At 64.8% G+C, this 53,201-nt stretch carries 58 protein-coding genes and 2 tRNA genes; 21 read left to right on the top strand and 39 right to left on the bottom strand.

Annotation, left to right across the window (positions count from 1 at the left end; translation table 11 throughout):
* Positions 1-109 precede the first annotated feature (109 nt).
* From ribD to AC4HIX_RS10980, 18 genes are all read right to left on the bottom strand, one after another.
* Complete coding sequence (gene ribD, locus AC4HIX_RS11065; protein WP_490399026.1) at positions 110-1,207, bottom strand: bifunctional diaminohydroxyphosphoribosylaminopyrimidine deaminase/5-amino-6-(5-phosphoribosylamino)uracil reductase RibD; 1,098 nt, start codon at positions 1,205-1,207, stop codon at positions 110-112.
* Complete coding sequence (gene nrdR / locus AC4HIX_RS11060; protein ID WP_027236911.1) at positions 1,207-1,674, bottom strand: transcriptional regulator NrdR; 468 nt, start codon at positions 1,672-1,674, stop codon at positions 1,207-1,209. Before nrdR ends, ribD begins: the two co-directional genes overlap by 1 nt.
* A 123-nt stretch (positions 1,675-1,797) precedes the next feature.
* A complete protein-coding gene (locus AC4HIX_RS11055) occupies positions 1,798-2,214 on the bottom strand; it encodes a secondary thiamine-phosphate synthase enzyme YjbQ (protein ID WP_490399025.1) in 417 nt (138 codons plus the stop codon).
* Positions 2,215-2,274: 60 nt separating this feature from the next.
* Complete coding sequence (locus tag AC4HIX_RS11050) at positions 2,275-2,700, bottom strand: hypothetical protein (RefSeq protein ID WP_490399024.1); 426 nt, start codon at positions 2,698-2,700, stop codon at positions 2,275-2,277.
* A gap of 47 nt (positions 2,701-2,747) precedes the next feature.
* Positions 2,748-3,158: a hypothetical protein gene (locus AC4HIX_RS11045; protein WP_490399023.1), complete on the bottom strand. Its 411-nt coding sequence runs from the start codon at positions 3,156-3,158 to the stop codon at positions 2,748-2,750.
* Positions 3,159-3,285: 127 nt separating this feature from the next.
* Positions 3,286-3,687: a hypothetical protein gene (locus AC4HIX_RS11040; protein ID WP_490399022.1), complete on the bottom strand. Its 402-nt coding sequence runs from the start codon at positions 3,685-3,687 to the stop codon at positions 3,286-3,288.
* Between the two features lie 106 nt (positions 3,688-3,793).
* Positions 3,794-4,090, bottom strand: coding sequence for a hypothetical protein (locus AC4HIX_RS11035; protein WP_490399021.1), 297 nt, complete (start codon positions 4,088-4,090; stop codon positions 3,794-3,796).
* 83 nt (positions 4,091-4,173) lie between these two features.
* A complete protein-coding gene (locus AC4HIX_RS11030; RefSeq protein WP_490399020.1) occupies positions 4,174-4,719 on the bottom strand; it encodes a DUF4166 domain-containing protein in 546 nt (181 codons plus the stop codon).
* Complete coding sequence (locus tag AC4HIX_RS11025) at positions 4,716-5,144, bottom strand: thiol-disulfide oxidoreductase DCC family protein (RefSeq protein WP_490399019.1); 429 nt, start codon at positions 5,142-5,144, stop codon at positions 4,716-4,718. Before AC4HIX_RS11025 ends, AC4HIX_RS11030 begins: the two co-directional genes overlap by 4 nt.
* A gap of 33 nt (positions 5,145-5,177) precedes the next feature.
* Positions 5,178-5,789 carry a hypothetical protein gene (locus AC4HIX_RS11020; RefSeq protein WP_490399018.1) on the bottom strand — a complete coding sequence of 204 codons (612 nt, stop codon included), beginning with the start codon at positions 5,787-5,789 and terminating at the stop codon, positions 5,178-5,180.
* Positions 5,790-5,873: 84 nt separating this feature from the next.
* Positions 5,874-7,862 carry an RNA polymerase sigma factor RpoD gene (rpoD, locus tag AC4HIX_RS11015; protein ID WP_475046663.1) on the bottom strand — a complete coding sequence of 663 codons (1,989 nt, stop codon included), beginning with the start codon at positions 7,860-7,862 and terminating at the stop codon, positions 5,874-5,876.
* A 132-nt stretch (positions 7,863-7,994) separates the two neighbouring features.
* On the bottom strand, positions 7,995-9,986 hold the full coding sequence (dnaG, locus tag AC4HIX_RS11010; RefSeq protein ID WP_490399017.1) for a DNA primase: 1,992 nt from the start codon (positions 9,984-9,986) through the stop codon (positions 7,995-7,997).
* 1 nt (position 9,987) lies between these two features.
* A complete protein-coding gene (locus tag AC4HIX_RS11005; protein ID WP_475046666.1) occupies positions 9,988-10,326 on the bottom strand; it encodes a hypothetical protein in 339 nt (112 codons plus the stop codon).
* A 37-nt stretch (positions 10,327-10,363) separates the two neighbouring features.
* Positions 10,364-10,909, bottom strand: a complete 546-nt coding sequence (locus AC4HIX_RS11000; protein ID WP_490399016.1) for a sarcosine oxidase subunit gamma — start codon at positions 10,907-10,909, stop codon at positions 10,364-10,366.
* Positions 10,902-13,847 carry a sarcosine oxidase subunit alpha family protein gene (locus AC4HIX_RS10995; protein ID WP_490399015.1) on the bottom strand — a complete coding sequence of 982 codons (2,946 nt, stop codon included), beginning with the start codon at positions 13,845-13,847 and terminating at the stop codon, positions 10,902-10,904. The genes AC4HIX_RS11000 and AC4HIX_RS10995 overlap by 8 nt, the downstream gene beginning before the upstream one ends.
* Positions 13,844-14,113 carry a sarcosine oxidase subunit delta gene (locus AC4HIX_RS10990; protein ID WP_490399014.1) on the bottom strand — a complete coding sequence of 90 codons (270 nt, stop codon included), beginning with the start codon at positions 14,111-14,113 and terminating at the stop codon, positions 13,844-13,846. Before AC4HIX_RS10990 ends, AC4HIX_RS10995 begins: the two co-directional genes overlap by 4 nt.
* 66 nt (positions 14,114-14,179) lie before the next feature.
* Complete coding sequence (locus tag AC4HIX_RS10985; protein ID WP_490399013.1) at positions 14,180-15,433, bottom strand: sarcosine oxidase subunit beta family protein; 1,254 nt, start codon at positions 15,431-15,433, stop codon at positions 14,180-14,182.
* A gap of 282 nt (positions 15,434-15,715) precedes the next feature.
* Complete coding sequence (locus AC4HIX_RS10980; RefSeq protein WP_490399012.1) at positions 15,716-17,146, bottom strand: Glu/Leu/Phe/Val family dehydrogenase; 1,431 nt, start codon at positions 17,144-17,146, stop codon at positions 15,716-15,718.
* Between the two features lie 348 nt (positions 17,147-17,494).
* Between AC4HIX_RS10980 and AC4HIX_RS10975 the strand changes: the two genes are divergently transcribed.
* From AC4HIX_RS10975 to AC4HIX_RS10965, 3 genes are read left to right on the top strand one after another with little or no spacing between them, the layout of a single operon-like run.
* Positions 17,495-19,108, top strand: a complete 1,614-nt coding sequence (locus AC4HIX_RS10975; protein WP_490399011.1) for a pilus assembly protein TadG-related protein — start codon at positions 17,495-17,497, stop codon at positions 19,106-19,108.
* Entirely contained in the window at positions 19,105-19,641 is a 537-nt protein-coding gene (locus AC4HIX_RS10970; protein WP_490399010.1) for a TadE/TadG family type IV pilus assembly protein, read from the top strand. Before AC4HIX_RS10975 ends, AC4HIX_RS10970 begins: the two co-directional genes overlap by 4 nt.
* A gap of 6 nt (positions 19,642-19,647) precedes the next feature.
* Positions 19,648-20,274, top strand: coding sequence for a TadE/TadG family type IV pilus assembly protein (locus AC4HIX_RS10965; protein WP_475046680.1), 627 nt, complete (start codon positions 19,648-19,650; stop codon positions 20,272-20,274).
* Between the two features lie 12 nt (positions 20,275-20,286).
* On the opposite strand, the gene AC4HIX_RS10960 is transcribed toward AC4HIX_RS10965, so the two are convergent.
* On the bottom strand, positions 20,287-20,760 hold the full coding sequence (locus tag AC4HIX_RS10960; RefSeq protein WP_490399009.1) for a hypothetical protein: 474 nt from the start codon (positions 20,758-20,760) through the stop codon (positions 20,287-20,289).
* Positions 20,761-20,858: 98 nt separating this feature from the next.
* On the bottom strand, positions 20,859-21,815 hold the full coding sequence (locus AC4HIX_RS10955) for an NAD(P)-dependent oxidoreductase (RefSeq protein ID WP_475052988.1): 957 nt from the start codon (positions 21,813-21,815) through the stop codon (positions 20,859-20,861).
* A gap of 121 nt (positions 21,816-21,936) precedes the next feature.
* Between AC4HIX_RS10955 and AC4HIX_RS10950 the strand changes: the two genes are divergently transcribed.
* From AC4HIX_RS10950 to AC4HIX_RS10935, 4 genes are all read left to right on the top strand, one after another.
* Positions 21,937-22,812: a LysR substrate-binding domain-containing protein gene (locus AC4HIX_RS10950; protein WP_475046682.1), complete on the top strand. Its 876-nt coding sequence runs from the start codon at positions 21,937-21,939 to the stop codon at positions 22,810-22,812.
* 50 nt (positions 22,813-22,862) lie between these two features.
* Positions 22,863-24,050, top strand: a complete 1,188-nt coding sequence (locus AC4HIX_RS10945) for a 4Fe-4S double cluster binding domain-containing protein (RefSeq protein WP_490399008.1) — start codon at positions 22,863-22,865, stop codon at positions 24,048-24,050.
* 186 nt (positions 24,051-24,236) lie between these two features.
* Positions 24,237-25,148 carry a pirin family protein gene (locus AC4HIX_RS10940; RefSeq protein WP_490399007.1) on the top strand — a complete coding sequence of 304 codons (912 nt, stop codon included), beginning with the start codon at positions 24,237-24,239 and terminating at the stop codon, positions 25,146-25,148.
* Between the two features lie 126 nt (positions 25,149-25,274).
* On the top strand, positions 25,275-25,577 hold the full coding sequence (locus AC4HIX_RS10935; protein ID WP_475046687.1) for an antibiotic biosynthesis monooxygenase family protein: 303 nt from the start codon (positions 25,275-25,277) through the stop codon (positions 25,575-25,577).
* 19 nt (positions 25,578-25,596) lie between these two features.
* Here the strand turns inward: AC4HIX_RS10935 and AC4HIX_RS10930 are convergent, their stop codons facing one another.
* Together AC4HIX_RS10930 and AC4HIX_RS10925 are read right to left on the bottom strand one after the other, a co-directional pair.
* On the bottom strand, positions 25,597-26,076 hold the full coding sequence (locus AC4HIX_RS10930; RefSeq protein WP_490399006.1) for a GNAT family N-acetyltransferase: 480 nt from the start codon (positions 26,074-26,076) through the stop codon (positions 25,597-25,599).
* Entirely contained in the window at positions 26,073-26,660 is a 588-nt protein-coding gene (locus tag AC4HIX_RS10925) for a TetR/AcrR family transcriptional regulator (protein ID WP_490399005.1), read from the bottom strand. Before AC4HIX_RS10925 ends, AC4HIX_RS10930 begins: the two co-directional genes overlap by 4 nt.
* 167 nt (positions 26,661-26,827) lie before the next feature.
* Between AC4HIX_RS10925 and AC4HIX_RS10920 the strand changes: the two genes are divergently transcribed.
* The 6 genes from AC4HIX_RS10920 (at position 26,828) to AC4HIX_RS10895 (ending at position 31,905) form a co-directional block, all read left to right on the top strand.
* Positions 26,828-27,082, top strand: coding sequence for a hypothetical protein (locus AC4HIX_RS10920; RefSeq protein ID WP_475046693.1), 255 nt, complete (start codon positions 26,828-26,830; stop codon positions 27,080-27,082).
* A 115-nt stretch (positions 27,083-27,197) separates the two neighbouring features.
* On the top strand, positions 27,198-28,484 hold the full coding sequence (locus tag AC4HIX_RS10915; RefSeq protein ID WP_490399004.1) for a homoserine dehydrogenase: 1,287 nt from the start codon (positions 27,198-27,200) through the stop codon (positions 28,482-28,484).
* A 155-nt stretch (positions 28,485-28,639) separates the two neighbouring features.
* Positions 28,640-29,626: a class II fructose-bisphosphatase gene (glpX, locus tag AC4HIX_RS10910; protein WP_475046696.1), complete on the top strand. Its 987-nt coding sequence runs from the start codon at positions 28,640-28,642 to the stop codon at positions 29,624-29,626.
* A 116-nt stretch (positions 29,627-29,742) separates the two neighbouring features.
* Positions 29,743-31,482, top strand: a complete 1,740-nt coding sequence (gene recJ, locus AC4HIX_RS10905; protein ID WP_490399003.1) for a single-stranded-DNA-specific exonuclease RecJ — start codon at positions 29,743-29,745, stop codon at positions 31,480-31,482.
* Between the two features lie 104 nt (positions 31,483-31,586).
* Positions 31,587-31,661 (top strand) — tRNA-Glu (locus AC4HIX_RS10900).
* A gap of 169 nt (positions 31,662-31,830) precedes the next feature.
* Positions 31,831-31,905 (top strand) — tRNA-Glu (locus AC4HIX_RS10895).
* Between the two features lie 167 nt (positions 31,906-32,072).
* Here AC4HIX_RS10895 and AC4HIX_RS10890 read toward each other — a convergent pair.
* The 5 genes from AC4HIX_RS10890 to AC4HIX_RS10870 form a co-directional block, all read right to left on the bottom strand.
* On the bottom strand, positions 32,073-33,131 hold the full coding sequence (locus AC4HIX_RS10890; protein WP_490399002.1) for a diguanylate cyclase domain-containing protein: 1,059 nt from the start codon (positions 33,129-33,131) through the stop codon (positions 32,073-32,075).
* Positions 33,128-33,715: a heme NO-binding domain-containing protein gene (locus AC4HIX_RS10885; RefSeq protein WP_475046701.1), complete on the bottom strand. Its 588-nt coding sequence runs from the start codon at positions 33,713-33,715 to the stop codon at positions 33,128-33,130. The genes AC4HIX_RS10890 and AC4HIX_RS10885 overlap by 4 nt, the downstream gene beginning before the upstream one ends.
* 377 nt (positions 33,716-34,092) lie before the next feature.
* Positions 34,093-35,652: a trimethylamine methyltransferase family protein gene (locus AC4HIX_RS10880; RefSeq protein ID WP_490399001.1), complete on the bottom strand. Its 1,560-nt coding sequence runs from the start codon at positions 35,650-35,652 to the stop codon at positions 34,093-34,095.
* A 237-nt stretch (positions 35,653-35,889) separates the two neighbouring features.
* A complete protein-coding gene (locus AC4HIX_RS10875; RefSeq protein ID WP_475046704.1) occupies positions 35,890-36,579 on the bottom strand; it encodes an HAD family hydrolase in 690 nt (229 codons plus the stop codon).
* A 57-nt stretch (positions 36,580-36,636) separates the two neighbouring features.
* On the bottom strand, positions 36,637-36,921 hold the full coding sequence (locus AC4HIX_RS10870) for a DUF3572 domain-containing protein (RefSeq protein WP_475046705.1): 285 nt from the start codon (positions 36,919-36,921) through the stop codon (positions 36,637-36,639).
* A gap of 115 nt (positions 36,922-37,036) precedes the next feature.
* Here AC4HIX_RS10870 and AC4HIX_RS10865 point away from each other — a divergent pair, with 115 nt between their 5' ends.
* Positions 37,037-38,431, top strand: a complete 1,395-nt coding sequence (locus AC4HIX_RS10865; RefSeq protein ID WP_490399000.1) for a diguanylate cyclase domain-containing protein — start codon at positions 37,037-37,039, stop codon at positions 38,429-38,431.
* 91 nt (positions 38,432-38,522) lie between these two features.
* Here AC4HIX_RS10865 and AC4HIX_RS10860 read toward each other — a convergent pair whose 3' ends face one another.
* From AC4HIX_RS10860 to AC4HIX_RS10845, 4 genes are all read right to left on the bottom strand, one after another.
* Positions 38,523-38,990 carry a periplasmic heavy metal sensor gene (locus AC4HIX_RS10860; RefSeq protein WP_490398999.1) on the bottom strand — a complete coding sequence of 156 codons (468 nt, stop codon included), beginning with the start codon at positions 38,988-38,990 and terminating at the stop codon, positions 38,523-38,525.
* A 20-nt stretch (positions 38,991-39,010) separates the two neighbouring features.
* Positions 39,011-39,385 carry a hypothetical protein gene (locus AC4HIX_RS10855; protein WP_490398998.1) on the bottom strand — a complete coding sequence of 125 codons (375 nt, stop codon included), beginning with the start codon at positions 39,383-39,385 and terminating at the stop codon, positions 39,011-39,013.
* Positions 39,378-39,959, bottom strand: a complete 582-nt coding sequence (locus AC4HIX_RS10850) for an RNA polymerase sigma factor (protein WP_490398997.1) — start codon at positions 39,957-39,959, stop codon at positions 39,378-39,380. The genes AC4HIX_RS10855 and AC4HIX_RS10850 overlap by 8 nt, the downstream gene beginning before the upstream one ends.
* Before the next feature lie 67 nt (positions 39,960-40,026).
* Positions 40,027-40,503 (bottom strand): EF-hand domain-containing protein, encoded by a 477-nt coding sequence (locus AC4HIX_RS10845; RefSeq protein WP_490398996.1) that lies wholly within the window; start codon positions 40,501-40,503, stop codon positions 40,027-40,029.
* Positions 40,504-40,704: 201 nt separating this feature from the next.
* On the opposite strand from AC4HIX_RS10845, the gene AC4HIX_RS10840 reads away from it, so the two are divergent.
* Together AC4HIX_RS10840 and AC4HIX_RS10835 are read left to right on the top strand one after the other, a co-directional pair.
* Positions 40,705-41,127, top strand: coding sequence for a DUF983 domain-containing protein (locus AC4HIX_RS10840; protein ID WP_490398995.1), 423 nt, complete (start codon positions 40,705-40,707; stop codon positions 41,125-41,127).
* 4 nt (positions 41,128-41,131) lie between these two features.
* A complete protein-coding gene (locus AC4HIX_RS10835; RefSeq protein WP_490398994.1) occupies positions 41,132-41,863 on the top strand; it encodes an NUDIX hydrolase in 732 nt (243 codons plus the stop codon).
* 133 nt (positions 41,864-41,996) lie between these two features.
* On the opposite strand, the gene AC4HIX_RS10830 is transcribed toward AC4HIX_RS10835, so the two are convergent.
* From AC4HIX_RS10830 to AC4HIX_RS10820, 3 genes are read right to left on the bottom strand one after another with little or no spacing between them, the layout of a single operon-like run.
* A complete protein-coding gene (locus AC4HIX_RS10830; RefSeq protein WP_490398993.1) occupies positions 41,997-42,899 on the bottom strand; it encodes an EamA family transporter in 903 nt (300 codons plus the stop codon).
* Between the two features lie 18 nt (positions 42,900-42,917).
* Positions 42,918-43,808 (bottom strand): fatty acid desaturase, encoded by an 891-nt coding sequence (locus AC4HIX_RS10825; protein WP_490398992.1) that lies wholly within the window; start codon positions 43,806-43,808, stop codon positions 42,918-42,920.
* Positions 43,809-43,824: 16 nt separating this feature from the next.
* A complete protein-coding gene (locus AC4HIX_RS10820; RefSeq protein ID WP_027236867.1) occupies positions 43,825-44,031 on the bottom strand; it encodes a DUF2061 domain-containing protein in 207 nt (68 codons plus the stop codon).
* Between the two features lie 114 nt (positions 44,032-44,145).
* On the opposite strand from AC4HIX_RS10820, the gene AC4HIX_RS10815 reads away from it, so the two are divergent.
* Positions 44,146-45,006: a helix-turn-helix domain-containing protein gene (locus AC4HIX_RS10815; RefSeq protein ID WP_490398991.1), complete on the top strand. Its 861-nt coding sequence runs from the start codon at positions 44,146-44,148 to the stop codon at positions 45,004-45,006.
* 108 nt (positions 45,007-45,114) lie between these two features.
* On the opposite strand, the gene AC4HIX_RS10810 is transcribed toward AC4HIX_RS10815, so the two are convergent.
* From AC4HIX_RS10810 to bcoG, 4 genes are all read right to left on the bottom strand, one after another.
* Positions 45,115-45,873, bottom strand: coding sequence for an SDR family oxidoreductase (locus AC4HIX_RS10810; protein WP_490398990.1), 759 nt, complete (start codon positions 45,871-45,873; stop codon positions 45,115-45,117).
* Positions 45,870-47,345, bottom strand: a complete 1,476-nt coding sequence (locus AC4HIX_RS10805; protein ID WP_490399102.1) for a carnitine 3-dehydrogenase — start codon at positions 47,343-47,345, stop codon at positions 45,870-45,872. Before AC4HIX_RS10805 ends, AC4HIX_RS10810 begins: the two co-directional genes overlap by 4 nt.
* A gap of 45 nt (positions 47,346-47,390) precedes the next feature.
* A complete protein-coding gene (locus AC4HIX_RS10800) occupies positions 47,391-47,960 on the bottom strand; it encodes a lipocalin family protein (protein WP_490398989.1) in 570 nt (189 codons plus the stop codon).
* A gap of 74 nt (positions 47,961-48,034) precedes the next feature.
* Positions 48,035-48,952 carry a 3-dehydrocarnitine:acetyl-CoA trimethylamine transferase BcoG gene (gene bcoG / locus AC4HIX_RS10795; protein ID WP_490398988.1) on the bottom strand — a complete coding sequence of 306 codons (918 nt, stop codon included), beginning with the start codon at positions 48,950-48,952 and terminating at the stop codon, positions 48,035-48,037.
* A 133-nt stretch (positions 48,953-49,085) separates the two neighbouring features.
* Between bcoG and AC4HIX_RS10790 the strand changes: the two genes are divergently transcribed.
* Complete coding sequence (locus AC4HIX_RS10790; protein ID WP_490398987.1) at positions 49,086-50,069, top strand: GlxA family transcriptional regulator; 984 nt, start codon at positions 49,086-49,088, stop codon at positions 50,067-50,069.
* A 94-nt stretch (positions 50,070-50,163) separates the two neighbouring features.
* On the opposite strand, the gene AC4HIX_RS10785 is transcribed toward AC4HIX_RS10790, so the two are convergent.
* On the bottom strand, positions 50,164-51,207 hold the full coding sequence (locus AC4HIX_RS10785) for an aldo/keto reductase (protein ID WP_490398986.1): 1,044 nt from the start codon (positions 51,205-51,207) through the stop codon (positions 50,164-50,166).
* Positions 51,208-51,329: 122 nt separating this feature from the next.
* On the opposite strand from AC4HIX_RS10785, the gene AC4HIX_RS10780 reads away from it, so the two are divergent.
* From AC4HIX_RS10780 to AC4HIX_RS10770, 3 genes are all read left to right on the top strand, one after another.
* Positions 51,330-51,731, top strand: a complete 402-nt coding sequence (locus AC4HIX_RS10780) for a rhodanese-like domain-containing protein (RefSeq protein WP_490398985.1) — start codon at positions 51,330-51,332, stop codon at positions 51,729-51,731.
* Between the two features lie 9 nt (positions 51,732-51,740).
* Positions 51,741-52,538: an alpha/beta fold hydrolase gene (locus AC4HIX_RS10775; RefSeq protein ID WP_490398984.1), complete on the top strand. Its 798-nt coding sequence runs from the start codon at positions 51,741-51,743 to the stop codon at positions 52,536-52,538.
* A 165-nt stretch (positions 52,539-52,703) separates the two neighbouring features.
* The coding region (locus AC4HIX_RS10770; protein WP_490398983.1) for an ImuA family protein at positions 52,704-53,201 on the top strand (498 nt) is incomplete at its 3' end.

Here is a 53,201-nt window from a genome sequence, read left to right as displayed (position 1 = left end):
GGGGGGGGGGCCCGGGCGATGGGGGGGGGCCCACGCCCAACGGGAGCGGAGCATGGTAATGCTCCGGCGACGGGCGGGAGAGCCCGCCTGTCAGAAAAACAGCAGAAAGTCAGCGCAGCGCGCGGGTCCAGCGGTGCAGAATGTCACGTCCGACCGGGCGGGTTTCCACCAGCTCGAACCGGGGGGCCTCGTCCAGGCGGCCGATACCCAAGGCGCCGATTGAGGGCAGCCCCTCGGCACCGATCCCCAGACCGGCAGTGAAACCGATCAGCTCGTCCACCAGGTCAAATGCCAGGAGCGAGGCCGCCAAAGCGCTGCCGCCCTCGCAGAACACACGGGTCAGCCCCGCCTGCCCCAGCTGCTGCAGCACATCGCCCGCATCCAGCTGCACCCCGTGCGAGGCGCAGGGGATCAGCTTGGCGCCCAACCCTTCCCAGGCCTGAATACGCTCATGGTCGGCGCCATGGCCGTGGCAAAGCCAAACCGGCACCTGTTTTGCGGTGCGTGCCAACTGGCCCATCAGCGGCAGGTCCAGGTGGCGCGAGATCACCACCCGCACAGGCTGCTGCTCGACCCCCAGATCACGCACCGTCAGCGAGGGATCATCCGCGCGCGCTGTACCGCCGCCGACCATCACCGCATCGTGGCGGGCGCGCATCGCATGCACAACGCGGCGTGCCTCCGGCCCGGTGATCCACTTGCTTTGCCCCGATCCGGTGGCAATGCGGCCGTCAAAGCTGCTGGCCAGTTTCAGCGTCACCAGCGGACGGCCCTGCTCGGTCTTCAGAAAGAACCCTGCATGGTCGCGCGCCGCCTGCGCGCCCCAAACGCCTGTATCCACTCTGATACCGGCATCCCGCAGCATCCGGATGCCCTGGCCGGAGACCCGCGGATCACTGTCCCCGATCGCGGCCACAACCCGTTTCACCCCGGCATTGATCAATGCCTGGGCGCAAGGCGGGGTTTCGCCCTGATGGGCGCAAGGTTCAAGAGTGACATAGGCGGTGGCGCCGCGGGCGGCTTCACCAGCCTGCGCCAGCGCTTCGGTTTCCGCATGCGGGCGGCCGCCCGGCTTGGTCCAGCCGCGCCCGACCACGCGGTCGCCCTGCACGATGACACAGCCGACAGCCGGGTTTGGCCAGCAATTGCCCTGGCCGCGCCGGCCCAGAGACAGCGCCAGCGCCATGAAACGGTGATCAGTGTCCATTATTCTTCCGGCGCCACCGGCGGGCGCAGCTCGTGGACAAAATCCTCGAAATCATCCGCTGCCTGGAAGTTCTTGTAAACACTGGCAAATCGCACATAAGCCACGGTGTCGATCCGGGCCAGCGCCTCCATCACGATCTCGCCGATCTTCTTGGAGGGTATGTCGGTCTCCCCCATGCTTTCCAGCCGCCGCACAATGCCAGAGATCATCTGGTCAATGCGCTCCGGCTCAATCGGGCGTTTCTGCATTGAGATGCGGATAGAGCGCTCCAGCTTGTCGCGGTCGAAATCCTCACGCTTGCCATTGGACTTGATCACCACCAGGTCGCGCAGCTGCACCCGCTCATAGGTCGTGAACCGGCCGCCGCAGGCCGGGCAAAACCGGCGCCTCCGGATCGAAACATGATCTTCGGCGGGGCGTGAATCCTTGACCTGAGTGTCGATATTTCCGCAAAATGGGCAGCGCATCCGCCTGCTTCCTCAATCCTGTCAGCCTGATTGTTAGTGCCGGGATCGGCCCGGTTATCCACAACTATAGGCTACCCTCCAGAATTTGGGTAGAGGTGATTTCCCGCCGCTAGATAAAGAGGTTTACGCAAGGTGCGCCGACACCCTGCGCTGATGCGGAGCATCGCGGTGTTCAAACAGATAAATACCCTGCCAGGTGCCCAGCACAGGCGCTCCGTCCGCCACCGGGACCGACAGACTTACCGGCATCATAGCCGCCTTGATATGGGCTGGCATATCGTCCGGGCCCTCATAGGTGTGGCGCAGATAGGACATCGAGGGATGGTTCGACGGCGGCACCAGCCTGGCGAAAAAGGCGCGCAGATCGGTCTGCACCTCCGGGTCGGCATTTTCCTGGATCAGCAGCGAGCAGGAGGTGTGGCGGACGAACAGGGTCAGCAGCCCGTCCCGCAGGCCGCTGGCGGCCACCCAGGACCGCACCCCATCGGTGAATTCATAAAGGCCCTGCCCGCGCGTCGGTATGGTGAATTCGTGATGCATGGGGCATTTTTGGCGGAAACCGGCCCGGCAGGCAACTGATGCGCCGCGCAAATTCCCCGGTCAGCGCAGCCAGGGCTCGCGGCCGGGCAGCCGGTCATAGCAGTAGTTCTGCGCAGATGTCACCCGCAGGCTGTCGCCCGCTTCGCGCACATTCAGCGTCAGGCTGCCCGACCGGTCCGGCACACCCGGCGGCAGGCCAAAGGCGAATTGCACCGCCTTGCGTCCCGGACGGTTGACCGACGGCCCCTCCCCGCGCCAGACGTAAATCCGCTGGTTCGCCGGCGCCCGCAGCTGGCGGATGGCAAAGTCGGCGATGCTGCACCAGTAGTCCTGTGCGCCCGACCGGCTGCGGGCCACCACCTCCCAAACCCCTTGGGAGACGGGCAGAACCTCATTGCGGTTGATTGCCCGCCAGGCGGATGCCGGCACCGGAATAGCAAGAACCAATGCCAGCAGCCCGGGCAACCACAGTTTTTTGCAGGTCATTTCAATCCCCTTCCCCGCCGCCGGAAAGGCCGCGGATCAATCTGGTTTCAGGGCCGGCCAAACGGAACGAAGCAATACTCGTGGGCCCTCTCAACGCTCATTGTATCACCAGCTTGCAGGCTGTTGACAGATTTGTAGCCGTCAGCCGGTGCAGCAGCCGCCAGATTGGCGTCCAGCGTGAACTGCACGGCGGAGCGGCGCCCGGTTGTTTCGCTGGGGCCCAGGCCGCGATAGATATGCAGCTTGCTGCTCCAAGGCCGCCCCAGCACACGCTGGACATGGTCCGCGGCACCGCACCAGAACAGGTAGCCGTTGCCGGTCCGGGCGATGACTTCGAACACGCCGTCGGACACCGGATTGACCCGGATGCTGTGGCGGCTGGCGTTGGCGGCGGAAACATCGGGGAGCGCCAGCACCAAGGACGCGGCAAGGACTGTGGCGGCGGAAACTGGTTTCATGCTGTCTTCCCTTCGGTCTGAAAGTTGCCCGCCTGGCCGTGCGGCTGGGCGGTTCTCTCTCAAGGGTAAGAATATTCAGAACACAAGCCAGTCACACTGCCGTGCGGTGGCAGGCCTGCAGCCTGCGTTACAGGCCCGACGCCTGCACGCAATAGCCATAGCCCTGCTGTACGGACATGCTCTCACCCGGGCGGAAGCCAAGCGACAGCCAGCCGATCTTAGGAATGACGCCCGCACGCTCCGGGTACAGGGTGAACTGCACCGACGAGCGGCGGCCGGTGGTGACGCTCATGTCCCGTCCGCGCACAACGTAAAAACGGTCGGTCCAGTTTGCACCCAGTTCCCGGCGGGCGTATTGGGCGGCGGCGCACCAGTAATCCCAAGTGCCGCCGGATCTGCCCGGCACCACTTCGTAGACGATGCTGTCGACCGGCAGCACCCGCACGCCCCGGTTAGCAATGAAAGGTTCTGCAACAGCAGGAACTGCGCCGAGACAGGCCAGGCCAAGCGCGCAAATGAAGTTTTTCATCCGGAATTATCCCTTTGCTGCGGCCAACATAGGGACTGGCGGCTGGCACTCCAAGTGCCGCTTGCGGGCAACGCCGCCTGCTCTCGCAGATGTGTGAAGGCTGGCGTCAGGCCCGCACCGGGAACGGGATGATCTCTGCGCTTTGCGGCTGGCGGCCCAGCACCTCCTCCAGGATGGCCAGCACCGCCGCGTTGGGCGCAGTTCCGGTTTCCGGGTGGAACCTGGCCCGTGCCTGGCGGCGCAGCATGTCCTTGGAGCCGGTGGCGTCCAAGTGCTGCAGCGTTTCCCCCTGCTGCGCCAGCGCCTCGACCATGAAATGATTGGCCGCCACCAGATCGTTGAGCGAGCTCAGCTTGTCCGTCAGCGCCGCAAGCGCCTCGTTCATATCGGTATGTGCAGACATCCCCTTCCCCCGGAAGACCATAGGCGACAGCTGCGATTTTAGGCGCCTGCCCTTGGTGGGACAATGCCAGGGTTAGCAAATGGTTAACGGCGCACGTCCAGCTCCGGCAACTCGAGATGGCCGCGGTAGCGCACCAGCAAGCCGATCCGCGGCAGGCTGGCGGAGATGTCGAAGCCCAGATGCCCCTCAGGCGTTTCAAACTCCATCGACGCACTTTGCGGGCACAGGGCCCGGGGCAGCGGCAGGCCGAATAGCCGTGCCGTCTCGACCGTTACCACCAGCGCACCTTGCTGCACCGAGGCCACCAGCTCCAGCTCCACTGGCCCGAAGCGCTCCACGGCGCGCCCCTTTTGCGGATCAAACCGCAGGCGCGAGCGGGTCTGGTGCTTGCCGAAGCTGCGCTGCCACACATGGCCCTTGCCCTGCGGCGCGACGTCCAGCCGGAACCGGGTCCGGGGCATCGGCGGCGGGAAGCCGGCCAGCCCGGCCAGCAGCCGCGCCCAGCGGTTTCCACCCTCGACCGTGACAAGGCCCTGGCTGCGCTCCGGCGGCTGCGCATGGAACCGCAGCAGGGCTGGCGGCACCTCAAGCTTCTGCGCCGCGATGATCTCGCCAAAGGCGTCCCTCATGCCCCGAAGCCCCCGGCGGCAAAGCGGGCGCGGATCGCCGGGCTGGGGATCATGCAGCGGTCATAGCGGCCGAACAGCCGGTAGCGGTTGCGCGCGATGCTGAAATAGAGCGGGTCCTTCAGCCATCCCGGCAGAAACCGGCACAGCGACAGCACTGGCCACGGCCAGGGCAGCGCCCGCATCGCCGCGGCAAAGGCATCAAGCCGCTGGTGGCAGCGGCCGCCGACGATCACCAGGTTGGTCTCGAACTCGTCGACGGGCAGCCCGTGTTCGCGGTAAAGCTGCTGCCCCAGCGGCGATTGTGCTGTGGCAAAGGCGAACCGCCCTGCCCGGTCATGGCGGAGCATGAATCGGAAGAAGCCGGAACACAGCACGCATTCGCCGTCGAAGACGATGAGGTTTTGGCGCGGATCACCGGCGGGCATCAAACAGCCTTTCCAATTTTACTCCAGCTTTGATCAGCGCTCAGGATAGATGTCCGTATCTGGCCCAAACACCACCTCGCTACCGGAAGCGTACAAGAAGCACCGCCTCCTGTTACCATCATTTTCTTCACATTTTCTAAGCGCGGCCTGTTCTGCCTCACGCATTGTCAGCCGCCCGGACGCATACGCCCAAGCACCGTTCCGGCTCAATGCCAGAGCCTTGTTTCTCCGGGCTGCAGTGTAGCGGGCAACCACATCCCGGCTTCGAAGGTCTGCCACAAAAGGGATGGTTTCAGGACTGACCGTGTCTGCATAAACCACGGAGGGCACGGCTCGCCATTCAGGCAGATTCCGCCCCTTTGCTATCGCCAGCCCGCAAGGCTGGCCGGCACTGTGCTCGCATTTTTGCAGCACGGCGCTGGTAATTGTGGAGGACAGCTTATTGCCGCTGCAACGGGACGCCCAATGGCCGTTTGGAGACACCGCGACCAAATAGGTTTGCTTACAGCGAACCCGCTCATAGTCTCTATGAATAGCAGCGCTGGCGGCTTCCGAGAGAAATGGAATCTGGTGGAAATCGGGTGCTTCTGCCCGCGCGGAAACTGTGTTGGCTGCCAATACGGCACATACGAATCTGAACAACATGATCTGAAATTCCCAGGCTGAAATGCCACGCAGAATACAGGTCAATCCGGCAAGAAAAAGGCGCCCACTAGGGCGCCTCTCAACTTACTGATCCAGGAAGCTGCGCAGCTTGCGGCTGCGGCTGGGGTGCTTCAGTTTCCTGAGCGCCTTGGCCTCAATCTGGCGGATCCGTTCGCGGGTCACGCTGAATTGCTGGCCGACTTCCTCAAGGGTGTGGTCGGTGTTCATGCCGATGCCGAACCGCATCCGCAGGACCCGCTCCTCGCGCGGGGTGAGCGAGGCCAGAACGCGGGTGGTGGTTTCCTTGAGGTTTTCCTGAATGGCGCTGTCGAGCGGCAGCACGGCATTCTTGTCCTCGATGAAATCGCCCAGCTGCGAGTCTTCCTCGTCCCCGATCGGGGTCTCCAGAGAGATCGGCTCCTTGGCGATCTTCATCACCTTGCGGACCTTCTCCAGCGGCATCTGCAGCTTGTCTGCCAGTTCCTCCGGGGTCGGCTCGCGGCCGATCTCGTGCAGCATCTGGCGGCCGGTGCGGACCAGCTTGTTGATGGTCTCGATCATGTGGACCGGGATCCGGATGGTGCGGGCCTGATCCGCAATCGAGCGGGTGATGGCCTGGCGGATCCACCAGGTCGCATAGGTCGAGAACTTGTAGCCGCGGCGGTATTCGAACTTGTCGACCGCCTTCATCAGACCGATGTTGCCCTCCTGGATCAGGTCCAGGAACTGCAGGCCGCGGTTGGTGTATTTCTTGGCGATCGAGATCACCAGGCGGAGGTTGGCCTCGACCATTTCCTTCTTGGCCTGCCGCGCCTCTTTCTCACCCTTCTGAACCTGCTGCACGATGCGGCGGAATTCGGAGATATCCAGACCGACATACTGGCCCACCTGAGCCATGTCAGCGCGCAGTTCTTCCACCTTGTCGGTGGAGCGTTCGATGAACATCTGCCAGCCGCGGCCCGGCTTTTCGCCCATTTCCGCCAGCCAGTTCGGATCCAGCTCGCGGCCGCGGTAGGCGTCAATGAACTCGCGGCGGTTGATGCGGGCCTGGTCGGCCAGTTTCACCATCGAGCTGTCGATCTGCATGACGCGGCGGTTGATGCCATAAAGCTGGTCGATCAGCGCCTCGATCCGGTTGTTGTGAAGGTGCAGCCCGTTCACCAGCTCGACGATCTCGGAGCGCAGCGACTGGTAGCGCGCCTCGTCTTCCGAGCTGAAGGAGCCGTCTTCGTTGAGGGTTGCGGAAATCCGGCTGTCCTGCATTTCGCTGAGTTCGGCGAAGTCGGTGGAAATCCGCTCCAGCGTGGTCAGCACCCGGTCCTTGAGCGCGGCCTCCATCGCGGCGAGCGACATGTTGGCCTGTTCGTCCTCGTCGTCGTCGTCGTCACTGGAAATCGGGTTGCCGTCGGCATCCAGCTCCGGGCCTTCCTCCTTGGCCGGCTTGGCGGCGGCCTGCACCGCGGAAGGATCGACCACCGGTGTCTCCTCCTCGCCGTCCTCGTCCAGCTGGTTGCCAAAGGTGGCCTCCAGGTCGATGACGTCGCGCAGGAGAATGTCCTCGGACAGAAGTTCGTCGTGCCAGATGGTGATCGCCTGGAAGGTCAACGGGCTTTCGCACAGGCCCGCGATCATCGTGTTGCGGCCCGCCTCGATGCGCTTGGCAATCGCGATCTCGCCTTCGCGGCTCAGCAGCTCGACCGAGCCCATCTCGCGCAGGTACATGCGCACCGGGTCGTCGGTGCGGTCCAGCTTTTCGGTCTGGGCGCCTGCCAGCGCAACCTCACGCGGGCCTTCGGTGGTCACAAGGTCGGTGGTGCCCTTGTTTTCCTCTTCCTCGGCCTCTTCGTCCTCGATGATATTGATGCCCATCTCGCTGAGCATCGACATCACGTCTTCGATCTGTTCCGAGCTGACCTGATCCGGCGGCAGAACCTGATTGAGCTGATCGTAGGTGATGTAGCCTTTCTCGCGGGCTTCCGCGATCATCTTCTTGACCTGAGCCTGGCTCATATCAAGGGAGATTTCGGCGTCCTGATCGTCAGGTTTGCGGTCGTCGGTGTCTTTGGCGGCCATTCATTGCTCCTACTCAGGGGCTGCGGGGCGTTTCGAATCACGCGAATCATTAGCGCGATCATCCGATTCGTCACCCCGTTTACCCAATTTTCCTGTGCTCTTCCTTAGCAAAACGCAGAATCAGTCCGTGTGTTACTTCTCAGAAAAGCCGATCCGGTCCAAAAGGGCACCGAAGGCGTCGCGCTCATCCCGGTTGAGCCGCGCGCCATTCTTGCCCACGTCATATGTCGCCTTGTCCTCATTTTCGCTGCGCACGGCCTTGTTCCTGGCCTCTGCCGCCTGGCGCAGCCGCCAGGTCAAAGCCTCATCCGCCAGACCGTCCAAATCCTCTTCGGCTTCTGCCAGTTCCGCATCCAATCCGCGCCGCGCTTCGAGTTTTGCGAGCTCCTCGGCCAGGGTCATGCCGGCCAGTTCGGTGTCGCCGGGTTTGCGCAGGCAGGGGATGATTGCAACGTGGCGAAGGCCAAACAGGTTTTCAAGGGCATGAGGCCCCAAAGCCCAGTCGATTTCCTCGCGCAGGCGGTCAGGCGCGTCGATGCCGTGGCGCAGCACCATGTCGCGCAGCGCCGCCAAGTCCGGATCGGCGCATTGCAAACGCTCCAGACTGGTCTCAAATTCCGGGATCACCGCAGGCGTTGTGATGGCCGTGGCCAGGATCACTGCCTCCCGCATCGCCGCAAAGGATTCATCATCGGCGCCTGCCACCAGCGAGGCCCGGGTGGTTGCACGCGGCTGCGGGATCGGGCCAAAGCCCTTGCCGGGCTTCCAGGGCGCCCGGGAACCATCCCGGAAACCGCCGCCCTTGCCGCTGCGCTGCTGGAAACCTCCGCTGTCGCGTCCCCCGCGGAACAGCTGCCAGCGCATTTCCTTGACGTCTTCGCCGTAATGCTTGCGGATCGACGGGTCGCGGATCAGCTTGATCTTCTCGCGCAAGCTCTTGTCGAGCGCCGCCTTGCGCTCCGGGCTGTCGAAAACTTTTCCTTCAGTCTCGCGCTGCCACAGCAGCTTGACCATCGGCATGGCTTGATCCAGCACCGCCTGCACCGCCTCTGGTCCCTCACTGCGGATCATGTCGTCGGGGTCCTTACCCTCAGGCATGATCGCAAAGCGCAGGGACTTGCCAGCCTCCAGCAGCGGCAGTGCCAGGTCGATCAGCCGCATGGCGGCGCGGAGGCCCGCTGTATCGCCGTCCAGCGCGATGACCGGCTCATCTGACATCCGCCACAGCATCTGCAGCTGATTTTCGGTGATCGCAGTGCCCAGCGGCGCCACGGAGGATTGGAAGCCTCCCTCCGCCAGCGCAATCACGTCCATATAGCCTTCGGCCACGATAAGCGTCGAGCCGCGCCCGGAGGCCGCCCGTGCGGGGCCGTGGTTGTACAGGCTGCGGCCCTTGTCGAACAGTTCGGTCTCGGGCGAGTTCAGGTACTTGGCGTTGTCGTTCGGGTCCATCGCCCGGCCGCCAAAGGCAATCGCCCGGCCCCGCGCATCGCGGATCGGGAACATGATCCGGTTGCGGAAGGTGTCATACGGCTTGCCGCCCTTAGTCGAAGGCTTGGCCAGGCCCGCGCCGATGATCAGGTCTTCGGGAACGTTCTTGCCGCGCAGCGCGTCCCACAGGTTCTGCCAGCCATCGGGGGCAAAGCCGATTTCCCAGCGGTCCAGCGCCTGCGCTGTGAGCCCGCGGCGCTGCAGATAGGCGCGGGCATCGCGGGCGGCGTTGGTTTTCAGCTGCAGGCGGAAGAATTGCACCGCCTGCTCCATCACATCGGCCAGCAGCGCGCGGCGGTCCTGCTTTTCCTGTGCGCGCGGGTCGCGCTTGGGCATCTCCATGCCCGCTTCGCCCGCCAGGATCTCCACCGCTTCCATGAAACCGACGTTCTCGGTTTCCTGAACAAACTTCAGCGCGTCGCCTTTGGCGTGGCAGCCGAAGCAGTAATAGAACCCTTTGCGGTCCTCCACGTGGAACGACGCAGTCTTCTCGTGGTGGAAGGGGCACGGCCCCCAATAGTCGCCTTTGCCAGGCTGCGACTTGCGCTGGTCCCACATGACTTTGCGCCCGACAACATCAGAAATACTGATGCGGGTGCGCAGTTCATCCAGAAAGCCGGGCGGCAGGGACATATCAGTTCGACTTCAGCTGTTTCTGCATCGCCTGAATCTGATCCCAGTTCTGCAGGCACTGCTGTTCGAACAGCGCGCCGAGGTCGGTGCCTTTCAGATCGCGCCGCTTCATCGCGTAGACATGGCTTGTCAGCTGCGGGATCGCTTTGGAATAGGCCTCAGGCCATTCCGGATTGCTGCCCAGAATCACCTGTTCCACTTCTTGCTGCTTCACCCGGTCCAGCCGCGCCTGCTGCACTGCGGCCATAACCTGGCCTTGGTATTTGCAGCTTTGTTCTTTGCTTTCAGAAGCATAGGCCGGAGCCGCCAGCAAGGCGGCTGCAAGGGCGATGCGGATCATAGATGCGCTCCGGGAATCAGTTGGTGATCCCCGAAGATTACCCCCGCGCCGCGACGGCTTCCATGGCTGTTTTCAAATCATGCACAAGCGTCTTCGCCATCGAGCGGAACACCATGATCTGAAACGCCTGCGGGCCGGTACGGGTCACCGAGGCCATCATGTGCTTGAGTTCCGTCCGAACGGTATGGCCGCGCTTGAAGACTGCCCCGCGCAAGTCCACCGGAACCAGCCGCGCCAGCACATCCTCTGCGCCCGCGCCGTCCAGCTTGACCACGGCCCAGGCATCGCCCTGGTCCGTCAGGGCGGCGTGCTTTGCCAGCCCGGCGTCGGGCGCAGGCCCCATCAGCAGCGCCACGTCCCGGCCGAACCAGACAGCCCGGCTGCCTGCCTTGCCGGTGGCGCGGTTTGCTGCCGGAAACGCCATTCCATGGGCCGCCTCCAGCGCTTGGCTCAGCGCCTGTTTCTGGCCGTCGAAGGGCGCCAAGGCCCACATCGCACCAGGCTGTTCCTCAGTCAGGCTCATACCGCCGATGGTTGCCGGCAGCAGCCCCTCACAGGGGCTTTTTGCAATCAAGTCAGCCACGGGCACGTTCTCCTTCCGGGTCAATGAACACAAGGGAAACGACCTCGCACAGGGTATCAACGCCGCGCATATGGTCGACCAGGCGCACGGTTTCACCGATCCGCTCCGGGCCCTCTTTCAGGAAAGCCAGTCCAATCGGATGCCCCAGCGCCGGCGAATAACCAGCGGAAGTAACATAGCCCTGGTCGTAAATCCGCTCGACCGGATCGCCCGGCGTGAACAGATGCGCACCTGCGGTGATTTCCTTGGCCGCACCCACAGGCTTGAGGCCCACCAGACGCATCCGGTCCTCGGCCACCAGGCCTTCGCGAGCGGACATCGCTTTGCCCAGGAAATCCTTCTTCTTGGACATCATACCCTGCAGGCCCAGGTCAAAGGCGGTCACGGTGCCGTTGATCTCGGCGTGGGTAATCAGGCCCTTCTCGATCCGCAGCACATTGAGCGCCTCCATTCCATAGGCCCCGCCGCCGATGGCTTCGGCCCGCTTCAGCAGCTCGCGGAACAGGGCCTCACCATAACGCGCGGGCACCGCGACTTCATAGGCATGCTCGCCCGAGAAGGAGATCCGGAACAGCCGTCCCTTGACACCCAGAACGGTTGCCTCGCCGCAGCCCATGAAGGGCCAGGTCTCGCCGTTCACATCCTCGTCCAAGAGCCCGTCGAGCAGCTCCTGCGACTTGGGACCGGCGACGGCAAACTGCGCCCATTGCTCGGTCACCGAGGTAAAGCGCACGTCCCATTCCGGGTGGAGAACCTGGGAAACGAACTCCATATGCGCCATCACCTGCCCTGCGGCAGCGGTGGTAGTGGTCATCACGAAATGGTTCTCGCCCAGCCGCGCGGTGGTGCCGTCGTCCATGACAAAGCCATCCTCGCGCAGCATCAGCCCATAGCGGACCTTGCCCACCTTCAGCGTGCTGAAGGTGTTGGTGTAGAGGAAGTCCAGGAACTTGCCCGCATCCGCACCCTGGATGTCGATCTTGCCCAGGGTGGAGACATCGCAGATCCCCACCGCATTGCGCACCAGGGTGACCTCGCGGTCGCAGGACTGGCGCCAATTGGTTTCGCCCGTCTTCGGGTAATAGGCCGCGCGGTACCACAGGCCGACCTCCAGCTGATGCGCCCCGCACGCCTCGCTCTCGGCGTGCGAGGTCAGAAAGCGCTGCGGCTTGAAGCCCTCGTCCGTGGCCCCTGCCCCCATCGCGCCGATGGACACCGGCACAAACGGCGGACGGAAGGTGGTGGTGCCGGTCTCCGGGATTGTCCGCCCGGTGGCATCCGCCAGCACCGCCAGCGCCGCCACGTTGGAATTCTTTCCCTGATCGGTCGCCATGCCTTGGGTGGTGTAGCGTTTCATGTGCTCGACAGAGCGGAAGTTCTCCACCGCCGCCTGCTTCACATCCTTCACGGTCACGTCGTTCTGGAAATCGAGCCAGGCGCGCCCCTTGCCCGGCACCGCCCAAAGCGCCGCGATGCGGTAGGGATCGTCCTCCGCCTCCGGCAGATCGGCGGCGGCGGTTTTCAGGCCGAGCGCCTCCAGCACCTTGCCAGCAGCCTCCGCACCTTCGCGCAATGCGCCTGCTGTGGAGAAGGTGCCGTTACAGGCCCCTGCGGCGACCATGCCCGGCACTGCGCCCTCGGCGGGCACAAAGGCCAGCGCCTCGCGGTTCCACGCAGGACGGCTGTTCAGATGGCAGGTCAGATGCACCGAAGGGTTCCAGCCGCCGGAAATCGCCAGGCAGTCGGTCTGGATCTTCTCCTCGCCCTTGACCGAGCGTACGGTGATGCTTTCGATCCGCTGACGGCCTGCGCTGTCGCAAACCTGCGCGCCGCGGATCACCTGATAGGGACCGCTGTCGGGCGCGTCATGGCGGCTGTCGATCACCGCCGCGATATGCACGCCCGCGTCATGCAAGTCTCGCGCGGTGCGGTGGGCCTGATCATTGTTGGCAAAGACGGTGACCCGCTCGCCCGGCGCCACGCCCCAGCGGTTCAGATAGGCACGCACGGCGCCCGCCATCATGATGCCGGGCCGGTCGTTGTTGCGGAACGCCACCGGACGCTCGATCGCGCCCGCCGCCAGCACCGCGTGCTTGGCGGCAATCCGCCAGAAGCATTCGCGCGGCAGATGGCTGCCCTTCAGCGAATGGCGGCGCGGCAAGTGGTGCGAGACCCGCTCCAGCGCGCCATAAGTGCCCTGGTCATAAGCGCCGGTGACGGCGGTGCGGGTCATCAGCCGCACATTGTCCATCGTCTCCAGCTCGGCCAGAACTTCGGCCGCCCACTCATGGCCCGGTTTGCCGCCGATCTCCTCGCGCTCCGCCAGCAGGCGGCCGCCCATGCGGCTGTCTTCTTCGGCCAGGATCACATCCGCTCCGGCCCTGCCTGCCTTCAGCGCCGCCATCAGACCCGCAGGTCCGGATCCGATCACCAGCACGTCGCAGAAGGCAAAGGCCTTCTCATACCGGTCCTGATCCGCCACGCCGGACAAGGCGCCCAGCCCCGCCGCATTGCGGATCAGCGGCTCATAGACCTTCTCCCAGAAGGCCGCGGGCCACATGAAGGTCTTGTAATAAAACCCCGCGCCAAAGAACGGCGCCGCCAGATCGTTCAACGCCATCACGTCGCGCTCGACCGAGGGCCAGCAATTCTGGCTGCGCGCCTCCAGCCCCTCGAATACCTCCTGCTGGGTCGCGCGCACATTCGGGTCCTGCTGGCCGCCGGTGCCGATCGTTACCAGCGCGTTCGGCTCCTCGCTGCCCGCGGTCAGCACCCCGCGCGGGCGGTGGTACTTGAACGACCGCCCCACCAGGTGCACATCATTGGCCAGCAGCGCTGAGGCCAGCGTATCACCCTCCAGCCCCATCATGTGGCGCCCGTTGAAGGCAAAGGTGACCGGCTTTGCGCCCTGGTTCAGTCCTTTTCCGGGAAGTCTCATTTTTCACCTCCCAGCCCGGCCCCGGAAGCCAGTTCAACAGCCAAAATCTCGTGGGTCGCGGTATCGCGGGTCACCTTCAGCCAGGAATTGCAGCCCATCTCGTGATACCAAAGCTCATCCAGCGGCCCGGCTGGGTTCTCACGCAGGTTCACATATTCATGCCAGGCATCCAGACCCGCGCCCTCCGCCGGACGTACCAGCGCGGCACCTTTGTAATAGAATTCGCGGCGGTCCCTTTCACCGCAGAGCGGACAGGTGATCCTCATGACCGGCGCCCCTTCATCTTTTTGAAAATACTCCCGCCGGAGGCAAACCCGGCGCGCTCCAAACGCTTAGTGCAGGTTATGCTGCGCACCGGTCCCCTCCTCGTCCATCAGGCCAATGCCGCTGCGGAAGCGGTCGAGCTTGAATTTCGTGGCCGCCCTATGCGGGCGGTCCGTGGCGATCAGATGCGCGTAAACGCTGCCCGAGCCCGGCGTCGCCTTGAACCCGCCGTAACACCAGCCGCAGTTCAGATAGAGGCCGTCGATCGGCGAATGGTCGATGATCGGGGAGCCGTCCGGGGTCATGTCCATGATGCCGCCCCAGCTGCGCAGTAGACGCGCCTTGCTGACCGCCGGCACCATTGCCACGAAACTCTCCATCGTGTGCTCCACCATCGGCAGGTTCCCCCGCGCCGCGTAGGAGCTGTAGAAATCCAGATAGCTGCCAAAGACCAGCCCGCCCTTGTCCGACTGGCTGATGTACAGATGCCCCTCGGCAAAGGTGATCACGTGGTCGACGATGGGCTTCAGCCCTTCGGAGACAAAGGCCTGCAGCACATGGCTTTCGATAGGCAGAGTAAGCCCCGCCATCGCCGCCACTTGGCCGGAACGGCCCGCCGCAGCCAGCGCCACTTTCTTGGCACGGATCGGGCCGCGCGCGGTCTGCACACCCACGACCTTGCCGTTTTCGACGTCAATGCCGGTCACTTCGCAGTTCTGGATCAGATCAACGCCGCGCATGTCAGCCCCGCGGGCATAACCCCAGGCCACCGCGTCATGCCGCGCGGTCCCGGCACGGCGCTGCATCAGCCCGCCCATGATCGGAAAGCGGTTGTTGTCGAAGTTGAGGAAAGGCGCCAACCCGCGCACCTGCTCACGGCTCAGCAGTTCCGCATCATCGCCCTGGTTGACGATGGAATTGCCACGGCGCACCGCCGCATCGCGCTGGCCGTCATTGTGGAACAGGTTGATGATACCGCGCTGTGACATCATCGCGTTGTAGTTCAGGTCCTGCTCCATGGTTTCCCACAGCTTCAGCGAATGGGAATAGAACTCGGAGTTGCCCGGCAGGTAATAGTTGGCCCGCACGATGGTGGTGTTGCGCCCCACGTTGCCGCCGCCCAGGTAGCCTTTCTCCAGCACCGCGACATTGGTGATGCCATGTTCCTTGGCCAGGTAATAGGCCGTTGCCAGCCCGTGGCCGCCGCCGCCAATGATCACCACGTCATATTCGGATTTGGGCTCAGGGTCCCGCCAATGGGGTGCCCACCCCTTGTTTCCGGTGAGCCCCTCCCGGAGCACACGCCAGCCCGAAAACCGCATGTCGTCCCTCCCCGTCAAATCACTTGTCCGCACCCGGAAAATTGCTGGCCCGGGCCTTGCGGCATTGCTACCTGCTTTCGCTTGCTGCTCCTAGCCCAAACGCTCGATTTGCGGCACATCAGCACGGCTCTGCTGGAAATCACATGAACTAATCACTTGTGTCTAGTATTAATTGCGACCGTTGATGACGTATATGGTGCCGACGGCAAAAAGAACGGGGCGGAGAGTTTCCCCTCCGCCCCGGTGCTGTTTATTGGCCTCGCGGTCCGCTCGTGCGGCCCGTCAAAGCCCCTTAGCGTGATAGCTCTTGGCGACTTTGTCGATCGACACCAGATAGGCGGCGGTGCGCAGGTCCGTCACATCATCGCGGCTGTGCCAGACTTCCCGCATCGACTGATAAGCCACCCGCATAGTGTCATCGAGGCCGGAACGCACCAGCTCCAGTTCGTCCGCGCCGCGCAGGTACTTGTCTTTGAAGTTCGGCGACATTGACCAGGTATCTCCCATCACGTCATCCAGCCGCTGCAGCTCGTCGATGACAAGCTGGTGGCGCGCTTCTTCCTGACGGCGCTGCATCCGCCCGAAGCGGATATGGCTGAGGTTCTTGACCCACTCGAAATAGGATACCGTCACACCGCCTGCGTTGGCATACATATCCGGGATGATCACCGTGCCCTTCTTGCGCAGGACCTCATCCGCGCCGGCGGTCACCGGGCCATTCGCGGCCTCGATGATCAGCGGTGCCTTGACGCGCTCGGCGTTTTCCAGGTTGATCACCCCTTCCAGCGCGGCTGGGATCAGAACGTCGCATTCTTCCTCCAGCAGCAGCGAGCCGTTCTCGACGAACTGCGCGTCGGGATAACCGGACACCCCATCGTGCTTGACGATCCAGTTGCGCACCGCCTCCACGTCCAGGCCGTCAGCGCTGTAAAGCCCGCCATCGCGCTCGATGATGCCGGTGATCAGCGCGCCATCTTCCTCGGCCAGGAACTTGGCCGCGTGAAAGCCCACGTTGCCCAGCCCCTGAACAATGATGCGTTTGCCGTCCAGCTTGCCCGACAGGCCGGCGGCAGCCTTGTCCTCTTCGTAGCGGAAGAACTCGCGCAGGGCATATTGCACCCCGCGCCCCGTCGCCTCGACCCGGCCCGAGATGCCGCCGGCATTCAACGGCTTGCCGGTGACACAGGCCTTGGCGTTGATGTCGGTAGTGTTCATCCGCGCGTACTGGTCTGCAATCCAGGCCATCTCGCGCTCGCCGGTGCCCATGTCGGGCGCGGGCACGTTCTGGGACGGGTTGATCAGGTCGCGCTTTGCCAGTTCATAGGCAAAACGGCGGGTGATCAGCTCCAGCTCATGCTCGTCATACTCGCGCGGGTCGATGCACAAGCCCCCCTTGGAGCCGCCGAACGGCGCCTCAACCAGGGCGCATTTGTAAGTCATCAGCGCCGCCAGCGCTTCGACCTCATCCTGGTTCACGCCGGTGGCATAGCGGATGCCGCCCTTCACGGGTTCCATATGTTCTGAATGGACCGAACGGTAGCCGGTAAAGGTATGCATGGCGCCGCGCAGGCGCACCCCGAACCGCACCGTGTAGGTCGCGTTGCAAACTCTTATCTTCTCCTCCAGCCCCGGCGGCAGATCCATCAGGGATACGGCCCGGTTAAACATCAGGTCCACGCTTTCGCGGAAGCTCGGCTCTGTGCGGCTGCTCATCTAAAAACTTCTCCGTGCTCAAACATCGACTCGCTGCCGATGGTGCCCTCACTCTATGCAGAGAAGATTAAGGAGTGCGACCTTTTTGACCATTCCCTGCCCAAAAGAATCGCATTTTAGCCAAAGGTTAACGATTCGCAGCTTGAAGCAGGGCCATTGTCCGCACCGCCGCGACAACGCGCCGAAACCGCGCAAGATTGAACCTCCAATCCATTACAATCTTTGCTATTTCGGCAAAATGGCGCCCCAATTCCGCCACCTTTACCAAGCATTAATAAGTGTAAATTCCGCTGCCAAAGCCGTGCTGACCTGTTCCAAAGCCGGCCGGGGTATCCTGGGGGTGTTTAGATGAGTATGCGTCACAAGAACTCAACAGCGCTGAGCAGTCCGCTCATGGTGCGCTGCCTTTCCAAGGTTCAAAGCTTCCTGCAAGAAGAGGACGGGGTGCTGGCAAAGCCAATGATCGGCACCTTCCTTGCCATGCTTGCGGTTGGCGGTATCGGGGTTGACCTGATGCGGATGGAGCGCGACCGCACCATTCTGCAATACACGCTGGACCGTGCCTCCCTCGCGGCCGCGGACCTGGACCAGACCAAGACGCCCGACGCGGTGGTCCTGGACTACCTCTCGAAATCCGGTCTGGAAGACTATTATCAGGCGCCCTGGTGGGAATCCGGCATCGGCTTCAAGAAGGTGCAAGCTACGATCGACACCTCCTTTCCCACCCATCTGCTGGGATTTGCAGGCATTGATGAAATGCCGCTTTATGCGACCTCGCGCGCGGAGGAGAGCATCGACGGGGTCGAAATCTCGCTGGTGCTCGACGTCTCCGGCTCCATGCGATCCAACAGCCGCCTGACCAACCTCAAGATCGCCGCCAAGGATTTTATCGACACCATGGTGGCCAACACCACCGACGGCAAGATGTCGATCTCCATCGTTCCTTACGCCACCCAAGTCTCGCTGCCAGAGGAGCTTTACGAGCAGTACAACATCTCGACTCCCGGCGACACGATCTACTCGCGCTGTGTCAATTTCTCCGCTTCGGATTTCCAGACGGCGTCTCTGTCACTGACGGCACAACTGGAAGGCACCATGCACTTCACGCCTTGGGACAGCAGAACCCGGGACAACCGCACATATTACAACCCATCCCGGTTGATAAACACACCGGTTTGCGAGGATGATCCTCGCCGAGAGATTCTGCCGTTCCAAAAAGATGCGGCCACGCTCAAAGCTTACATCGAGGATTTTGAAGCGGGAGGAAACACCTCTATCGATATCGGCATGAAATGGGGTACTGCCTTGCTCGACCCCTCTGCTCGCCCGGCGATCAACGCCCTGACAACCGGCGCAGGCGCAACAGTGCCCGATGACTTTTCGGCCCGCCCGTCGGAGTATACCGACGCAGATACGGTCAAGGTCATTGTGCTGATGACTGACGGGCAGAACACCTCGCAGTATTATGTCGAAAGCGATCATCGTGAAGGTGATTCCAATGTCTGGTTTGATGCCGCGTCGGAGCGTTACTCGACCCTCAATCCTTCCACCGGAAAGTATTACTGGCACGACGTGTCGAGCTATTGGAAGAATGAACCCTACGGCGACAACCCGCAAAGGCTGAGCTATTCTGACCTCTTTGCCTACACCTCCCTAAAGTATCTGTATTACAGCCTTTACGGCGATTGGATGAACTCCGCCAAGTCCACCTGGTACTACGGCGTCTACGACTACTACGGCAACTCCACCAAGAATGCCCGTACCGCCAGCATCTGCCAGGCGGCCAAGGACCAGGGCATTGTCGTCTACACCATCGGCTTTGAGGCGCCCTCCAACGGGGTGGCGGTGCTGCAGGACTGCGCCAGCTCCGACTCCCACTACTTCGACGTGGACGGGCTGGAAATCGCCGACGCCTTCGCCTCGATTGCAACCTCCATCCGCCAGCTGAGGCTGACCCAATGATCCGACGCACCGCACAAAGCCTGCGCCGCTTCCGGGCGTGCGAAGATGGCAACGCCACCGTGGAATTCGCCATCGTCATCCCGGCCTTCATCATGATCCTGATGTCAACGGTAGAGCTGGGCCTCATCAACCTGCGCCATTCGCAGCTGGAACGCGCGCTGGACCAGACGGTCCGCGACATCCGCCTGAACACCGGCGCCAACAAAAGCCACGCGCAGGTTCGCGACGAGATCTGCGATCTTTCGGGGTTCATAGAAAACTGCGCCACATCGCTCCGGCTGGAGATGGTGCAAGTGGACCCTTTCAACTGGTCACCGGTCGACCCGGATCCGGACTGTGTGAACAGCATCGAAGATCCCAAACCTGTGCGCACATTTGAACACGGCAAATCGAACGAGCTGATGCTGGTCCGCGCCTGCATGAAATTCAACCCGGTCTTCCCGACCTGGGGTTTGGGCGAAAGCCTGTACAAGGACGGCGACGGCCGGATCAGCCTGATCGCAACCTCCGCATTTGTTCAGGAACCGAGGTAAGACGCTATGCTGACAGCCCTGACACGGAAAATACCCGGAACCGCCCTGCCCCGCCGCCTGCGCACTTTCCTGCGCAGCACGGAAGGCAATGTCTCGGTCGAGTTTGTCTTTTACGCGCCCCTGCTTCTGGGCCTGTTCGCCGCCATCTACACTTTCTTTGACGCCTTCCGCCGCGACGGTGTCAACCTCAAGGCGGCCTACACCGTTTCCGACCTGATCTCGCGCGAGACCACCGCGATCAACGACGCCTACCTCGACAGTATGTACGAGATGACCAAGCTGCTGATCCGGCAGGATTCTCAGCTGGGCCTGCGGGTTTCCGTGGTGCGCTGGGACGATGGCGATGACAAGTATTATGTGGACTGGTCAGAGGTGCGCGGCACCGCCAACACCACCTGGACAGACGCCACCATCAACACGGTATCTGCCAAGCTGCCGGACATGCCGGATCAGGAGCGGGTCATTCTGGTCGAGACTTTCAACGAGATGGACCCCGCTTTCAATATCGGCCTGCCGACGCTGAACCTCGACAACTTCATCTTTACCCGGCCGCGCTTCGCGCCCCTGGTTGCCTTCGAAGGCAGCGCAACAGGCACCGGCAGCCATGATGATGGCGGCGAAGGCACCGACTGAGCCAGCCTGCGTTTACTGCCCGCGCTGCACCAGCATCGCGGCCAGTATTTCCGACATCGCCTTGCCCTGCGATCCGGGCGTCACACCGCCAATGCCGATCCGGCGGCCGGACCGCCACCACAGCCCTGGCATCCAGGTTCTGTCTCCGGGCGTGCCGGTGCGGATCAGAAAGCCGTTTGACGGCTTGAAGGCAAAGAAACCGCGGTCGATGGCTTCGATATCCTCCACCCTTGCGATCACCTGCCCGTCAGAGCAGCGCAGCTCCTCGGCGGTCAGCTCGATCCGGTGCACCGTGGCCTGCCACATCCGCACCGCCAGCCACAGCGCCGCAGCCCCCACCGCAAGCAGGAACACCAGCCAGGCCGGCGACGGCGGCGCGTAAAAAGCCACATAGACCAGCAGAGCGCCGGTCAGGCCCAGCATCGCTGTTCCCATCACCCGCCGCGCTCCGGAAGCCTCGATTGTGGCCAGGATCTCGTTGCTCATCAGCTGCTCCCCTTACTGCTCCGCCGGGCATAAACCGGATTTGCAAAAGAAAACAGCCCCCGCCAAAGCAGGGGCTGAATGCGTCGCGCCTGTGCGGACTATTCCGCCGCAGCGCGGCGCACGGACACCTCATAGCCGGGCTCTTCCGGCTCATCGTCGATCAGCTCCTGCGGAAAGCCCGGCGCAGTGACCGACAGGCCGGTGGCCTCCTCCAGACGCTCGATCATCCGGTCGGACTGCGCCCGCTCGCCATAGCGGCGCTGGCCGTCCTTCATCATCTCGATCATCAGCGGCGACAGCTCCAATGGCACATTGTGGCGGTCGGCCAGGGTCTGGAACAACCCGATGTCCTTCATCACCAGATCCATGGTGAAGTTCACATCGCGAGAGCCGGACAGGATCAGCTGGCTTTCGGTCTCATGTGCAAAGGACGTGCCCGAGGACATCGAGATTGCCTCGAACGTCATGCCCAGGTCCATGCCGCAGGCCTTCATCACCGTCAGCGCTTCCATGACCGCGAGCAGGTTCAAGTTGGCCAGGTAGTTGGTCATCACCTTCAGGGTCGAGGAATTCCCGATCTCACCCACATGCAGGATGCGGCGGCCCATGGTGGTCAGGATCGGCAGGATCCGGTCGAAAGTCTCGCGCTCGCAGCCCGCATAGATCGAGATATTGCCGGTGTCGGCACGGTGGCAGCCGCCAGAGACCGGGCAGTCGACCGGCTCACCGCCGCGCTCAACGATAAGGGCGCCCAAGCGTTTCACCTCCTCCACGTCGGTGGTGGACATCTCCATCCAGATCTTGCCGGGCTGCACATGCGGCAGCATTTCTGTGACCACCGCATCCGAGGCCGCCGGGCTTGGAAGGCAGGTGATCACCGCATCGCAGTCCTGCATCATCTGCGCCGGGCTGCCGCCCGCCTTGGCGCCCCGCGCCACGAACGTCTCAACCAGCGCCGCATCCAGATCATGCACGGCCACGTCCAGTCCGTTGCGCACCAGGCTGCCGGCCAGCTTGCCGCCGACGTTGCCGAGGCCGATAAAGCCGATCTTCATTTCCGTTTTCATGTCCTGCTTCTCCTCCCCGGGGTATCACATGCGATATGGCTAGCTTGACCCCGGTCAAAACAAAAACGAATAATAACGCGGTCTGACCCCAAGAATTTTTGCAACGCAAATGTCCGATCTGCCCAATCTCGTCTGGCTGCGCGCCTTTGAGGCCGCCGCCCGCCTGCAAAGCTTCACCGCCGCCGCCGAGGAGCTGGGCCTGACCCAGGCCGCGGTCAGCCACCAGGTGCGCAGCCTGGAGAAAAGCTTTGGCATCACCCTGTTCCTGCGCCGGTCGCGGCATCTGGAGCTGACCCAGCTGGGCCACGCCTACTACCCTTCGGTGGCGCAGGCGCTGACCGATATCGCCTATTCCACCCGTGGTCTGCTGGGCCATGCCCAGACCCGGACCGTGACCCTGCGGGCGCCGGTTTCCACCGCGGTGCTGTGGGTGGCGCCGCGGCTGGGGGCGTTTCACAGCGCCCACCCGCATATCCGCATCCGGCTGATTTCCGCGGTCTGGGCTGACAGCACCCAGGACGAGGATGTGGACATTGACCTGCGGCTTGGCCCTTCCGGCTGGTTCGACCGCCGTGCGCATCTGCTCTCCACCGAAAGCGTGATTCCGGTCGCGCAGCCGCAGCTGGCAGAGCAGCTGCAGTCGGTGGATCAGCTTTTTGACCAGACCTTGATCCACATCCACGGCTACCAGGACCACTGGCTGCGGCTGTCGGAGCAGGACGGCGTGCCGCTCAAGGACCGCAGCGCGCCGCTCTATGTCGACACCTCGCTGGCGGCGATCGAACTGGCGGCATCCGGCGCCGGCGTCGCCATGCTGATGCGCCGCTACGCGGAGCTGCCGCTGTCGCAAGGCCGTCTGGCGCAGGTTTTGGACGCGGAAATCCCAATGGGTCAGGGCCACTATCTGATGCCCGCCGCCGGGGAGGCCCCGAACAGCGCCGAGACCGCCCTGGTGCGCGACTGGATCGTGTCCCTATTCGCCTGAGGCACCAGGCGGCCCTTGCCGGGTCCGGGATTGGCGGCTAGCGTCCGTCCATGCCCTGGCCCCAGAACACCCCGCCCCAGCGCGACGGCGATGCCGCCGCAGGCATCGACGTCACCGATGAATTCGAGCGGTTCTCGCAGCGCAACGACATCTTCACGCGCGCCTTTTGGGATGAGCGGGTGAATTCCAAACACACCGCCAAGTTCTTCGCCTCCTACCGGATGGAGGCTGCCCCGCGCCGCGGGGATGGCTTCGCCCAGCGCGACTTTGCCCTGCGCAACGCGGCCTGGCTGATATCCGACGTGGTCTCCTCCCGCCGGGCGCATGAGGGCATCCGCGAGGGATTCCAGGCCGCCATCCGCCCCGACACGCCAGTCGCCAAGGAGGCGCTGGAGATAAGCGACCCGGCCAAGATGTCCGCCGAGGTGAAACGCATCGCCAGGTTCTTTGGCGCCGGTCTCTGCGGCATCACCGATCTGGACGAACGCTGGCTCTATACCGCGCGCGTCGATGCCCGCGACATGTCCGAGGCGCCGGACGATCTGCCCGAGGGGCTGACCAGCGTGATTGTGCTGGGCCATGAAATGGACAAGGACCTGGTGGCCACCTACCCCTCCGCGCTGGCAGGCGCCGCGACGGGGCGGGAATACAGCCACGAGGCCTCCATCGTGATGCAGCTGGCCGCCTATATCCGCAACCTGGGATATGAGGCGGTACCGTCGATGAACGACACCGGCCTGGTGATCCCCTATGCGGTCAAGGCGGGCTTGGGCGAATACGCCCGCAACCAGATGGTCATCACCCCGGAATTCGGGCCGCGCCTCAGGTTCTCCAAGATCTTCACCAATCTGCCGCTGGCCCATGACGTGCCGCAGCCGCTGGGGGTGAAGGCTTTCTGCGATATCTGCACCAAATGCGCCGATGCCTGTCCGGTGAAGGCGCTGCCCTACGGGCCGCCCTCCACCGAAACCGCAAATGTCTCGGCCATCAAGGGGGTCAGGAAATGGACTTCGGATGCCGAAAAGTGCTTTTCCTTCTGGGCCAGGATGGCTTCTGACTGCGCCATCTGCATGCGGGTCTGCCCGTTCAACCGCGACTATTCCAAACGCCGCAACCGGCTGTGGCTGAAGCTGGCGCTTGGCCCGCTGCGCAAACTGGCGCTGCGGCTGGCCGCCAAACATGGCGCGCGGCGCAAACCCGCTGATTGGTGGGCCGCGTCTTCTCCCGGTCAGCACTGACAAGCGCGAGGGCTCCCGCCCGTCCTTGCTGCCTGCGGCACCGCGTCCCGTTGGGCCGGGCAGCCCTGCGGGCTGCGCGGGAGGCGATTGTTCACCTGCGCACAGCCCCCGTGTCCGGCAACAGGTTTCAGGGTAGTGGCGCACACCCTATCTTAGCCTCAGTCAACGTATACAGGAGGCATTGAGATGTCCCTCAGACCCATTCTCGAAACCCGCCCCGCCCAGCCCCATACCGAGGGCGCCGGCGTCAAGCTGCACCGCGCCTTCGGCTTTCAAGACCCGTCGGAGCTGGACCCGTTCCTGCTGTTCGACGACTTCCGCAACGAAAACCCGGAGGACTACCTGCGCGGCTTCCCCTGGCACCCGCACCGCGGCATCGAGACCATCACCTACGTGCTGGCAGGCACGGTCGAGCACGGCGACTCGCTGGGCAACGAGGGCACCCTTGGCGCGGGCGACGTGCAATGGATGACCGCAGGCTCGGGCATCCTGCACCAGGAGATGCCTTCGGGCAACGCCAAGGGCCAGATGCACGGCTTCCAGCTGTGGGGCAACCTGCCCGCCAGCCAGAAGATGACCGCGCCGCGCTATCAGGACGTGAAGGGTGCCGACATTCCCGAGATCATCGACGATGACGGCACCCGCGTGAAGGTGATTGCCGGCGATTTCTGGGGCAAGCGCGGCCTGGTGGACGGCATTGCCGCCGACCCGCAGTACCTGGATGTTTACGTCCCGGCGGGCGTCAGGAAGACTCTGCCAATCGACACCTACCGCCGGGCGTTCGCCTATGTGTTCGAAGGCGAGGCCGCCTTTGCCGATGCCTCAGCCCCGCAAGGGGTGCTGCTAGAGAAGGAGGTCGCAGGCCAGGAGGTCAACATTCGCGACCTGTCCGGCGACCGCACCTTGATCCGCTTTGGCACCGGCGACGAAATCACCGTGCAGGCAGGCCCCGAAGGCGTGCGCTTCCTGCTGATCTCCGGCGCGCCGATCAATGAGCCGGTCGCCTGGCACGGGCCGATCGTGATGAACACCCAGGCCGAATTGCACCAGGCCTTCCGCGACCTGCGCAACGGGACTTTCATAAAGCCCGCGCACTGACCGGGAAAACCGGTGCCCGCTTTTCCCGGTGCGCGGCGCAGTCCCGCGCACAGGCCGGCTGCGGCCCGCCAATGGGACCGCTGATGTGATATACTCCCCCCGTCCAACGACCAGATGGGGGGAGAGATGATTATCCGGGTGTTCCGTGCCACCGTCCGCGACGACAAGATCCTCGACTTCAAGGATTTCCTCACCAACACCGCCGTGCCGCACGTGCGCCGCCAGCCGGGGCTGGTTTCGGTCACGGCCGGCCTGCCGCGTCCGGATTCGCCATCCACCTTCTGCGTGGTGATGGTGTGGGAGAGCATCGACGCGCTGCAGGCCTTTGCCGGCGAGGACTGGGAGCAGCCGCATGTGCTGCCGGAGGAGGACCCGATGGTGCTGAGCCGCCAGATCGACCACTACGACATGATCGGCCTGCTGAGCTGACAGGCTGCCCCCGCGGGCCTCAGCCGTCCGCGCACCATCTGTAGACGGTCTCCTCGCCCGCAGGCTGGGGCGTGAACCCTGCCTTTTCCAGCACCCGGGCCGAGGCCGCGTTCTCCTGCATGACACCGCCGCTCAGGCAAATGCCGCTGCCGCTGAAATGCGCCTGCAAGCCGCTGATCAGTTCGCTCGCCAGCCCCTGGCCCCAGGCGGGTTCGGCCAACAGATAGCCAAGGTTGCGGGTTTTGCTGCCGTCTTCCGGATAAGACAGGATCAGCAGCCCGATGCCCTGCCCCTCCGCCTTGCGCAAGCCAGCAACTTCAGCCTGCTGTGCGACCGCCGCCAGGAATTCCCGCCGGGCCTGATCGCTGTTCTGCGCCTGGAAGCCCTCCGGCAGCCATTGCACTACCTTCGGCGCAAACAGCTCAGCCAGTTCCGCCGCTGTCAGATCCTGCCAGCGCACCGCACGCAGGCGGCTGGTTTGCAGCTCCAGCAGGCTCATGCGCTGACCGCCTTTTGCACCATGCCCCAATAGACCCGCTCCACCTCATCCAGCGAGAGCCGCCCTTCGGACCGGTACCAGGTGTTGACCCCGTTCAGCATCGCAATCACCGCAAGCGTTGCGATCTTGGTGTCGGGGATGGCGAAAACCCCCTGCTCCACACCTTCCTTCAGGATCCCCTCCACCCCGTTCTCATAATCGCGGCGCAGCGATTCGATGACGGTGAAATTCTCCTCCGTCAGGTTGCGCAGCTCCATGTAAGCGATGAACACCGCATCCGGGCGCTCCAGGTGAAAGCGGATGTGGAACCCGGTGAAGGCCCGCAGCCGCTCCATCGCCCCCGCCGCCCGCGGCACCGCGTCCCAGGCTGCCTGCAGCTCTTCCATATGGCTGGACATCAGGCTGAACAGCAGGCTCTGCTTGTCCGGCGTGTAATTGTACAGCGCCCCGGCCTGTACCCCGACCTCCTTGGCGATCTGGCGCATCGACACGGCAGCATAGCCGTGCTGGGCAAACAGCCGCAAAGCCGCCTCGCGGATGCGGGGGCCGGTGATATCGGAATGGGAACCTTGGGTGCGTGCCATGCCGGGAACAATAACTGAACAAGTGTTCATATAAAAGAGCGAATGCAGCCGCCGTCTTCTGTAACCGCAGCGGCCGGCAAAACCAACGCCCCGCTGCGGCGGGAAATCAATTGTACCGGCGCGCCGGAGCCCCTAGAACCGGCAGAGCGGAACAAGGGGTTTAGGCAATGCAGACTTGGGCGCGGATCACTTTCCTCCTGGCTTTGACGGGCGCTGCCGCCTGCACCCGGGTGCCCGAGCTGGAAGACCGGCTGACCCCGGACCTGCGCGGCGCCGGCTACCCCAAGCTTCTGCCGCTGGATAACGCGCTGGAGCCGCTGGACCCGCCGCAGCAGGCCGGCGAAGAACTGCAGCAGGAGCTCGACGCCCGCAGCGCCCGGCTGCAGCGCCGGGCTGAGGCCGTAAAAAACGCCGAATTCTGACCGCTTCCCGGCATTCCCCGCTGCTTCTGCCCGCCCCAAGCGGCAGCGGCGTTGCACGCTCGCGCCGAACCCGATAAGGCGGGGCTGAGCATTTCGGAATAAAGGACCTCCAGCTATGACAGAACCGCTTCGTCTTGGGATTGCAGGTTTGGGCACGGTTGGCATCGGCGTGGTGAAGATCATCCGCCGCCATGCTGCGCTGCTGGAGGCACGGACCGGGCGCCCGGTGGTGATTTCCGCGGTATCGGCCCGCGACGCCAGCAAAGACCGCGGTGTGTCGCTGAGCGACTACGCCTGGGAAACAGACCCGGTGGCGCTGGCGGTGCGCGACGACGTGGATGTGTTTGTCGAGCTGATGGGCGGCCACGAAGGCGCCGCCAAGGCTGCGACCGAGGCTGCACTGGCCGCGGGCAAGGATGTGGTCACCGCCAACAAAGCGCTGCTGGCGATTCACGGACAGGCGCTGGCCGAGCAGGCCGAAGCCGCAGGCCGCGTGATCCGTTTCGAGGCCGCCGTTGCCGGCGGCATCCCGGTGATCAAATCGCTGACCGAAGGCCTGGCCGGCAATGAGATCACCCGCATCATGGGTGTGATGAACGGAACCTGCAACTACATCCTGACCCAGATGCAGGCCACTGAACAGGGCTATAACGCGCTGTTCGAGGAATGCGGCCGTCTGGGATACCTGGAAGCCGACCCGAACCTTGACGTGGGCGGCATCGACGCAGGCCACAAGCTGGCGCTGCTGGCCTCCATCGCCTTTGGCACCAAACCCGACTTTGACAGCGTGCAGTTGGAAGGCATTCAGCGCATCCAGTTGGAAGACATCCACGCCGCCGCCGACATGGGCTACCGCATCAAGCTGCTGGGCGTTGCGCAGCGCTCCGCCCGCGGGCTGGAACAGCGCATGTCGCCCTGCCTGGTGCCTGCCGACTCGCCGCTGGGCCAGCTGGAAGGCGGCACCAACATGGTGGTGATCGAAGGCGACTCGATCGAGCAGGTGGTGCTGCGCGGCCCTGGCGCCGGCGAAGGCCCGACCGCCAGCGCGGTGATGGGCGATGTGCTGGACCTGGCCCGCGGCCTGCGGATTTCCACCTTCGGCCAGCCGGCAGAAACCCTGCAGGAGGCGCCTGCCGCCCAGACCGGCCTGCCCGCGCCCTTCTACCTGCGCATGGGGCTTCTGGACAAACCCGGCGCGCTGGCCAAGGTGGCGGCAATCCTCGGTGAGGCCGGCGTCTCCATCGACCGGATGCGCCAGTACGGCCACTCTGCGCCGGTTGCTCCCGTGCTGATCGTCACCCACAAATGCACCCGCGCTACCCTGGACGCGGCGCTGGACGGCCTCGCGGCCACCGATGTGGTCGACGGCACCCCCGTCGCCCTGCGCATCGAAGAGGTCTGAACCTCCCCGCTCCGCAGAAATCAGCCGTTTTGCACGCCGCGGCGGGGCTTTCCTGCCGGGGCGAACGCTATCTTCCCTTGCGACCTGGCCCCGCCCCGCGCTATTCGGCTTGAAACGCCCATTTACATCTGACCCGTTGAGACAGGATTTCCGGTATGACTTCGAACACCTCTGACGCGCCCTTTTATGACCGCATGCTGTCGCTGGGCCTCGCCCGCGTTGCTGAGCAGGCGGCCCTGGCCTCTGCCTCGCTGATCGGCCGCGGCGACGAAAAGGCTGCCGACCAGGCCGCCGTCAACGCCATGCGCGAGCAGCTGAACCTGCTGGACATCGCCGGCGTGGTGGTGATCGGCGAAGGCGAGCGCGACGAGGCGCCGATGCTCTACATCGGCGAGGAAGTCGGCACCGGCAACGGCCCCGGCGTCGACATCGCGCTGGACCCGCTGGAAGGCACCACCCTGACCGCCAAGGACATGCCCAACGCGCTGACCGTGATCGCCATGGGCCCGCGCGGCTCGATGCTGCACGCGCCGGACACCTACATGGACAAGCTGGCCATCGGCCCGGGCTTTGCCGAAGGCGTGGTGTCGCTTGAGATGTCCCCGCGCGAACGCGTCGAGGCACTGGCCAAGGCCAAGGGCTGCGCGCCGTCCGACATCACCGTCTGCATCCTGGAGCGCCCCCGTCACGAGACGATGATCGCAGAAGTGCGCGAGACCGGCGCCTCGATCCGCCTGATCACCGACGGCGACGTGGCCGGCGTGATGCACTGCGCCGAAAGCGGCACCACCGGCATCGACATGTACATGGGCCAGGGCGGCGCTCCGGAAGGCGTGCTGGCAGCCGCAGCGCTGAAATGCATGGGCGGCCAGATCTTCGGCCGTCTGCTGTTCCGCAACGACGACGAAAAGGGCCGCGCTGCCAAGGCGGGCATCACCGATCTGGACCGCATCTATACCCGCGACGAAATGGTTACCCAGGACGTGATCTTTGCCGCCACCGGCGTGACCGGCGGCTCGCTGCTGCCGCGCATCAAGCGCCAGCCGGGCTGGGTCGAAACCACCACCCTGCTGATGCGCTCCAAGACCGGCTCGGTGCGCCGCATGTCCTACCGCACACCGCTGGCACCGCATCAGATGTAAGCCGGTCCTGCGCGGGCAGGAAGCGGCTTGCGCCGCTGCCTCCGGCGGGAGTATTTGAAGAAAGATGAAAGGGCCGGATCCGCATTGGGTCCGGCCTTTGCGCATGGGGGCAGAAGATGAGCTTTTTGGGTGTTGAGCAGTCCTTGAGCGGGCGCCGCTGGGTCGGGCCCGGCGTGGAGGTGGACCGGGCGTCGGAAATGATGGCGCAGCAGACCGGCCTGCCCCGTTCGGTGTGCCAGGTGCTGGCCCGCAGGGGCGTTCCGGCGATGGAGGCCAAGGGGTTCCTGGAGCCGCGGCTGAAGGAACTGCTGCCCGACCCGCGCGAGATGAAGGACATGGAGGCCGCCGCCGCCCGGTTCCTGGAGGCGGTGCGGCGCAAGCAGCGGATCGCGGTCTTTGCCGACTATGACGTCGACGGCGGCAGCTCCGCCGCGCTGCTGCTGGTCTGGCTGCGCCAGATGGGGCTGCAGGCGACGCTCTACATCCCCGACCGCATCGACGAGGGCTATGGCCCGAATGTGCCCGCCATGCAGGAACTGGCCGCCGCCCATGACCTGATCATCTGCGTCGACTGCGGCACCCTCAGCCATGAGCCGATCGCCGCCGCCAAGGGCGCAGACGTGATCGTCCTGGACCACCACCTGGGCGGCGAGACGCTGCCGGAGTGCGTGGCGGTGGTGAACCCCAACCGGCAGGACGAAAGCGGCGACCTGGGCTATTTCTGTGCCGCGGGCGTGGTGTTCCTGATGCTGGTCGAGGCCGGGCGGCAGATGCGCGAGGCGGGCGCCAAGGGCCCCGATCTGATGTCCCTGCTGGACCTGGTGGCGCTGGCGACCGTCGCCGACGTGGCGCCGCTGATCGGCGCCAACCGGGCGCTGGTGCGCCAGGGACTGAAAGTTATGGCGGCGCGCAAGCGCCCCGGGCTGGTGGCGCTGTCCGATGTCAGCCGCATGGATTCGGCGCCCTCCACCTATCACCTCGGCTTCCTGCTGGGGCCGCGGGTCAATGCCGGCGGCCGGATCGGCAAGGCCGATCTGGGCGCGCGGCTGCTGTCCACCGACAACCCGCATGAGGCCGCCGCCCTGGCCGAACGGCTGGACCAGCTGAACACCGAACGCCGCGATATCGAAAACGCGGTGCGCGCTGCCGCGCTTGATCAGGCCGAAGCACGCGGGCTGGAGGCGCCGCTGGTCTGGGCCGCTGGCGAAGGCTGGCATCCGGGTGTGGTGGGCATCGTGGCGTCACGGCTGAAAGAAGCCGCCAACCGGCCCGCCATCGTCATCGGTTTCGACGGGGAAGAAGGGAAAGGCTCAGGGCGTTCGGTGTCCGGTGTCGATCTTGGCGCCTCGATCCAGCGGCTGGCCGCCGAAGGGCTGCTGGTCAAGGGCGGCGGCCACAAGATGGCCGCGGGCCTCACGGTGATGCGGGACAAGCTGGAACCGGCGATGGAGCGACTCACTGAACTGCTGGCCAAACAGGGCGCAGGCCAGGGCGGCCCCGCCGACCTGAAACTGGACGGCGCGCTGATGCCCGGCGCCGCGACGGTGGACCTGATCGGGCAGATCGAACAGGCCGGCCCCTTTGGCGCCGGCGCCCCTGCCCCGCGCTACGCCCTGCCGGACCTGCAGGTGCGCTTTGCCAAGAAGATCGGCGAAAGCCACCTGAAACTGTCGCTCAGCGACGGGATGGGCGGCGGCGTGGATGCGATCTGCTTTGGCGCTTTTGACACGGCTCTGGGTCCTCGGCTGCTGGAGCACGGCGGCGCCCGCTTCCATTTCGCCGGACGGCTGGAGATCAACACCTGGGGCGGCCGCCAAAGCCCGCAATTGCGCCTGGAAGACGCTGCCGAAGCGTGAGATTTCAAGGGCTTGCAGCCTGTGGATAAGAAAATGCGCGAATGCGTATTTTTTCTCTTGCGGGTTCCGGCGCTAATAACTAAATACCCGCTCACGCACTGAGTGGCCCGTTCGTCTATCGGTTAGGACGCCAGGTTTTCAACCTGGAAAGAGGGGTTCGATTCCCCTACGGGCTGCCACTTTCCCCACCCTGCACAGATCATTCAAACGCGCCTATGGTGCGGTTTTTTGCGTGTATTTTCAGCGGATTAAGCCAACAGAGCGGCGCGCAAAAAATCTTCGCATTTCTGCAAAAATCCTCTTGCGCCCGGCAGACGCAATCAGTAAACACCGCCTCACAGACAGAGTGGCCCGTTCGTCTATCGGTTAGGACGCCAGGTTTTCAACCTGGAAAGAGGGGTTCGATTCCCCTACGGGCTGCCACTTTCTCCGGAAAACAGATACAACGGTTCGCTTGAGCAAAAGCGGAGGCTATCACTTGGCTTTCCGCTGTGAGCAGAATCCGCCGCCCAAGCCGCTTTCCGGTATCACCCTGAACCGCGGCCGGAATTCCGCCCACGGTTCAGTTCAGAGTGCTGAAGATATGCCGGTCAGGAAGCAGGACCGCCTGCCGCTTGCTGCGGGTCAGCCGCGCGGCTGTCACACGCGCCTGCGACCGTGTCGTCCTTCTCCATGCCTTCACGGTAGAAGCAGTGCTGCGCCCGCCCCGCCCGCTTGGCCGCATAGAGCGCCAGGTCCGCCTGGTTCAACAGCTGCTGCGCATCCGGGACTTTCTGCCAGGTCGACAAGGTGGTGCCGGCGCTGGCGGAGATCCGGCAGGTCTGGGCGCCAAAGGGAATCGGCTCCTCCAGCTGCTGGATCAGCCGCTTGGCAATCGCCGCCAGCCGCGCCGTGTCCAGCACGCCCTCGAGGATCATCACGAACTCATCCCCGCCGACCCGGACCACCGTGTCCGACTGGCGGGTGCATTCCACCATAATCCGCGCCGCCTGCTGCAGCACCGCATCGCCGGCCGCATGGCCCAGCGTGTCATTCACCTGCTTGAAGAAGTCCAGGTCGAGGTGCATCAGCGCAAACTCGCGGCCGCTGGAAATCAGCCGTGCCAGCACGTGATCCATCGCGCGGCGGTTCTTGAGCCCGGTCAGCGTATCGGTAAAGGCCTGCTCCTCGGCAGCGATCTTGGCCCCCTGCAGACGCAGGTTGAGCTGGCGCGACGCCTCCATCGCGGCGGATTTCGCCTCCACCAGATAGAGCATCTCGATCGTCAGATCGGTGGGCGAGAAATCGGCGCTTGTCAGGTCGTAGTCGCGCACCGCTTCCAGAACGGAAATCCCGAAGGACAGGTTGATGAACGCGCCCTGCCCGTCCGGCAGCGGTGTGCAAACCCCCTTAAGCCCGGTCTGCGGCGCGTCGCGGAACTGCAGGTGCAATTTGCTGCCGGAAGTGCGCAGCAGGTCCTCCACCGATCGCACCGACCGCGGCCGGGACAGATCGAAGACGCGAAAAAACCGCCGCCCTTCCCAGCTCAGCTGCGGACGCAGCTTTCTCAAGGTCGGACCGGCAGAGACAATCCGCCCCTTGGCATCGACAATCGCGTACATCGGACAAACAACGCCCGCCATCTGCGTCAGCTGCTGCAATGTCATCATAGCGAATGCGCCCCCAGATCGAATTCGCGCCCGGCGGCGAACTTGGTTTCCACCAGGGTGATGGAAATCACTTCGGCACCGCCCTGGGTGCCGCTGTGATCAAGAAACACCAGATCGCCATAGTCGTCGGCCATTGCCCGCAAAACGCCCATCAGAACATAGGCATAGCCCGGCAGCCCCGGCTGGCAGACCAGCTCGAACTGCTGCGGCGCCTGCTCCACCAGCTCCAGACCGGGAAGATGCAGGTCCGACACGGCCAGCCGTGCCCGGTCGGGCAAGTCATCCAGCGAATGCAGGAATTCCACGTAATTCACGCCACCAAAGCGCAAGAGCCGCCGCAGCGCCTCCACCTGCGGGTTGGACACCAGAAATGTGCCCATGTCCTCCAGCATTTCGGGCAGGGGGCGCGCCAGAACCTTTTCCATCGCCGCCAGCATCCGGCCCGATTGCTCATCGGTGTAGAACAGCATCGCCTCGAACTCGGTAAACCCGAGTCCGGCCTCCTCCATAACCTCTTCCCAGCGGTCCGCCCCGTAGGTACTGGTCACAAAAGCCTGAATCGCCCTGTTGATCAGACCGTGCATGCAATGGCCCCTCTTTTCCCATGCCATAGTCTTGACGCCTGCGGGTTAAGAAAGGCCCAACAAAGCAAATTTGGGTGATGGATCGCGCTCATTTCCACGTTTTTTTGTTCTGCACCAGCCCTGCCCGTCCCGCAAAAACCCCTGACCAGCGCGTAATGCGATCATAATCCGGCTGCCGGACCCTGGCCATTCGAATCCGGCAATGGACCCTGCTTGCCGCATCGGCCCCCGCGCGTCACTACTGGACCGGCTGACGCACCGAGGCAAGACCGCGGCGCGCCGGGCACGCCAGACCGGCGGGATCTGACCTGCCGGCAGTCTTCCAAACAAAAAAGCGGAGGGTCACCCCTCCGCTTCTTGCCAGCCGCACACCGGTTTCAGAAGTCGGTGGGCGCCCCGCCCTCGGCCTTGCGGCGGGCAACGAAATCCGCCAGCTCGTCGCGGATCGCCGCATCCATCGGCGGCTCCTCGAAATCGGCAATGATTTCCTTGAACAGCTTGTGAGCGCGCTGCGCGGTCCAGGTGGCACCCGCCGCCTCCCAGGCCTCATAGTTGCGCCAGTCGCTCAGGAACGGCTGGTAGAAGGCCGTCGCATAGCGGTCTTGGGTGTGCTGGATGCCAAAGAAGTGACCGTCGTTGCCAACCTCCTTGATTGCATCCAGCGCGATCTCCTCCGGGCCGGTGGCCGAGATCTGCGGCTGCATGTAGCGTTCGATCTGCTGCAGGATTTCGCAATCCATGATGAACTTCTCCGGGCTGGCAATCAGCCCGCCCTCCAGCCAGCCGGCCGCGTGGTAAACCATGTTGGTGCCCGACTGCACCGCTGCCCACAGCGAATTGGACGTCTCCCAGACCGCCTGCCCGTCCGGCACGTTCGCCGCGCAGACACCCGAGGAGCGCATCGGCAGGCCGTAGAACCGGGCCATCTGCCCGGTCATCTGGGTCGAGCGCATGTACTCCGGCGTACCGAACGCAGGCGCGCCCGATTTCATATCGACGTTCGACGTAAACGTGCCGATCACGCAGGGCGTGCCGGGGCGCACATACTGGAACAGGGCAATCGCACACAGGCTTTCGGCAATCGACTGCGCCACCGCGCCCGCCATCGTCACCGGCGCCATCGCGCCCGCCAGGGTAAAGGGCGAGACCACAATGGCCTGCCCGCGCCGCGCCAGCCGCAGGCAGCCGTCGATCATCGGAAAATCGTGTTTCAGCGGCGAGGTGGAGTTGATGTTGGTGTACATATGCGGCTTGGCGTCGAACTCCTCATGGCTGAGCCCGCCCGCAATCCTCACCATTTCCATCACATCCTCGACCCGCTCCTTGCCCAAGCTGTAGGCATGCATCGCCTTGTCGGTCAGGGTCAGCTTGTCATAAAGCACATCCAGGTGGCGGACCGAGGCATGGATGTCCACCGGCTCCACCGGGTAGCCGCCAGCAAAGTGGATGCAGTTGAAATACTGGGTCAGCTTCAGCAGGTTGCGGCATTGCTCGCGGTTGCCCGCCACCTTCCTGTTCAGCTCCATATCCCAGTAGTTCGGCGGCGAGGACACATTGCCGAACAGGATGTGGTTACCGCCCAGCGGGATCGTCCGGTCCGGGTTGCGCGGAGTGATCGAGAATTCGCGGGGTGCCTTGCCCACCATCTCCATCACGAAATCCCGGTCCATTTTGACCAGCTCGCCCTCGACCTTGACGCCGGCCTGTTTGAAGATCTCCAGCGCTTCCGGGTTCAGGAACACCACGCCGATTTCTTCCAGAATGCGCATGGCGCCCTCGTGGATTGCCTGAACGCCTTCCTCCGTCAAAGGTTCGGTCGGCCGGTCGATGTTGACAGGGACCTGCCAGGGCATCTGCTCCAATGCCGCGCTGCCGCGCCGGGCGGCTGCGCCTGCCCTGCCCCCGCCCCGCCTCTTGCGTGCGCCTGTGTCTGCCATGCCGGTCTCCCCTAGATCCGATTTTCGCAAATGCTGATAGCCATCCACTGTGCCAATCCCGGCTGCCATAGACTGTCCATTCCCGACCATGGCTGTCGTTTTTGTTTCGGAAACCGGCGGTATGGGATATTTATGTACACTTGTGCCCAGTAATGCGCGAAAAAAAACCGGCGCTCTATAGTAAAGCGCCGGCGAGACCGCCGCTGCCCGTTTCAGGGCACCGGAGTCAGTGCGGGTTCAGCGGTCAATCCAAGCCGGGATGTGGCCGATGTCGGGCAGCACGATATCGGCATGCGGCGCCAGATCCTCGCGCAGCGCCATGCCGGTCAGCACGCCGATCCGCCGCATTCCCGCAGCGGCGCCCGCCTCCAGGTCGTGCAAGCTGTCGCCGACCATGGCGGTACGCTCCGGCGGAACCCCCGCCGCCCTGCAAAACGCCAGCAGCGGATCCGGGTCCGGCTTGGCGCCATGGCCGCTGTCGCAGCCCGCGACAAAGGCGAAGCGGTCCAGCACACCCGCCCGCTGCAGCTGGCTCCTGGCAGAAATCTCGGCGTCGTTGGTCATCACCCCCAGCACCTTGCCGCGCGCCAGCAGCCCGTCGAGGAACTCCGCCAGCGGCACCGCCGGCGCCAGTTCCGCCTCCGCAGCGCTGCGGGCCAGGAACACCGCCAGCTGCTCAACCTCCATCTCCGCCACAAACGGCGCCAGCACCTCCGCCACCTCGTCATTGGAGCCGGCGATCACCAGGCTGTCGGGGTTGAACGCCTGCCGCTCCAGATCATAGCTGATCACCTCAGCCATCGCCTCCAGCACCGCCCGGTCGCCTTTGGCCAGCGTCTCAAGCACCTGAGCCGCCCAGCCGTTCCAGGTGGCGGCAAAGTCGAACAGGGTTCCGTCCTTGTCGAACAGGAAGGCATCAACGGGCATGGCGGGTCCTCTCTCCGCGGGAATTTGGCGGAACCCTAGGCACAGCCCCCGCCGATCTCAAGTCCAGTTCACCTGCGCCCCGCCCGGAAGCGACATCCGCGCCTGCATCGGCATCTCATAAGCTAGGCCATGAGCATCACAGAACTGCATCACCCAATTGTCGTCCATCGTTAAGAAATCGAGCACTGAGCCCAGGAATTCCGGCTCTGCCGCCCGCGCGCGCAAATCCGCCTCGCTGGCGCCGGTTGCGCCCAGAAACACCGGCATAAGCTCATCATTCCCGGCCAGCCAGGCCAAGGCTTTCAACGCCAGAGTCTCTGCGCCATCGGCGGAAATCTGCATGTTCTCCACACTCCTGCCGCATTGCGGCCAATTTAGTAAAAATCCGAAAGAGTTTCTTAACCAGTCTCAGCAAAGCTGCAAGGCATAGGATTTGCAAGGGGCGAAAGGATACCGCGTGCAAGGCACTATCCTGGTCATCGACGGCGTCTCCACCAACCGCATCATGCTGAAGGTGCAACTGGCGGCTGCCTATTATGATGTGGTTCAGGCCAGCGGCGTGGCCGGGGTGCTGAAGACCGCCCGCGCGCACCGCCCTGATCTGGTTCTCACCGCCATGTCGCTGCCCGACGGAACCGCTGCCGATGTGAAACACGCGCTGGCGGCGGATGAGGCCCTGGCCGATCTGCCGGTAATCGCCGTCTCCGACTGGGAAGGTTCCAAGGCCCGCCTGCAGGCGCTGGCCGCAGGCATCGACGATGTGCTGCAGCAGCCGGTGGACGACGTGATCCTGCAGGCCCGTATCCGCAGCCTGCTGCGCGCCCGCAGCGCCGACGAGGAGCTGAACCTGCAGCGCGACGCCTCGCACGGGTTCATCCTGCCGCTCAGCGACCGCTGCTGCGCCGAGGATCTGCGCGATGCTTCCGTTGCCCTGGTGGCGCAGGATCCCCGCACTGCGATGGCCTGGCGCGACCACCTCTCTGCCAGCCTGCCGTACAGCTTGCGCACCCATACGATCAGCGACATCCAGGGGCTGATGCAGGCGCCGGTGGCCGATGCCATCATCATCGAACTGAACGAGGCCTCCGCCGGCCCCGGCCTGCGGCTGCTGGCGGATCTGCGCGCCCGCGCCGCCACCCGCCAGACGGTGGTAATCGCGGTGCCCAATCCAGCCGATCCGCAGATCGCTGCCGAGGCGCTGGACCGCGGCGCCCATGACGTGCTGCAATCCGGCTTCGATGTCGAGGAGCTGGAGCTGCGCCTCACCGCCCAGCTGCAGCACAAGGCCCGAAAGGACCGGCTGCGCGACAGCGTCCGCAACGGGCTGCGCGCCGCGGTGCTGGACCCGATGACCGGGCTCTACAACCGGCGCTACGCCAAGCCGTTCCTGGACCGTGCGGCGCATTCTGCCGCCGCCAACGGCGAGAAACTCGCCGTCATGCTGGCCGACCTCGACCACTTCAAGCGGATCAACGATGTCTATGGCCACCCGGCCGGCGACGCAGTGCTGATCGAGGCCGCCCGCCGCATGCAGCAGGTGCTGGGCCCGGCGGATCTGCTGGCCCGCGTCGGCGGCGAGGAGTTCATGGCCGTCCTGCCCGGCACCAGCGAGGCCGAGGCCGGCATCGCCGCCGTTGCCCTGTGCAACGCGATCAATGGCACCCCCTTCGAGGTCCCCGGCGCCGCCGAGCCGGTAAAGGTCACGATCAGCATCGGCGCGGCGATGGGCGGCGGCGGCCAGGACGGCAGCACCGCGGCACTGGTCGAGAAGGCGGATCAGGCGCTCTACAACGCCAAGCACGCCGGCCGCAATCAGGTGACCTTGTCCAAGGCATGCACCGAAGCCGCGTGAGCGCTGCGCACCCTTCCGGTTATTAAAAAGGCAGCCGCAACCGGCTGCCTTTTCTGGTGAAAGGAGTTCTCAGGTAACCGCCGCAGGCGGATCAGTCCCGCCTGTGCCCAGCTCCTTGCCAATGCGTGCCGCGCCATTGCATCCGTTCTTCCATACGGTCCGCAAATGCGGCGCGTTCTTCCGGTGTCATCGCCTCCATCTTACTCACCCAGGCGTCCTGCACTTTGGTGTGGAAGGCGTGACGCGCGTCCGACTGGCTGCGCAGCATGTCCCGCAGCGCGGCGGCGTCGAAACTGCCGCTGCGCAGCGCCGCGATCACCGCTTCGCCCTCGGCGTGGCGGCGCTTGAAATAGCTGCCGTGATCCCCGCCCGCCTGCTGCCGCAGCGCCTTGCGGGTGTCACGGTCCAGCTCGCGGAAGATCATTGCCCCCACCGACGGCGGCCGCTGCCAGTGCCTGTCCTTGCCGGAGAACCGCCAGGCCGCCCCGGCCGCGATGCCGATCACTGCAAGGTTCAACGCCAGCGAGGCCGCCAGCAGCAGTTTCAGCCACAGCTTCATTCCGGGTTTGCCCTCCGCATTCATTGCAAGTCCTCGCTCAGCATTACCGCGATGTCATAACTTTCATCAGCAAATACGGTGCTGCTGTCTTCATAACCGGCCAGCGCCACCGGGTCCGGCACAAAGGCGGGCGGCGCAACCCCTATCCACAGTCCTGCCGCACTGGCCGCCGCCAGCCCGCCCATCGCAGGCCAGCCGCCAATCGCCTCGATCAGTTGCCGCCACTTCGGAAGCCGGGCCGCCCGCGCTGGCCGCTCAGGCTGAAAGCCCGCTTGCTCCCGTGCTGCGTCCGCCAGGATGGCGGCGCTCAGATGTTCCGGCACCGCGGGCCGGTCACTGCGTGCCGCGGCAAACAGATCCTCCAGCTCCTGCAGTGCTTTATCCGTGTCAGCCATCGCTATACCCCAACTCTTCGCGCCGCCCGGCCAAAGCCGCGGCCAGCGCCCGTTTGCCCCGGGCGGTCAGACTTTCCACCGCCTCGACGCTGATGTCCATGATCCCGGCTATCTCCGGGTTCGAAAGCTCTTCCAGGTGCCGCAGCACCACCGCCTGCCGCTGCCGTTCCGGCAGTTGCATCAGCGCCGCCTGCAGCGCATCCTGCCGCGCCCCCTCCTGCATCTGCTCCGCCGCCGAGCGGCCCGGATCGGGCGGCTCCGGCACCGCGTCCAGATCCACATGGCCGCCGCGGGCGCGCCGCTTGCGGTCGATGCACAGGTTCATCGCCACCCGGTACAGCCAGGTCGACACCTGCGCCTCCCCCGGCCGCCACTCCGGTGCCATCTTCCACAGGCGCAGCATCGCCTCCTGGGTCACATCCTCGGCCTCCGCGCGGCTGCCCATCACCCGCATCGCGACGCCGAAAACCCGCGGGCTCAAGCGTGCAGTCAGCTCCGCCGCCGCACGCCCATCGCCATTCGCATAGAGCACCAGCAAGGCATCGTCGGAGACCTCCCCCGCCGCTGCGCTCATCGCAGCCGGACCCGCAGCAGGGGTCCGGCGCCGTGATATTTCCGCGTTATGCAGCACGCTTCAGAGATCAGTTCTGCTCCGTTCCGTTCTCTTGCCAATACCCGCGGCGGTGCATGCCGCCGTGCTTCATGCGGGCATCTTCGAACTCTTCTTTCGAAATCCCGCCGCTGCCATCGGCATCCATCCGGTCGAACATCTTGCCCGCCCGGCGCGGCTGCGGCAGCTCGTCCTTACTCAACGCGCCATCGGCGTCCTTGTCAAAGCGTTCCAGCATCCAGGCAGCCCGCTCATTCGCGTGCTCCCGCGCCCGCGCCTGCATTTCCTCCAGCGTCAGCTTGCCATCGCCATCAGCGTCCGCCTTGGCAAAATGCGCATCCTTCATGGCTTCGATCTCGGCCTTGGTGACCTCGCCGTTGCCATCCGCGTCGATCTCCTCAAAGGACATCCGCGGCCCGTGGTGCCCGAAGCCCTGTGCCAGGGCAGCGCCGCCTGCAGTCACGGCAGCGGCAGCAACAATCGCAGTGATGAACTTGACGTGTTTCATATCGTCTTTCCTTTGTCATGCGGCAGCCTCTTGCTGCCCGATGCATAGGAAAAACGCACGCGCCCCGCAGATCCGTCGCGGTTTTCCGAACTTTTTTGCCTTCCCCCGCACGTTGCGGCAAACCGGCGCAGAAATCGGGCTTTCCCCTTTCGCGTGCCCGCCGTTGCGCGCAAATATAAGTGCAGCACACAGGATATTTTCATGACCGAGTCCCCCGCCGTTACGGCCCCCGAGGCAGAAAACGACCGCCCCACCATGCCCGCCCTGGCCAAGGGCTGGCGCTGCAAATGCCCCAATTGCGGGCAGGGCAAGCTGCTGCATTCCTATCTGAAGGTGAACGAAAGCTGCAGCCACTGCGGCCTCGACTTGACCCACGCGCGCGCCGATGACGGGCCCGCTTACCTCACGATCCTGATCGTCGGCCACATCATGGCGCCGCTGATGCATGTGGTCTATTTCTCCTGGCGGCCGGAGCCCTTGGTGATGTTCACCGTGTTCACGATTGGCTGCCTCGCGTCTTCCCTCTATCTTCTGCCGCGGATGAAGGGGATCGTCATCGCCTACCAATGGGCGCGGCGGATGCACGGCTTCGGCAAGGATACCCCGGCAGCGAAAGGGCAATAAGGGCATGAGCGACACATTTCTGAGCGGCGAAACCACCACCGACAAGACCGCGATCCGCAATGCGGCCACGGTCATTGCCATGCGCGGCCGGATGTCGGAGGACCCGCAGGTGCTGATGGGCCAGCGCGGCGCCAAGGCTGCCTTCATGCCGAACAAATTCGTTTTCCCGGGCGGCGCAGTCGATGTGGCGGATGCACAGGTTCCGCTTGCCTCCCCGATCTCCCCCGTCTGCCAGGAACGCTTGGCCGACAAGGCGCCGGACGGCGTGCACCATCCCCTCAGCGTCGCTGCCGTGCGCGAACTGTGGGAAGAAACCGGCCTGATCCTGGGCGAGCCCGGCAGCTGGACCGGCGAGGTGCCCGAAGACTGGCAGAGCTTTGCCGCCACCGGCCATGTGCCCTCTGCCCGCGCCATGCAGTTCGTGTTCCGCGCCCTGACCCCGCCGGGCCGCCCTCGCCGGTTTGATGCGCGCTTCTTCCTGGTCGATGCCGATCAGATCACCGGCGATCTGGATGACTTCTCCCGCGCCGCGGATGAGCTGTCGCATCTGCAATGGATCCCGCTCAGCCAGGTGCGCAGCTTTGACCTGCCCTTCATCACCGAGGTGGTGCTGGCCGAGGTCACCGCCCGCGTCCGCGACGCCGAACCGCCGCAAAGCGTGCCCTATTTCCACAACAACGACGAGGCCAGTCTGTTCCTGCGCCTCAAGGGCTATCCGATGCCCGCCGAAGGGTAACGTTTTCCGGCGCGGAGTGAGGCAAACAATTGTTCCAGTGGAACAATTGTGTAGCTGAACGTCCCGGAAAACACGTGTTTTCCGAGCCGGAATTATCGCATAATTCCGGCCGCCCTGCCGCAGGCGGCGCCATTCAGATCGCCAGAACCAGCACCAGGATCGACACGATCAGCAACGCCATGCCCGCCAGCTCGCGGAGCGTGACGGTCTCCTTGAAGAACAGCACCGAGGCCAGCAGCGACAGCAGCAGCTCCACCTGCCCCACCGCCTTCACATAGGCGGCGTTTTGCAGCGTGAAGGCCCAGAACCAGCAGAATGAGCCGCCCATGCTGGTCAGCCCCACCCAGACCGCCACTTTGCGCGCCGCCCAGACCCGCGCGATCTCACCCTTGTCGCGCAGGCCCAGCCACGCGCCCATGAACAGCGTTTGCAAGCTGACCACCGCCGCCAGCGTCACCGCCGCGCGGAACGCAGGCTCAAGCTCTGCCAGCTGCAGCGACGCGCCGCGGTAGCTGACGGCGGAAAAGGCAAACAGCACCCCGGATCCCAGCCCCAGCTGCGCCGCGCGGTTGGTCAGATGCCGCCACCAGGCGCCCGTCGCATCCGGCGCCCGCGACAGCACCAGCACCGCCGCCAGCCCGATCAGGATCGCTACCCAGCCGCCAAGGCTGACCGGATCGCCCAGAACCGCCAGCCCGACGATGGCGGTCTGGATCACTTCGGTCTTCTTAAAGGTGATCCCCACCGCAAAATTGCGCTGCTTGAACAGCGCCACCACACAGACCGTCGCCAGGATCTGCGCGGTGCCGCCGATGGCCGCATAGATCCAGAACGCAGGCGGCAGCGGCGGCAGAGACCGCCCAGAGGCCGTCAGATACAGCGCCAGCCCCGTCAGGATGAACGGTGCGGAATAGAAAAACCGGGCGAAGGTGGCTCCGCCCGGCGTCAGCGTTACGCTGCTGAGGACCTTCTGCAGCATGAAGCGCACGGTCTGAAAGGAGGCAGCGGCAATGGAAACGGGGATCCAGGCAAACATGCCCCCGCTTATGCGCCCTTATTCCCCTTGCTGCCAGAGCGGATGCGGCACCGGGTCCTTGGCGCGCAGCAGGTAGTTGCGGAAAATCTGCAGGTAGTTGCGGTAGAAATAACCGTCATTGGCCGCCAGGAATTCCGCCCTGCGCGCCCTGTACAGCCGCGGCAGCGCATACCAGGGCACGCCGGGATGCATGTGATGCACGATGTGCAGGTTGTTGTTCAGAAAAAGGAAGGCAAGCGGCCCCGTGTCCTCGATCACCACGGTGCGGCCCTGGGCGGTCTCATGCGCCCGGTGCTCCAGAAAGGTGCGGATCTTCAAAAGGCCAAGCCCCAGATAGGCCCCGGCAACCGCCGCCCACAGCGGCGCCGGCGACTGCCAAACCACCCAGATCACCACTGCGAGACCAGCAGCGTGCAGGATCCAGTCTCGGACAACCCCCGGCTCCCCCTGGCGCGCCAGCCGCCAGTCGCCGGCCATGAAGCAGACCTGCCCGACCAGCGGCCCCAGCACCACCCGCCCCAGCAGGGTGTTGTTCACCCGAAAGAGCGCCTTGCGCCAGCCGGGCAGCCGCGCCCAAACCGCCGGGTCCTGGTAATTGCTCTCCGGATCGTCATAGGGATCAGTCAGCGCCTCATCCTCATGATGCGCCAGATGGGTGTCACGGAACCGGCCATAGGGCACCGCCATGCTCAGGGGAAAGAACATCAGCGCCTCATTCAGCCAGCGGCTGCGGAACGGATGCCCGTGCAGCGCCTCATGGGTCAGCGAGGAATGCAGCGCCGCCATCACACCCAGCGCCAGCACCGTCAGCCCAAGGCTGACACCGGGCAGCAGCCACAGCGCCGCCAGCCAGCCGCCGTAGCAGGCCAGAATCAGCGCCAGGGTGCCCCATTCAACGCTGCGGGGCATATATCCGCGGCAGCTCTCAGACATGGCGCCGCCCCCAGCTGATCTGCGCCCAGACCCGCTCGTAGACCAGGTAGACGGTAAAGCCGATGCCGGTATTGATCAGCGCCATCACCCCGCCCGCCTTGACTGAGCCGGTGGCCGCAAGCCCCACCAGCGTCATCGAGACCAGCCCGAGAACGTTCCAGATCACCGCCTTCACAATGGAGCGCTTGCGCGTTTCCATATCGCCTCCTGTTATTCTTGGGTAAGTGCTTGTTTTCAAAGTACCGCAGCAGGAGGATGTGCAGAATTCCGAATGCAGTTAACAAAATCCATCAGATGTGATAATTAGAAACGAATGATAGAAAATATCGACAAACGGGTACGGGCAGAGCAGTTCCGGCAAAGGCTGAACAGGGCGCTGCGCGACAGCGGCCTCAGCCAAAGCGCCCTGGCCCGTGCCGTCGGCGTCGACCGCTCCACCATCTCCCAGCTCCTGACGGATGAGGGCGCACGTCTCCCCAACGCTCATGTCGTCGGCGCCTGCGCCGGTGCGCTGGGGGTGTCCGCCGACTGGCTGCTCAGCCTCTCCGACCGCCCCGAAAGCGCGGCAGAGCTGCTGGCCTCCAGCCTCACCCTGACCGAGGCCCCCCGCGCCCTGGTCGATGAACGGATCTTTGAGTGGCATCAGGAGGCAGAGGGCTACAAGATCCGCCATGTGCCCGCTGCGCTCCCCGACATGCTGAAAACCCGGGCACTGCTGGAGTGGGAATACTCCCCCCACCTGGGCCGCACCGCAGGCCAGGCCATCGGCGCCTCCGAGGACCGCCTCACCTGGATGCGCCAATCGCCGTCAGATTATGAAATCGCCCTGCCGCTGTATGAGCTCGACAGCTTTGCCCACGCCGTCGGCTATTACGAAGGCCTGCCGCTGGAGATCCGGCTGGAGCAGCTTGACCAGTTCGAGCGCCTCTGCGAGCAGCTCTACCCCCGACTGCGCATCTACCTGTTTGACGCCAAGCGGCTCTATTCCTCCCCGATCACCATCTTCGGGCCGCTCCTGTGCGTGTTCTACGCCGGCACCCACTACCTCGCCTTCCGCGACAAGGAGCGGATTGCCACTTTCACAAACCATTTCGACAATCTGGTGCGCGAGGCCGATATCACCGCGCGGCAGCTTCCGGGGCGGTTGCGGGCACTGCGGGCCGCAATTTCCTGACCGCCCCGGCAGGGGCGCCGGAATTATGCGATAATTCCGGCTCGGAAAACACGTGTTTTCCGGGACGTTTCCCGCGCCGGGAAACGTTGCCCGTCCGGTCAGCCTGCCTTACACCTTCGGGTCCGGGTTCTCGGTATGACCGTCGACCGCAATCACCTGCCCCGATACCAGCCGCGCCGCGTCTGAGCCCAAAAACACGGCCATGTTAGCAATGTCGCGGGCCTCGACAAAGCTGCCCATGGAGGTGCCCGCGGCATAACCCGCGTAAACCTCATCCCGGGTCATCCCCTTGGCCGCCGCCTCCCGCTCCAGCACGCCTTCCATCCGCGGGCCTTCCACCGCACCGGGGCAAATCGCATTGGCGCGGATGCCAAAGGGGCCCAGCTCCATCGCCAGCGTCTTCATCAGGCCGATAACGGCCCATTTCGCCGAGGCATAGGGCGCCCGGTTCGGATAGCCATACTGCCCCGCCGTCGAAGACGTCACGATGATCGAGCCGCCCCTAGCCGCCTTCATCACCGGCGCCGCGTATTTGGCCGCCAGAAAGCAGCCCTCCAGATTGACGCTCACGCATTTGCGCCAGTCCTCCAGCGCAATGTCCTCGACCCGCGCGGTCGGCCCGGCAATGCCTGCATTGGCACACAGCACATCCAGCCCGCCCCAGACCTCCGCAATCTCGGCAAACAGCGCCTTGACCCCGGCCTCATCGGTGGCATCCGCCGCCGTTGTCCGCCAGCCCTCCGGCGCGTCTGCCAGCGCCACCGCGCTGACATCCGTTATCCAGACCTGATGCCCGGCGGCGGCAAAGCCCTCCGCCATCGCCCGGCCGATGCCTGAACCGCCGGCGGTGATCAGAACCCGGCTCAACGCGGAGCCCCGATTGCGCGGCCCAGCCCCTCAGGGGCAGGCAGCGCCGCATGGGCTTCGGCCAGCTTCACCAGGTTGGCCTCGATATGCGGCGCAGGCGGCGCCGAGCGGCGGGTCTTCAGATCCACATGCAGCAGCATATGCTCACCCGTCGCCAGCAGACGCTCGCCCGAATACATCTCATGCCACAGATGCATCTTCTTGCCCGCGCCCATGATCACCCGGGTCCGCACCTGGATCGGGTCGCCCGCATGCACCTCGTCGATGTGGCGGATGTGGGTCTCGGCGGTGAAGTAGCTGCCGCCGTTGGCGATATACTCCGCATCGCAGCCGATGATCATCATCAGCCGGTCGGTGGACTGGGCAAAGGCATCCAGATAGCGGCTCTCGGTCATGTGGCCGTTGTAGTCGGTCCAGTCCAGCGGCACCACGCGGCTCTGGGTCAGCACCGGCTGGCTCAGATCTTCCAGGTCATCCACCGAGCGTATCAGCCCGGCCTCGTCCTCGCGCCCCTTGTCATGGGCATTCTGAAGCGCACCCGCGCCCCAGTCGTTGCTGCCCAGCGCCCGCATCATGCCGACCAGATTGTCATCGCGGATCCGCTCCATCTCGCGGATGTCCAGATGGCCCGACTGCGTGTCCGACTGGCCTGCAATCAGGTCGACCAGCTCGTCGGTGAATTCCGGCACATCCATCAGCTTGGTCCAGGGCCACGACAGGCACGGCCCGAACTGCGCCATGAAGTGGCGCATCCCCGCCTCGCCCCCCGCCACGCGGTAGGTGTCGAACAGCCCCATCTGCGCCCAGCGGATGCCAAAGCCATAGCGGATTGCGTTGTCGATCTCCTCGGTGGTGGCGATGCCGTCCTTGACCAGCCACAGCGCCTCGCGCCAGACCGCCTCCAGGAAACGGTCGGCCACATGGGCGTCGATCTCTTTCTTCAGGTGCAGGGGATACATGCCGATGGCACTGATGATTTCCTTGGCGCGGTCGATGACCCCCGCCGGGTTGGCCTCCGTCGTGACCAGCTCCACCAGCGGCAGCAGATAGACCGGGTTGAACGGATGCGTCACCACGATCTGCCCGGGGTTCTCGCGCCCGTCCTGCAACTGCGACGGCTTGAAACCCGAAGTGGACGAGCCGATCACCGCATCTGGCGCACAATGCGCCTGCAGCTCGGCATAAACCTTTTGCTTGAGGTCCAGCCGCTCCGGCACGCTTTCCTGAACCCACTCGGCGCCGTCCACGGCCTCCGCGATCGTCTCATGGAACGTCAGCTGCCCCTCCGCCGGCAGCGCCACGTTGCCCAGTCCCGGCAGCGAGCGGCGCGCATTGCCCAGCACCTCGCCGATCTTGCGCTCCGCGTCCGGGTCCGGGTCGAACACCCGCACGTTCCAGCCATTGAGCAGGAACCGCGCGGCCCAGCCGCCGCCGATAACCCCGCCGCCGATGATTGCTGCCGATTGCTTCACCATTGTCGTCCATCCTCCGAGGGACCCGGCCGCCGGGCCCGTGTGTTATTCCTTGGGCTGAGGCACCATCTCCAATGCCTCAGGATCATAGCCGTTGCGGCGCAGCACGGCCCTGGCCGCTTCCAGCTCCGCCGCGCCAAGTTCCGGGCTGCGCGCCAGAATCCAGCCCTGGTCGCCGCCCGGGGTGCCGACCACAGCGACCGAGTAATCCTCTGTCACGTCCAGCACCCAGTAATCGCCCCAGGTCAGGGGCAGCCAGCTCAGCCAGGAGACAAAGTTCACCTCCAGCTTGCCGGGCGCGCGGACACGGGCCACCCCTTCCGCCGAGTCGACCGGTCCATCAAGGCCCTCCCGGCGGCAGCGGTTGATGACATTGATCCGTGCATCCTCCCGTGCGCTATAGGTTGCCGTCACGCCTTCGCAGCCCTCTTCAAAGCTGTTGGGAAAGCGGGCGATCTCGTACCAGGTCCCCAGATAGCGGGTGAGTTCCAGATCTTCCTGCACCGTCATCGGCACATTCGTGTCCCGGTAGCCCTCAGCCCGGGCAGTGGCCGCCGCGGCGGCGATGATAAGGGCTGAGGCAGCAACTGCCGGGATGAATTTGCGGAAGGTCATGGCCGGAATCTCCTGAATGCGGGGCTGGGGGTATTGTCACTCCACTCCCAACGCCCCGCGTCCTGAGCAGTTCCCTAGCCCGCCGCCGGCGCGCGTTTGGTCAGACCCAGCTTCTCGCGCACCTCCTGCGGCCCGATCACCCGCGCGCCCATATTCGACACGATGGTGTTTGCCCGCTCGACCAGCTGCCAGTTCTCGGCCAAGACCCCCTTGTCGAGCCACAAGTTGTCTTCCAGCCCGACCCGCACATTGCCGCCCGCCAGAACCGACTGCGCCGCATAGGCCATCTGGTTGCGGCCCAGCGCAAAGGCAGAGAAGGTCCAGTCGCTGGGCACATTGTTGACCATTGCCATGAAGGTGTTCAGATCATCCGGTGCGCCCCACGGCACACCCATGCACAGCTGCACCAGCGCGTTCGGCTCCAGCACGCCTTCTTTCACCAGCTGTTTGGCAAACCACAGGTGGCCGGTGTCAAACGCCTCAATCTCCGGCTTCACACCCAGATCGGTCATCATCTGCCCCATCGCCCGCAGCATGCCGGGGGTGTTGGTCATGACGTAATCGGCCTCGGCAAAGTTCATGGTGCCGCAGTCCAGGGTGCAGATTTCGGGCAAGCACTCCGCCACATGGGCAACGCGCTCGGTGGCGCCGACCATATCGGTGCCGGCCTCTTTCAGCGGCAGCGGATTCTCGGTGTCGCCAAACACCATGTCGCCGCCCATGCCTGCGGTCAGGTTCAGAACCACATCCACATCCGCATCGCGAATCCGGTCCGTCACCTCACGGTACAGATCCAGCCGGCGCGACGGCACCCCGGTCTCCGGATCGCGCACATGGCAGTGCACCACGGCCGCCCCGGCCTTGGCTGCGGCAATGGCCGACTCGGCGATCTGCTTGGGCGAACGCGGCACATGCGGGCTGCGGTCCTGGGTGCCGCCAGAGCCGGTCACGGCACAGGTGATGAAGACCTCGCGGTTCATTTCCAGAGGCATTTTGCTTTTCCCTTCGATGTACAGGGTTTTGCCACGGGTTATCCCCAGGCTCCTCCCCAGATTCTGATTTGCGCTGCCTGCGACTCTGCCGCAGCCTTTTGCAGCACAGTTTACACCAGGCGAATCGAAGTTGATGAAATCCGCAAAAAACATCCTGCAGCCCGAGAACCGGCCGCTGAAAACCGCGCTGCTGGTGCTGGACGAATGCAACACGCTGTCCTTTGCGGCCGCGGTGGACCCTATGCGCGCGGCCAACCGGCTTGCGGGCCGCGCCGCCTTTGACTGGGACTACATCAGCGCCACCGCTGAGCCGCCGATGCTGACCAGCGGCCTCACCGTGCCCAGCATCCCCCTGGCCCGGCTTGAGGGCTGCGAGCTGCTGATCGTCGTGGCCGGCTTCCAGCTGGCCCGCCACGCCACCCCCAGCCTGCTGGCGGGACTGCGCCGCATCGCCGCCACCGGCGCCACCATTGCGGGCATCGACGGCGGCCCCTGGCTGATGGCCGAGGCCGGGCTGCTGGACGGCCACCCTGCCACCACCCACTGGGAAGACCTGGAGAACTTCGCCGCGCGCTTCCCCGACGTGGACGCCCGCAACGACCGCTTCACGGTGTCTGATGCCCGCCTGACCTCCGGCGGCGCCACACCCGCAATCGAGATGATGCTGCACATCATCGGCGCCCGCCACGGCGCAGGTTTTGCGGCCCGGGTGGCCGGGCTGTTCCTCTATGATGGTCCCGCCGCCGCGTCCCGCCCGCAAAGCCGGCTGGGCGGCCACAAGCACAATGCGCTCACCGCCAAGGCCAACGCGCTGATGGAAGCCGCGCTGGACGAGCCGCTGCCGCTCAGCGCCATTGCCGAGACGCTTGGCACCAGCCCGCGCAGCCTTCAGCAGCAGTTCCGCCTGCGCCTGAACACCACGCCGCAGGACCATTACCTGCAGCTGCGCCTGGCCGAGGCCCGCCGCCTGGTCACCGACACCAGCATGCCGCTGATGGAGGTGGCGATGGCCACCGGCTTCACCTCGCAATCAAGCTTCGCCCGCGCCTTCCGCACGGCGCACGGCACCTCCGCCCGTGATCTCCGGCAGGAACAGGCGCGCCCGACCGCGCATTGATGCCGGCAGGATCCCTTTCATCTGGCTGAAAATATCCCGGGGGTGAATTGCGCCCCCAGCGCAAGAGGGGGCAGCGCCCCCTCCTCCGCCGGCGTCAATAGGGCATTGGATGCGCCCGGTGCGCGGCGTTGATCTCGTCCAGAACCTCCTGGCTCAGCGCCACTTCCACCGACTTCAGCAGATGCTCCAGCTGCGGCAGGCGGGTGGCGCCAAAGATCGCCGAGGCCATGAACGGCCGCGTCCGGCACCAGGCCAGCGCCATATGCACCGGATCCAGCCCGTGCCGCTTGGCAATCTCCAGGTAGGCCGCCACCGCATCATAGACCCGCGGCGAGTGGCGCCCGCCCAGCTCAGGGTTGATCGACTTGCGCGACCCTTCCGGCACCGCCCCGTCCTGATACTTGCCGGTCAAGAGCCCGGTGCCCAGCGGCGAAAACGCCATCAGGCCCACGTCCTCATTGACGCTCAGCTCCGCCAGGTCGGTGTCGTACATCCGGCACAGCAGCGAATATTCGTTTTGGATCGAGGCCACCCGCGGCCCGCCGCGCGCCTCTGCAATCCTCAGCCATTGCGCAGTGCCCCAGGCGCTTTCGTTCGACAGGCCAAAGGCCCGGATGGTGCCGCGCTCCACTTCACGCTGCAAAGCCTCCAGGCAATCCTCCATGTTGGCCAGCACCTCCTCGCGGTTCTGCCCGGAAGGGTCATAGGTCCAGTTCTGCCGGAACATGTAGCTGCCGCGGTTCGGCCAATGGAACTGGTAGAGGTCGATATAGTCGGTCTTGAGCCGCTTCAGCGACGCCTCCACCGCGGACGCGATGGTCTTCGACGAGATCGGCGCCCCGTCCCGTGCATGCTTCATCCCCTCGCCGGAATGCTTGGTCGCCAGAAAATAATCGCCGCGCCGCCCGGTCTTTTCGTTCCAATTGCCGATGATGCGCTCACTGTCGCCCAGGGTCTCTGCGCTGACCGGATTGACCGGGTACATCTCGGCCGTGTCGACAAAGTTCACCCCTGCCGCAAGCGCCATATCAATCTGCGCATGGGCCTCATCCTCAGGTGTCTGAGTGCCAAAGGTCATCGTGCCCAGGCACAGTTCGGAAACCTCGATGCCGGTGCGTCCCAACGGGTTCATTTTCATATCACGCGCTCCCCTGTTCCGGATTTGCCCGCGACCCTAACCGGCAGGGCGGCAAGTGCAAGCCGCTTGCACCCGCGCGGCAAACCCGCCAGCCTGCGCGCAAGCCGAGCAAAGGAGATCCCATGCCGCAAACCATCACCAAAGGCGTCAAGGCGCTGCTGACCGAGGCCAACAGCCTTGTCGAAACCATGAGCGTGGAGGAGGCCAAGCAGAAGGTCCTCGACGAGAATTACGTTTTCATCGACCTGCGCGACATCCGCGAGCTGCAGCGCAGCGGCATGATCCCCGGCGCGTTTTCCTGTCCGCGCGGGATGCTGGAGTTCTGGATCGACCCGGACAGCCCCTATCACAAGCCGGTGTTCAACCAGGACAAAACCTATGTGTTCTACTGCGCCAGCGCCTGGCGCTCGGCGCTGAGCGCCAAGGCGGCGATGGAGATGGGGCTGAAACCGGTGGTGCATCTGGAGGGCGGCTTCACCGAATGGGCCAAACAGGGCGGCTCGGTGGTGCCGCGCGAGGGCTGAACCCTCTGCATGATGCAGCCCGCAGCCCCATTCACCCGGCGGCACGGCACCCCGCCCTTCACCGCAGCCGTGCTGCACGGCGGCCCGGGCGCCGCCGGCGAGGCGGCCCCGGTGGCACAGGAAATGGCCGCGCGCGGGTTTGGGGTGCTGGAGCCCTGGCAGTCCGAGGCCTCCGTGGCCGGCCAGGTCCGCGAACTTCGGGCGCAGCTGGAGGCAGGCTGCGACGGGCCCGCGGTCCTGATCGGCTTTTCCTGGGGCGCCTGGCTGGCCTGCCTGCTGGCGGCCCGGCACCCGGATCTGGTCTCCAGGCTGGTGCTGGCAGGCTGCCCGCCGTTCGAAGCCCGGTTTGCCGCGCAGATCAATGCCGCCCGGCAAGCGCGCCTGCCGCCTGCGGAGTGGCAGGAGCTGACAGCCCTGCTTGACGGTGCCGGGATGGAGACAAAAGCCGGGCTGGCCCGCGCAGTGCAGCTGCTCGACAAGGCGGAGGCCTATGCGCCGCTGCCGGATCTTCCGCCTCCGTCCCTGTCCTTTGACCGCAGGGTGTTCGCAAGCGTCTGGGCCGAGGCCGAGGCGTTGCGCCGCTCCGGCGCGCTGCTGCGGGAAGCGGCCGGGATCCGCTGCCCGGTGATTGCCCTCCACGGCGACCACGACCCGCACCCGGCCGTCGGTGTTGAACAGCTTCTGAGGACGGTGCTGCCGGAATTCCGCTTCCAACTGCTGCGGCGCTGCGGCCACAAACCCTGGATCGAGACCCATGCCAGGGCGGCGTTCTTCCAGGCGCTGGAGGGCGCGCTCAGCCCGGCCTGAAGCGTTTCGGGCCGGCCTGCCGCATGCGCCGCCGCGCAGCGCCTTGCGCGGCGCCCGGCCCAACCGGAACGGCGCCTCCCGCGGGGGCGCGGGTCCGGGCGGGAGAGCCTCTTTCCGGCAGGCTCGCCAATTGAGAACAAACAGCGAACATGCTACAGTTCCCCCATGCCGACTCACCTGCTCAACCGCCGCCGCCACAGCCCCCGCCCGGCGCTGTCCCTGATGGAGGGGATCGCGCTGGAACACGGCCGCACGCATGAGGCCTGCGGCCCCGCCCGCCACCGCTTTGCGCTCTGGCTCGCCGCCGCCGCCCCGGGGCCGGTCCTGTGGCTGTCCCCGCCGCGGGGCGGCCGCCAGCTGAACCCGGACGGGCTGGCCGCCTGTGCCAGCCCCGCCCGTTTTCTGTTCGTGCAGGCAGTCCGGACAGAGGATCAGCTCTGGACCATGGAGGAAGCCCTGCGCAGCGGCGCGGCAGCGCTGGTGGTGGCCGAACTGCCCGAGCCGCCCGCCATGACCCCGGTGCGGCGGCTGCACCTGGCGGCGGAGGCCGGCGGGCGCTTCGGCCCGGCGCCGCTGGGCCTGCTGCTGACCCCCGGCCAGGGCGGCGCCCAGGGCATCGAAAGCCGCTGGCACCTGGCCCCCGTCCACAACCGCGTGGCCCAT

It is taken from the genome of Leisingera sp. (genome assembly GCF_982940295.1).
The sequence above is the reverse complement of the archived record's forward strand: the minus strand, read 5'-3'. Positions and strand labels throughout refer to the sequence as shown.

Bases quoted from the DNA above. Each gene is read 5' to 3' on its own strand.
- AC4HIX_RS11050 (WP_490399024.1), bottom strand. From the start codon at position 2,700: ATGACCTGCAAAAAACTGTGGTTGCCCGGGCTGCTGGCATTGGTTCTT.
- AC4HIX_RS10825 (WP_490398992.1), bottom strand. From the start codon at position 43,808: ATGCCCCGCAGCGTTGAATGGGGCACCCTGGCGCTGATTCTGGCCTGC.
- AC4HIX_RS10995 (WP_490399015.1), bottom strand. From the start codon at position 13,847: ATGAGACTTCCCGGAAAAGGACTGAACCAGGGCGCAAAGCCGGTCACC.
- AC4HIX_RS10945 (WP_490399008.1), top strand. From the start codon at position 22,863: ATGCCCTGGCCCCAGAACACCCCGCCCCAGCGCGACGGCGATGCCGCC.
- AC4HIX_RS10875 (WP_475046704.1), bottom strand. From the start codon at position 36,579: ATGCCCGTTGATGCCTTCCTGTTCGACAAGGACGGAACCCTGTTCGAC.
- AC4HIX_RS10815 (WP_490398991.1), top strand. From the start codon at position 44,146: ATGATAGAAAATATCGACAAACGGGTACGGGCAGAGCAGTTCCGGCAA.
- AC4HIX_RS10775 (WP_490398984.1), top strand. From the start codon at position 51,741: ATGATGCAGCCCGCAGCCCCATTCACCCGGCGGCACGGCACCCCGCCC.
- AC4HIX_RS10960 (WP_490399009.1), bottom strand. From the start codon at position 20,760: ATGAGCAACGAGATCCTGGCCACAATCGAGGCTTCCGGAGCGCGGCGG.
- AC4HIX_RS10855 (WP_490398998.1), bottom strand. From the start codon at position 39,385: ATGGCTGACACGGATAAAGCACTGCAGGAGCTGGAGGATCTGTTTGCC.
- AC4HIX_RS10990 (WP_490399014.1), bottom strand. From the start codon at position 14,113: ATGAGGATCACCTGTCCGCTCTGCGGTGAAAGGGACCGCCGCGAATTC.
- AC4HIX_RS10925 (WP_490399005.1), bottom strand. From the start codon at position 26,660: ATGGCACGCACCCAAGGTTCCCATTCCGATATCACCGGCCCCCGCATC.
- AC4HIX_RS10800 (WP_490398989.1), bottom strand. From the start codon at position 47,960: ATGACCTTCCGCAAATTCATCCCGGCAGTTGCTGCCTCAGCCCTTATC.
- AC4HIX_RS10985 (WP_490399013.1), bottom strand. From the start codon at position 15,433: ATGCGGTTTTCGGGCTGGCGTGTGCTCCGGGAGGGGCTCACCGGAAAC.
- AC4HIX_RS10935 (WP_475046687.1), top strand. From the start codon at position 25,275: ATGATTATCCGGGTGTTCCGTGCCACCGTCCGCGACGACAAGATCCTC.
- ribD (WP_490399026.1), bottom strand. From the start codon at position 1,207: ATGGACACTGATCACCGTTTCATGGCGCTGGCGCTGTCTCTGGGCCGG.
- dnaG (WP_490399017.1), bottom strand. From the start codon at position 9,986: ATGTCCCTGCCGCCCGGCTTTCTGGATGAACTGCGCACCCGCATCAGT.
- AC4HIX_RS10835 (WP_490398994.1), top strand. From the start codon at position 41,132: ATGAGCGACACATTTCTGAGCGGCGAAACCACCACCGACAAGACCGCG.
- AC4HIX_RS10930 (WP_490399006.1), bottom strand. From the start codon at position 26,076: ATGAGCCTGCTGGAGCTGCAAACCAGCCGCCTGCGTGCGGTGCGCTGG.
- AC4HIX_RS10890 (WP_490399002.1), bottom strand. From the start codon at position 33,131: ATGATGACATTGCAGCAGCTGACGCAGATGGCGGGCGTTGTTTGTCCG.
- AC4HIX_RS10850 (WP_490398997.1), bottom strand. From the start codon at position 39,959: ATGAGCGCAGCGGCGGGGGAGGTCTCCGACGATGCCTTGCTGGTGCTC.
- AC4HIX_RS10860 (WP_490398999.1), bottom strand. From the start codon at position 38,990: ATGAAGCTGTGGCTGAAACTGCTGCTGGCGGCCTCGCTGGCGTTGAAC.
- bcoG (WP_490398988.1), bottom strand. From the start codon at position 48,952: ATGCCTCTGGAAATGAACCGCGAGGTCTTCATCACCTGTGCCGTGACC.
- AC4HIX_RS10880 (WP_490399001.1), bottom strand. From the start codon at position 35,652: ATGGCAGACACAGGCGCACGCAAGAGGCGGGGCGGGGGCAGGGCAGGC.
- AC4HIX_RS10845 (WP_490398996.1), bottom strand. From the start codon at position 40,503: ATGAAACACGTCAAGTTCATCACTGCGATTGTTGCTGCCGCTGCCGTG.
- AC4HIX_RS10780 (WP_490398985.1), top strand. From the start codon at position 51,330: ATGCCGCAAACCATCACCAAAGGCGTCAAGGCGCTGCTGACCGAGGCC.
- AC4HIX_RS10785 (WP_490398986.1), bottom strand. From the start codon at position 51,207: ATGAAAATGAACCCGTTGGGACGCACCGGCATCGAGGTTTCCGAACTG.
- AC4HIX_RS10975 (WP_490399011.1), top strand. From the start codon at position 17,495: ATGAGTATGCGTCACAAGAACTCAACAGCGCTGAGCAGTCCGCTCATG.
- AC4HIX_RS11030 (WP_490399020.1), bottom strand. From the start codon at position 4,719: ATGAGGGACGCCTTTGGCGAGATCATCGCGGCGCAGAAGCTTGAGGTG.
- AC4HIX_RS10840 (WP_490398995.1), top strand. From the start codon at position 40,705: ATGACCGAGTCCCCCGCCGTTACGGCCCCCGAGGCAGAAAACGACCGC.
- AC4HIX_RS10940 (WP_490399007.1), top strand. From the start codon at position 24,237: ATGTCCCTCAGACCCATTCTCGAAACCCGCCCCGCCCAGCCCCATACC.
- AC4HIX_RS11045 (WP_490399023.1), bottom strand. From the start codon at position 3,158: ATGAAACCAGTTTCCGCCGCCACAGTCCTTGCCGCGTCCTTGGTGCTG.
- AC4HIX_RS11035 (WP_490399021.1), bottom strand. From the start codon at position 4,090: ATGTCTGCACATACCGATATGAACGAGGCGCTTGCGGCGCTGACGGAC.
- AC4HIX_RS10820 (WP_027236867.1), bottom strand. From the start codon at position 44,031: ATGGAAACGCGCAAGCGCTCCATTGTGAAGGCGGTGATCTGGAACGTT.
- AC4HIX_RS10965 (WP_475046680.1), top strand. From the start codon at position 19,648: ATGCTGACAGCCCTGACACGGAAAATACCCGGAACCGCCCTGCCCCGC.
- glpX (WP_475046696.1), top strand. From the start codon at position 28,640: ATGACTTCGAACACCTCTGACGCGCCCTTTTATGACCGCATGCTGTCG.
- AC4HIX_RS10955 (WP_475052988.1), bottom strand. From the start codon at position 21,815: ATGAAGATCGGCTTTATCGGCCTCGGCAACGTCGGCGGCAAGCTGGCC.
- AC4HIX_RS10970 (WP_490399010.1), top strand. From the start codon at position 19,105: ATGATCCGACGCACCGCACAAAGCCTGCGCCGCTTCCGGGCGTGCGAA.
- AC4HIX_RS11040 (WP_490399022.1), bottom strand. From the start codon at position 3,687: ATGAAAAACTTCATTTGCGCGCTTGGCCTGGCCTGTCTCGGCGCAGTT.
- AC4HIX_RS11020 (WP_490399018.1), bottom strand. From the start codon at position 5,789: ATGTTGTTCAGATTCGTATGTGCCGTATTGGCAGCCAACACAGTTTCC.
- AC4HIX_RS10870 (WP_475046705.1), bottom strand. From the start codon at position 36,921: ATGCAGATTTCCGCCGATGGCGCAGAGACTCTGGCGTTGAAAGCCTTG.
- AC4HIX_RS10915 (WP_490399004.1), top strand. From the start codon at position 27,198: ATGACAGAACCGCTTCGTCTTGGGATTGCAGGTTTGGGCACGGTTGGC.
- nrdR (WP_027236911.1), bottom strand. From the start codon at position 1,674: ATGCGCTGCCCATTTTGCGGAAATATCGACACTCAGGTCAAGGATTCA.
- AC4HIX_RS11025 (WP_490399019.1), bottom strand. From the start codon at position 5,144: ATGCCCGCCGGTGATCCGCGCCAAAACCTCATCGTCTTCGACGGCGAA.
- AC4HIX_RS11055 (WP_490399025.1), bottom strand. From the start codon at position 2,214: ATGCATCACGAATTCACCATACCGACGCGCGGGCAGGGCCTTTATGAA.
- AC4HIX_RS11005 (WP_475046666.1), bottom strand. From the start codon at position 10,326: ATGATCCGCATCGCCCTTGCAGCCGCCTTGCTGGCGGCTCCGGCCTAT.
- recJ (WP_490399003.1), top strand. From the start codon at position 29,743: ATGAGCTTTTTGGGTGTTGAGCAGTCCTTGAGCGGGCGCCGCTGGGTC.
- AC4HIX_RS10950 (WP_475046682.1), top strand. From the start codon at position 21,937: ATGTCCGATCTGCCCAATCTCGTCTGGCTGCGCGCCTTTGAGGCCGCC.
- AC4HIX_RS10920 (WP_475046693.1), top strand. From the start codon at position 26,828: ATGCAGACTTGGGCGCGGATCACTTTCCTCCTGGCTTTGACGGGCGCT.
- rpoD (WP_475046663.1), bottom strand. From the start codon at position 7,862: ATGGCCGCCAAAGACACCGACGACCGCAAACCTGACGATCAGGACGCC.
- AC4HIX_RS10980 (WP_490399012.1), bottom strand. From the start codon at position 17,146: ATGAGCAGCCGCACAGAGCCGAGCTTCCGCGAAAGCGTGGACCTGATG.
- AC4HIX_RS10830 (WP_490398993.1), bottom strand. From the start codon at position 42,899: ATGTTTGCCTGGATCCCCGTTTCCATTGCCGCTGCCTCCTTTCAGACC.
- AC4HIX_RS10790 (WP_490398987.1), top strand. From the start codon at position 49,086: ATGAAATCCGCAAAAAACATCCTGCAGCCCGAGAACCGGCCGCTGAAA.
- AC4HIX_RS10885 (WP_475046701.1), bottom strand. From the start codon at position 33,715: ATGCACGGTCTGATCAACAGGGCGATTCAGGCTTTTGTGACCAGTACC.